The sequence below is a fragment of the Bacillus sp. B4EP4a genome (genome assembly GCF_006680105.1).
Taxonomy (GTDB): Bacteria; Bacillota; Bacilli; order Bacillales; family DSM-1321; genus Peribacillus; species Peribacillus simplex_E.
Window position 1 is genome coordinate 1 of sequence record NZ_VHIK01000006.1, and the last position, 57,520, is coordinate 57,520.

The window sequence follows — 57,520 nt, forward strand, 5'->3', positions numbered from 1 at the left end:
AATTTCATCGAAAATTAAAAAAATAAAAAAAACAAAAAAATAAAAAACACAATTGAGCTTCTACTGATTAATTAGTATGTCACTATTGAATATAGTATAACACTATTAATTATGTATATAAATAAAAAACTCAAACAATCATCGAGATTTGTTTGAGTTAGTATGTTTTATCTATTATTTTTTTAATGATGCTTCATGCAAAACTGACAATTCCTGTTCAAGGGCCTCCAAAAGGGATTTACCCTCGGTTTCCTCTACCAAACCTAATCGTACGGCAAAATCAATTTCTCGTGATAGGCCGAACATTTGTGTATCAAGTACCTCTTCATATAAAGGACATTGAGGCATTGTGAGATTTTCCATTTGAACTTTTATCAGTTTTAGAATCTTGTCAGCATCTGCTTTTAATAAAGCATAAGCTTTTTCTCGATGATTGACAAGCATATCAGATGCCATGTTAAATCCCCCCGCTCAGAGCGATTAAATCTTATCTCTAAATTCTACCTTTAGTTTTGTGAAAAAGCAAGGACATTGACAAACAATTTGCCATTGGGATATCACTGCCACCTCTCAAATGAATATATCCAGCCATGGAAATTGTTCACCATCGTGTAGATGTGACATTTCAATTATAATTGATTATAATCATTAAAGAGCAACAGAAAGGAATGAGATATTTGGAACCTATCGTATTTATAAATGGAAAAGTGAAATATCCAATTACGCTAGATCCTGGAGTATGGATTTTTGATGACCGTAAAGTTGAAATCGATACATATTTCCACGCTGAAAGAGTCCAAGTCAATGAATTAGAAGAATATACGATTGCCGCCTCCAAACATTGGCAAAAAGAAATACAGGAAGGCGCAATAATGCCACCCACAATAAAAACGGAACGAAAGTTCGAGAAGCAAAGATTGCTGGAAGGGACTTTCGGCATCCCTTTTGAACCTTTTTTAAAAAATGCCGAACCTGAAAATGGGGTAACTGAAGTCATCGTTACAACCGATAATGAGGAGCTTACATTCCCGTTGGAAACGGCACTTGAATTTTTCCTGGGCTTTTCCAAGGATGGAAAGCCGCTTAAAATATCTGATGGCGGCCCTATGGAAATTTATTTCGGAGACGCTTCCAACATCAATGATCCGATAAAAAATGTACGGTCTTTCACTGTTAAATAAGACTTAGTCCATTCTTACCGAAATCTTTAGAGCAATCGGCAAGGGACATCCCTTGCCGATTGGATTATAAAAGCGTAGCTGCGAGTTGGGCCAATCCAGATCTTTCCCCTTTTATCAATTTAACATGGCCGGCAATGCGCTCTGTCTTGAATTTTTCCACCACATAGGTCAAACCATTATTATATTCATCTAAATAAGGATGATCTATTTGCTCCGGATCCCCCATTAATACAATTTTGCTTCGCTCCCCGACTCTCGTCAAGATGGTCTTGACCTCATGTTTTGTTAAGTTCTGCGCTTCATCGATGATGATGAACTGATCCGGGATGCTCCTTCCCCTGATATAGGTCAAGGCTTCCACTTCAATCGAACTCATGCCAGCTAGAATGGCATCCAATTCCCCAGGTTTTTTCGTATTGAATAAAAATTGGAGATTATCGAAAATAGGCTGCATCCAAGGTCTTAATTTTTCTTCTTTTTCCCCTGGCAGATAACCAATATCTTTACCAACAGGAACAATTGGCCTGGCAACCAGAAGTTTCTTATATTGTGACAAATCTTCAGTTTGCATCAATCCTGTAGCCAATGCCAATAAAGTCTTGCCTGTCCCCGCCTTACCAATGAGCGTCACAAGCTGGATATCCGAACGAAGCAATAAATCAAGGGCCATCGTCTGCTGGACATTTCTCGGTTTAATTCCCCAAATATGTTCCCCTTCATACATCAATTTCTTGACTAGCCTGCAGTTCTCATCCACTATCCCAATCGCAGAAGCTGAACTCCCCAGCGTGTCCTTCATCAACAGGAATTGATTTGGGTAATATGAATCTTTTGTCAGTTCCTCCAGTGCCAGAAAACTTTTTTCATAAAACTTATTCAGATTATCAATCGATACAAACACTTCTTTGTGCCCAGCGTATATATGGTCCAGTTCTACGACACGATCATTTAAAAAGTCCTCTGCCTCAAGTCCGATGGCATCGGCTTTAACCCTGACGAGAGTATCTTTGCTTACCAAAATGACCGTTTTTCCATCTTCCTTCGTCTCTTCTTCCAAAGATAAATTTTTCGCGACTGCCAATATCCTGTTATCATTCGTTTTCTCCACAAAAATTTCCTGAAGCTTATGAAATGAACGGTGGTTGAGTTCAATCCTTATGCTGCCTCCATTATGAAGCGGAACGCTCTGATGAAGCTTCCCTTTTTCACGAAAGCTATCGATCAATTTCGATACTTGCCTGGCATTCCTTCCGATTTCATCCATATACCGTTTTTTCGAATCCAATTCTTCTAATACGACTGCCGGAATGACAACTTCATTATCTTCGAATGAATAAATCGAGTACGGATCCTGCAACAGGACATTCGTATCTAAAACATAGATTTTTTTCCCCAATATGACGCCTCCTGCCTGCTCTTTAGGATATGCCTTACCATTTACTACACTCAGAAGTTATGTAGCGGACGAGACTGTTGATAAAATATATGTTCATTTGCATAAAGATAGAAGAACATTTACAGACTATAAAGAAAACTTCCAGCAAAAAATGCTATCCCCAACATTGAAGACAACATGTTTGGCTGCATTTTATACTTACATGAATCAGACTTGGGCAATGGTGGACAGGCTGGAACCAACAAAAAACATTAAGGAGGTTGCACTTTGCAAAAATTCATATTGTCGCTCGCTGCTGTTCTGTTGATGACAGGTTGCTCAATGAATAATAAAAATGAAGTGTCTGAAAATAATGCGAAAAACAATTTAACGAAAGTCAATAACTCGACCATTAAGGAAGCAGACAGAAATACAGGTCAGCAAACAGCGGAAAGACTCACAGGTTTGGCTAAATCCATACCTGAGGTGAACGATGCCACCGCAGTCGTACTTGGCAAATATGCCATCGTCGGAATAGATATCGACCAAGATATTGAGCGTTCACAGGTCGGAACGATAAAGTACTCAGTTGGAGAAACTTTAAAACATGATCCTGAAGGTGCATATGCCCTCATCGTCGCTGACCCGGATATAAATGAGCGGATCAGGGAGGTAGCCAGAGACATTAAAGACGGTAAACCGGTAACCGGGATACTAAATGAACTGGCTGACATCACAAGCCGGGTCATTCCTGAGGTTCCTGGTGATATTTTAACCCCAACGCCGTCCAAGAACATTGAAAAGGAAAAAAATAAACTTGATGATGAAACGGAAAGAAAAGAACTCGATAAAGAGCAAAATGATCAATCCAATCACTTTAAAGAATGAATACTCCTAACCCGAAGTCAATCTTCGGGTTTTTGTCTTTATCCGCCATGAACCAAGTAACGTTAACGTTCATATGTTAGTTTCACTTTATCCTCGTTTTACCATAAAAATATTGGTATACTTAAAAGCATATTCAAATTGAAGTGAGGTTCAACTAATATGAAGGTAAAATGTGTAATATGCGACCAAATTGAATCTATACCTGATGATAGCCCAGAAGCTAAGAAACTTCGCAACCGCCCTATACATACCTATATGTGCAATACATGCAACCAACGCATAGAAGAGCGTACGAACGAACGGATTGCAACCGGAAACTTCCGTCTTTACCGGACAATCAAAAATGAAGATGAATGGTAGAATAAATTATAAAGTTTCCCTGATTGGTCTCACCAATGGAATTCTGCTTGGATTGATAATGAAGTGGGTCGAATTGTTTTCCGGTAAACAAGTTTATAAGCTCCTATTGAATGTGGATTTCCTTCCTGTAATCGGATCTGTTTCCTGGAGCGAGGCAACATTGTTCTTTTTCCATCTCCTTTTCTCACTGGCAATTACGTTCAGTTACGTTTATATTCTTCGTCCTTTGAAGATTTTCAGGAATTGGAACAAATACACACTTGCATTTTTCACGATCATGCCGGCAATCATGCTTTACTTCCCATTATCGACGCTGTCGAAAACAGAAGCTGTCCTTCCTTCTGATTTGACAGCTTTCTTTTTGTGGACAATCTTACATCTTTTTTACGGACTTTTCCTCCCCAAAGCACTATAAAAAAGAACCATGCGTATATCGCACGGTTCTTTTTATCATTACTCGATATTTTTATACTTATCTGGCTCTAACTGTATTTGGTCTAACATGATATCAATCAATTCAATCGGATAACGCTGCTTTTTCATTTCGTCCCCCAAAAGATACTCGACGAAATAAAAAGGTTCTGTTTTTGAAACCGAATCGATTATCACCTGATGATCATCTTTCAACATCTGCATAAAGAACATTTCTGTATCACGCGCAGCTGTATCATCAGGTCTTGCATCACAGACAACTTTGATCGTCAACCAATTGTATAAAGCATCCTGTAATGATTTCATCATCTTAAGCCTGTTCTTCTTTTCTTGAATTATGAAGACGGAATCTATAGATCCCAAGAACAAGTGAAGCGATGACTAATGCTTCCCCCATAGGAAGAAACACCGCAAAGAAAGAAAGAAGGGTACATCCAAGTGCCATTACCGCATAAATGACCACATTTTTTAGCAAAGGTAACTTTTTGGCAAAACCTAACTGATAGACAAGGATGCATAATCCAAAGATCGTCAAATATAAATACCACATTCCTGCTTCAGGATTTTCATCCACTCGGTACAATGCTGCAAAAAATGATAATCGCTCTTGGATATCCAATCTTTTCTCCTCCTCTTGCTATTTATTTTTCTTCAACAGCAACTTTTTTTCTTTTAGCTGCTCTTTCACGTTCGTTTTTATCAAGAATTTTTTTACGAAGACGGATTGAGTCCGGAGTTACTTCACAGTACTCGTCATCGTTCAAATATTCTAGAGCTTCTTCAAGTGACATGATTCTTGGTTTTTTCATGGAAGAAGTTTGGTCTTTATTTGCTGAACGCATATTTGTCATTTGTTTCGCTTTAACGATATTGACAGTTAAATCGCTATCACGGTTATGTTCCCCGACGATCATGCCTTCATAAATATCCGTACCTGGCTCAACGAAAATAACCCCGCGGTCTTCTACTTGCATAATACCATATTGTGTAGTTTTTCCTGATTCCATGGATACAAGAACACCTTGACGTCTTCCGCCGACTTGACCTTGGGCCATTGGTTGGTAGCTGTCAAATGAATGGTTCATGATACCATATCCACGTGTAATCGTTAAGAACTCAGTTGAATAGCCAATAAGTCCGCGAGCTGGAATCGTGAACAATAAACGAACTTGACCGCTTCCGCTATTGATCATATCCAACAATTCACCTTTACGGGCTCCCATTGATTCCATGATCGAACCAGTGTGCTCCTCAGGTACGTCGATTTGTACACGTTCAACTGGCTCACAACGGACACCGTCAATCAAGCGAACGATAACTTCCGGTTTAGAAACTTGCAGTTCATAACCTTCACGTCTCATGTTTTCGATCAGGATGGAAAGGTGAAGCTCCCCACGGCCTGAAACAATCCAGACATCCGGAGAATCAGTATTTTCAACTCGTAAGCTGACATCCGTTTGCAATTGGTTTTTCAAACGCTCTTCAATTTTACGAGCTGTGACGAATTTACCTTCACGGCCTGCGAATGGGCTGTTATTTACAAGGAAAGTCATTTGTAATGTTGGCTCATCGATACGTAGAATTGGAAGGGCATCAGGATGTTCAGTCGGACAAACCGTTTCCCCTACGTTAATATCTTCCATACCTGAAACGGCAATTAAATCACCGGCAACGGCTTCTTGGATTTCAACTTTCTTCAAGCCAATATAACCAAAGATTTTCGTTACACGGAATTGTTTAACCTTCCCATCAAGTTTCATTAATGAAACTTGTTGACCTACATGCATTTTACCGCGGAATACACGGCCAACCCCGATACGTCCTACATAATCATTATAGTCAAGTAAAGCCACTTGGAATTGAAGCGGTTCATCTGAGTTATCAATTGGTGCTGGGATCGTTTCGACGATTGTTTCGAAAAGTGGGGTCATGTCTTTTTCTTGTTTAGTAGGATCTGAATCCAGGCTTGCAGTACCAGCAATACCTGAAGTGAAGACAACTGGGAAGTCTAACTGTTCTTCTTCAGCTCCTAGTTCGATGAATAAGTCAATTACTTCATCGACCACTTCATTTGGACGTGCAGAATCTTTATCGATTTTGTTCACGACAACGATTGGTGTAATCTTTTGTTCCAATGCTTTTTTCAACACGAAGCGAGTTTGCGGCATACAGCCTTCATATGCATCAACAACAAGAAGAACGCCATCAACCATTTTCATGATCCGTTCCACTTCACCACCAAAGTCGGCATGACCAGGTGTATCCAAAATATTGATTCTTGTATCTTGGTATTGAACTGCTGTATTTTTCGCAAGAATCGTGATTCCGCGTTCTTTTTCAATCGCATTAGAATCCATCGCACGTTCTTCCACATGTTCATTTTCACGGAAAGTACCAGATTGCTTAAGCAACTGATCCACTAACGTCGTTTTACCATGGTCAACGTGGGCAATGATGGCTATATTACGAATATTTTCTCTTAATTTCAAAAAATTCACTCCTAAAAAAGTTTGTGTATAACGTATCACTAGTATTAGCTTACATATTATATCACAAACATACTAGAAACAAATACAGAAATTATGTACAATAGATATATTAGGGGTGATATTAATGAACATTAAATGGAATTTCTTAATATTAGCGGTATTGGCAACATCCAGCATTGGCTCCATTGGCATCTTCATTGCTGAGAAGAGCTTGATTGGAATATTAGCTGCAATCGTCATTCTTTGCGGAATCATGGGGTTCGGTTTCACTCAGAAGAAGAAATTGCGTGAAGCCGGGAAGTTATAATATAAAAAACTCGCTGACAGACAGCGAGTTTTTTTTTGTTAATTATTTCATAACGAACATTTAAATCCATACGTCCCAAACTTTGGTACTGCCTTCAATTAGGCCTTGATACTAATGACTGGAATTTCCTGATAAGTATTTATCGAATACTTCTTTATGGAGCCCTGGTTTAGATACGAAAAGTGAGTCACCTTTTAAGAAATCCAATTTGTCACCTTTAATATTACTAACTTCCCCGCCCACTTCCTCAACCAGTAAAACTCCTCCGGCAAAGTCCCAAGGCATGAGTCTCATGGTTATGTATGCATCAATCCTTCCAGCTGCTACGAAAGCCAGCTCCAATGCTGCGGAGCCATAAGAACGTGTCCCTCTTGCATCCCGAACTAGCGGTGCCAAAAGATTCGGATCGATTCTTCGGTTTTCCGTTACCCAGCTTGCATTAATGGAAATTATCGCTTTGCTTACTGATGCCTCTTCAAGAGATGGCAGCCTTTGATCATTCAGAAATGCTCCTTGCCCCTTAATCGCATGATATAATTCATCACTAAAGACATCATAAACCATGCCGATTTTTCCGATGCCATCCACATAAACCCCAAGGGAAATTGCAAAATTCCTCTGTTGATGAATGAAATTCAACGTTCCATCAATTGGATCGATGATCCACACAGTACCTTTTAGGTCTTTAATATCATTGCCCATTCCCTCTTCCCCGAATATGCGGTGTTCAGGGAAAACTTCGTTGATTTTTTCGCAAAAAAACTTTTCTATCCCCTTATCCATATTAGTAACCAAATCATTCGGATTCGTTTTCATTTCAATATTCAACTTGGTTTTAAAGGACGCCCTTAGCCTAGTACCCGCTTCTTTCATCCATAACTTCGCATATGTATCCATTTCCTTGACCGATGCCATTATAATATCCCCGTCCTTTGTGATCAGAAACTACATTAAAATGATCCTTTTCTAAAGATTAAAGCAAATATAGCTTGCCTTCAAGTTTTTAACATCTTAAATTTTCCATTTTTTTAACATGAGGAAAGAAGATTCCTTGACCACCTATCCATTAATCGGTTTTCGCAATTATGAGCTAGCCAGCACAAATACTTTCAAGCCACTTTGAATTTACGTTTCCCTTCCTTATTAAAGGGACCTGGACTAAATAAAATACTACCTTATATATTATATTGGACATTTAATGAAAAACGGACACATTATTTTTTAATAAAATAAAGTGTCCGCTCATCTATAATAAAATTCCTTGTATTGAAATTGATTCATTTCCTTTATTCATTCTCCTTCAAGATCTCTGCAGCCAATCAGTTACAAGGCTTTCAGTTTCAACAATTCCAAGCGGATGCGTTCTAGCCTTTGCTTGCATTGTGACCTCTTTTGGTCATTTTCTTCACCGATTGCTTCAAAAAGGGTTGCTAATTCATAGTCCATTTCCATCCTTAACACTGCAGCTCTATGTCTTTCAACTTCTTTAGCTTTTAATGCTTGGTTCATGACTTGTTTCATAATTAACATTCTCCCTTCATCAATTAACGTAATTTTCTGAATTTATTTTATCATATGACTTCCTACCTCAAATAGCAACTAATTTGTGCTATAACCTATAAGGAATTTTACATGCCAACCCAAATCGTATTTTTTTATATATTACTTTTACTTATGCTACAATATGTGCAGATATTACGGTAGGAGAGATGAAAATGAATATAGCAAGTTTTACAGCAGATGATTTTGATGTTTTTAAAATTGATGGATTGGAACCGCGCATGGATGCTTTAAAAGAACGGATCCAGCCCAAATTACAAGCACTTGGAGAGCACTTTTCTCAAAAACTGTCAGTTATGACCGGCGATGAAATGCACCCTCATGTTGCAAAGCATGCTAGACGGTCAGTGAATCCTCCTAAAGATACTTGGGTTGCTTTCGCTGCCAATAGCAGAGGTTATAAAATGATGCCGCATTTCCAAATCGGGTTATGGGAAACGCATATGTTCATCTGGTATGCCGTGATTTATGAAGCCCCTAATAAAACTGAAATCGGAAAGAAACTGGAGCAGCAGGCAAGCCGATTAGTCAATAGCATTCCCTCCCATTATGTTTGGTCAATTGACCATACAAAACCTGATGTCATCAATCATGATGGTCTTGGAGTAGATGATTTGAATTCAATGTTCACTCGTTTGCAAACTGTAAAAAAAGCCGAAATCCTTTGCGGTATAAAAATTTCCCGTGATGACGCTATTAAGTTAAAAGATGATGATTTCATTCAAACCATTCAAGATGCGTTTGAACATCTTTTACCCTTATATCAATTAAATTAAACACAGTTGCTTCGTATTCGGATTGAATATCGGGTGCCTTCAATTATTAAACTGGTTAAGAAAAAAGGAGAGCCTTAATGGCTCTCCTTTCCTCATTTTTGCACTACTCCTTTGCTTGCTTGTATCAAATCACCAATTTGATCTTCCTTACCTGTCTCGAAGCATTCGATGATCTTGCTGCCGACAATGACACCATCGCAGTATTGTATTGCATCACGGACATGATCTGGCGTCGATATGCCGAACCCAGCAAGAACGGGAACCGGACTTATCTCTTTTACCTTCTTTAAATAGCCTCCAAGTTCTTCCCCAAAGGCGTCACGGGCACCCGTAATGCCTTTGACTGTAACTGCGTAGATGAATCCCTCCGCCCCTGCAGTAATCTCAGTGATACGCTCTTTCGAAGACGTGAGTGTCACAAGTCGGATAAGAACGATCCCTGCAGTTTTGATTGATGAAAAGATGGCTTCTTCTTCAATCGGTAAATCGGGGATGATGCACCCGGAAATCCCTGCATTGAGACAGTCATTCGTAAACTCTTTAAGTCCATATGCCAGGATCGAATTCGTATATCCCATTAAAATAATTGGGATGGTCACTTCATTTTTGATTTCCATTACTTTTTTCAGGACATCTTTTAAAGTTGTTCCATTTTCCAAAGATCTGATGCCGGCTTGTTGGATAACCGGTCCATCAGCGACAGGATCAGAGAATGGTATACCTAGTTCAACGGCAGTCGCACCGCTGTTTTCAAGAAAAAGAAGCTGGCTCTTTAACCGTTCAAGCCCTCCATCCCCTGCCATAATATAAGGGATGAATGCTTTTTCCTTCTTTGTTTGACATTCTTCAAGAGCATTTGTTAATTTATTCATGTTCACTCCCCCCCATCAATGATTGGACCGTTTCAACATCCTTATCACCACGGCCGGACAGGCAAATCACCAGTCCTGTTCCTTTCTCCATTTCTTTAGCAAGCTTTAAACCGTAGGAAATGGCATGTGAACTTTCTAAAGCAGGGATGATCCCTTCCTCCCTTGAAAGCATCGCTAGAGCTTCCAAGGCTTCATCATCGGTTACGGAAGTATATTTCACCCGATTTGTATCTTTTAAGTAACTATGTTCAGGCCCTACCCCTGGATAATCCAGCCCTGCAGAAATTGAATGTGCCTCCTGGATCTGACCGTCCTCGTTCTGCAGTACATACATGAATGCCCCGTGGAGCACCCCAGGTTTCCCCTTAGTCAAACTTGAAGCGTGTAATGGTGTTTCAAGTCCATGCCCTGCCGCTTCCACTCCGTATAATTTTACCGTTTCATCCTCAATGAACGGATAAAACATTCCCATTGCATTACTTCCTCCGCCTATGCAAGCAACTACTGCATCCGGTAGGGAGTGAACCACCTCCGAATATTGACGCTTTGTTTCATTCCCTATCACGCTTTGAAAATCACGTACAATAACGGGGAATGGATGCGGACCAAGAACTGATCCCATTATATAATGGGTGTCATCCACATTCGCCACCCAATATCGTAACGCCTCATTCACTGCATCCTTCAGTGTCCCGCTTCCTTGTGATACAGATATGACCTTGGCTCCCAAAAGCTCCATCCTGAATACATTCAATTTCTGTCTCCTGATATCTTCTTCTCCCATAAAGATGATGCATTCCAACTTCAGCAAAGCACACACAGTCGCCGTTGCAACCCCATGCTGTCCTGCACCCGTTTCGGCAATCACCTTTTTCTTGCCCATTTTCTGAGTCAGCAATGCCTGACCGATCGTATTATTTATTTTGTGGGCTCCGGTATGATTCAAGTCTTCTCGCTTCAGATAAATATCTGCACCACCTGCAAGCCTCGTTAAGTTCTCCGCAAAATAAAGTGGTGTTTCCCGACCGATATACTGTTTCAGGTAATAATTTAGCTGCCTTTGGAATTCAGGATCATTTTTAGATTGTTCATATACTTCTTCAAGCTCCGTAATCGCCGCCATTAAAGTTTCCGGAACGAAACGGCCTCCATATGCTCCAAAATGTCCAGTTTTATCAGGCTGTGTATAAGTGTTCATCAATTCATTCCTCTTTTCCGGCTGTATATTTTGCCTCATTAATAAATGCCTTTATTTTTACGGCATCTTTTAATCCGTTTGTTTCAACGCCGCTGGCTACATCAACTGCGAATGGTGAAACGGCATTAATCGCTTTTCCGACATTTTCCGGAGTCAGCCCACCCGCTAGAATTACCTTCCCCAGTGGCAGATCCGCTTTTCGGATCATATCCCAATCCAAAGTCAATCCCTTTCCAGATGAACTCTTAGGAAGATCTACTAATAGATAATCTGCTGGGTATTCATGAAGGTTTTCAAGGTCTTTCTCTGAATTGACGGCAAAGGCCTTGATAACCGGTAGGGGCATTCTGCGGGCAAAGCTGGCAGACTCGTTACCATGAAGCTGAATATAATCCAATCCTGCAATTTCAGCACTTTTTATCACTTCTTGTTCAGTTTGATTAGCAAACACTCCGACCTTTTTAACCTGTCCAGCTAGATTCGCTCCGAATTCTCCTACTATCTCTGGCTCAACCTTCCTGCTACTCTCGGCAAAAATGAAACCAATGAAGTCTGCTCCGGAACTAACAGCAGTCTGAGCGGCTGCCAATGTCTTTATCCCACAGATTTTCACTAACATATTAATCTCCTTATATACTCATTTGCAATTCGGCCATCGTGTGCGGAAGATTTGATGCAGTCATCAGTGTCTCCCCGACTAAAATCGCTTTTGCACCAGCTTCCTTCACACGCATCACGTCTTCTTTTGTTTTGATTCCACTTTCACTGATAATGATATGGCGTTTAGGATCAAGTAACTTCGCCAGTCGTTCCGTTACAGCCAAATCCACTTTGAAGGTCTTTAAATTTCGATTGTTAATCCCTATTAACTCTGCATTCAGCTCTAGAGCCCGTTCCAGTTCGGCTTCATCATGGACTTCCGTCAATACTTCAAGCCCTTTTCTTTTTGCATATTGATATAATTCATGAAGGCGTTCTTTAGAAAGTGCTGCCACAATCAATAGAATGATAGTGGCACCAGCTTGATGGGCGCGATCGATTTGGATTTCATCGATGATGAAATCTTTGCACAACCTGGGAATCCGTATGGCCTCGCTTACGATTCTCAAATCTGCAATTGATCCTTTAAAGAAAACCTCATCCGTCAATACGGATATCGCTGCCGCTCCGCCACTTTCATATGAAAGGGCCTGCTCGATCGGATTTACATTGATTTTAATGTCCCCTTTTGAAGGGGAAGCCCGTTTTATTTCCGCGATAACCGCCATCGATTTAGCCGTTTTCAAATTTTCCACTAAAGATGGTCTGACTATGTTGATCATGACCGAATCGTTTAAGCCCCTTTCTTTTAATTTTGCGACTTCCACCTTTTTCTGTTCGATGATTTTCGTTAAGATATTTTCCATTACATGACCACCTTATTTCTATTGCCATAAGCAATCAGATTTTCTAACTTTGCAAGAGCCGATCCGCTATCAAGGCTTTCTTTAGCCATGGAGATTCCCTTTTTGATCGTTGCTGCCGTACCATGTGCGTATAATCCCAATCCAGCATTCAATAAAACGGTATCACGATAGGCCCCTTTTTCCCCTTTGAGAAGCCTAAGCATGATATCGGCATTTTGTTTTGCGTCACCGCCGCGGATGGCATCATTTCCGTAAACCGGCAGATCCACTTCTTCAGGGTGCAGCGTAAATGGGATAATATCCCCTTGCTCCAAAAGCACGAGTGAATTTTCTCCCTGCAGGCTCGCTTCATCCATAAACCCGGCACCATTTATCACGACCGCGCGTTTCCTGCCTAATTTATGTAGGACTTCCGCAAAAAGCTCGAGCATATCACGTCGATTAATTCCCATTAATTGCGTGTCGAGTTGGACTGGATTTGTCAGAGGACCGATTAGATTAAATATCGTCGGGATTTTCAGTTCTTTTCTCACTTTCATTATCCGTGCAATATTAGGGTGGACCGATGGAGCAAATAAGAATGTGATCCCATTTTCCTCCAACAGTTCTTTTAACATGTCAGGCTCCAAGTACAAATTAACACCTAATTCTTCCAATACATCCGCACTCCCCGTTTTGCTTGAAATGCTGCGGTTTCCATGTTTGGCAACCTTGACACCGGCCCCGGCAAGAACGAATGCTGATGCTGTACTTATATTGAAGCTTTGTGACCCATCTCCTCCCGTTCCGCAATTATCCATAACATTAATAGAGCTTGTTCGTACACTTCTTGCTTCTTTTCTCATGACTCTGACAAGGCTTGCTATTTCACCTGCGGTTTCCCCTTTGGATTTTAGGGCAATGATGAAAGCTGCCATCTCGCTTTCGGTTATATCTTTAGAAAATAACGCTTGGGCTGCTCTGCTCATCTCTTCTTCCGTCAATGTTTGACGCTCTGCTAACTTCGCTAAATACTCCTTCACCGCTAACTCCCCCAGTCGTTTTTTTATAAGATGGATTGTTCCTTCTCAGATTGGAAGGTTCCCGCAATCTCATAAAATTGATGTAATAATTCCTTGCCGATTTTCGTCCCTATTGATTCAGGGTGGAACTGTAAACCGTAAAGCGGGAAATCTTGATGTTTCAGGGCCATAATCTCCCCATCATCCAGTGCTACTGCCGTCACAGTCAGTTCATCTGGCAAACTCGCCCTTTCAACTACAAGGGAATGGTAACGCATTACCGGGAATTGTAAGTCCTGTTTGGCAAATACACCTGTTCCATCATGTTCGATAACCGATGTTTTCCCATGCATGATTTGTTTCGCTCCAACCACATTCGCACCAAAAACCGCCCCAATGGCCTGATGCCCCAAACAAATGCCTAATAGCGGAACCTTTTCATAAAAATTACGGATGATTTCCATACTGATACCAGCATCTTCCGGCCTGCCGGGTCCCGGGGAAATGACGATTGCCATTGGATTCAGTTCCTCAATTTCCGCAAGGCTGATTTCGTCATTCCTTTTTACTATGATTTCTTTTTCCACTTCTCCTAAATATTGATAAAGGTTATAAGTGAACGAGTCATAGTTATCAATTAATAAAATCATTTTGTGTGAACCTCCATTAAAGCGCGTGCTTTATTTTGTGTTTCTTCAAATTCCGTTTTTGGATCTGAATCATATACAATTCCTGCCCCTGCCTGTACATAGGCCTTGCCATCTTTAATGATCATCGTCCGAATGGCTAATGCCATATCAAGATCCCCTCCAAAACCTATGAACCCTATCGAGCCCGAATACATCCCCCGTTTACAATTTTCCAGTTCATTGATCAGCTCCATTGCCCTGATTTTTGGAGCACCTGAGACTGTTCCGGCAGGGAGGCAGACCGTCAGCGCATCTAAACTCGTGAACCCTTCCCTAAGCTTTCCGCTAACCTTCGAAGCAATATGCATGACATGCTGATATCTTTGAATTTCCATTTCCTCGGTAAGGTGGATTGAACCGATTTCGCAAACCCTGCCAAGATCATTCCTACCCAAATCAACAAGCATCTTATGCTCGGCAAGTTCCTTTTCATCCATCAGCAGGCTTTTTTCGAAGCCTTTATCTTCTTCATCCGTTTTCCCTCTCGGTCTTGTACCGGCAATGGGATTAACATGAACCATTCCTGATGAAACACTGATCAAACTTTCTGGAGACGACCCAATAATTGTATAGTCACCAAATTCTATATAAAACATATAAGGAGAGGGGTTGGCTAAACGTAAACGACGGTAGGCATCGAAAGGCTCCCCATCGAAGTCCGCTTTGAACCTTTGTGATAAAACAACTTGGAACACTTCACCAGCTATAATCGCTGATTTAACTTCAAGGACCATTTTCTCGAATTCATCCTGACTGAAATTCGATTTGAATTCCAAATATTCCGACGATATTTCCTTTGACGGTTTGCTTGCCTGATTGATTTTTTCCTTCATCCCCAATAAACTTTTTTCACTATCTTCTTCCGCAGTCAAAAGATGGATCTTCTGTAGAACATGATCGAATATATACAGTTCTTTATAAAAGAGAAAATGAGCATCAGGCATTTGCAGAGAATCAGGAGGCACCGGACCTATATTTTCATACAGACGAATGATATCATAGCCCATATATCCGATTGCACCACCGTTAAATGGCGGAAGATGTATGGGAGCCTCTCCTATCTCCACTAGTAATTCGTTTTTTAGAAACTCGATGATATTGATGTTCTTTACAATTTGATCACCTGTTTCAGTATCTTTCACATTTACTTGGCCAGCAAGTGATGTCACTTCCAGATAAGGTTTTGAACCTAGATAGGAGTAGCGGCCGTTGTCATGATGCGAATTTGAGCTTTCCAATAAAAACTTCTGGTCACCATCTAATTTCTGAAATATGGCAATGGGTGTGTGGATATCCCCTTCAATTGTGTCCATTTTGAAACGGAGTATTTTTTTTTCATCCAAATTATTCATCTCTCAATTCCCTCCCGATTCTTATGCGCTCTTATAAACCCCTGGAAGGGAAAACCCTTTTGGCCAAGTGCCGGAGTTTTCATTTCCTCTGGTTTTTTGATTTTTTCTCTAAAAGGTATATATATTGAAATCCCAATAAAAAAATCCCCCGCAAACACAAATATGTGTCTGCAGAGGACGGTAAACCGCGGTGCCACCTCAAGTTGGAAAAACGCATCATTTTTCCCTCTCAAGCAAGAAATGAAAAATTCTTGCGATTACCCTTTAACGGTGGCAGCCGAGTTTCCCTACTTATTTCAAGAAACCACTCATAAGTCCATTCATCTTCTTATATCGTACCGGTTTCCACCTATCCCGGCTCTCTGTTACGCATCTAAAAAGATTACTACTCTCATTCATAGATTTAATTATCATTTCCATAAAAACGCAAAAAGGCCCCTCATCCAAAGGACGAGGAACCCGTGGTACCACCTTAATTAGCTAAATTAGCTCACTTTTCGGCATTAACATGCCTATCTCCACTAACGATGAGATAATCGCCAAAGCCTACTCCGTTCATCCGTTTCGGTTTGGGGCTCGGAAGTCCATTCGCTTAAATTCGTTCACCAGTTTTCAGCAACCACTGGCTCTCTGCAGAACATCATTAAGGTACTCTTCTTCGTCACTGCCTTTATCATTTTCTTGCTTATTATGTTAAAACAATCTTTTCAGTAAGTCAATGGAGTTTTCTAAAAATATTTTTAATTTTTCATTTTTATCCATTCCCCGTCATCGATTCCTTTTGCCTTCTTAATAACAAGATAGGCTGAATAAGTGCTGACTGATTCAAACTCATCCGTATACTTTTTTTCATCCGCCTTACCGGGGACTATTTCCTTGAATCTTCGGTAAGCCTTCATAAATTCTTCCTTTTGTATTTTATTTTCATAAGCCTTTTCTACAGCTTCAAAGAATTTGATCACATCTACGATTTCTTCAGTAGACCAATCAAGATCCATTGGATATTGATAATCCATACCCTAAACACGCTCCTTCTAGATAGTTTTTCATGCTGTCCGGCAGACCATGCATCATCAGTCTGCCCATTTTGAGCGAATTGCTTCCGCCTGGTCGATAATCCGACTGAATAGTTCAGCAGTCGATGGTACATCATGAATCAGCCCCATCACTTGTCCAGCCCAAGCAAAGCCTTCACCTTCGACACCGTCATGGATATAACGCTGATTCGCTTTTCCGCTTATGTAATCCTTCAATTGTTCATATCCGCCGTTTTCTTTTTCTATTTCAAGGATCTTATCGGTCCAGCTGTTTGCAATTACCCTTGCTGGTGCACCAATGGAACGCTTGATGACAACCGTATCATTTTCTGTGCCGGAAACCAAGGCATTTTTATATAATTCATGTGCATGAACACATTCCTTGACTGCTATGAATCGTGTTCCCATCTCGATTCCTTCGGCACCAAGTGCCAATGCTGCCATCAAACCTCGTCCATCGCCAAAACCACCCGATGCGATGACTGGAATATTAACGGATTCCACAACTTGAGGAATTAACACAGAAGTTCCGATATCATCACGGCCTAAATGTCCTCCACCCTCCTGACCAACTACCATCACCGCATCTGCCCCAAGCTGTTCAGCCTTCATTGCCTGCCTTCTTGCAGCAACAAGCACGAGTTTTTTCACCTGGGTTCCTTTGACGTAATCAAGAAATGGTGCAGGGTTGCCGCCGGTTACGGAAACAGCTGCGATATCCTCTTTCAAGGCTGCTTCCAGCATGTGTTCATAAGGTCTTCCATGCTGACCGATTGCAAAGTTCACACCAAACGGTTTATCCGTCAATGATTTGGTTTTTCTAATTTCATCTGTCAGTTGCTCCGGGTTGTCCAAGGACATGGCCGTTACCTGCCCCAGCCCTCCTGCATTCGAAACTGCCGCAGCCAGGTCTGCATATGCTAAATGGGCCAATCCCCCTTGTACGATTGGGTATTGAATACCTAACAAATCGGTCACACGCGTTTTCCACTTCAAACTCCTCAGCTCCCTTTTCATTTTATGTGGTTTGTTTATTTAGCTCTCAAAAATCATTAGTTTCATTATGGCAAATATTGTTTAACCGTTCAATTTTTAAACTCACCTACAATATTAATAAAAGAAGAATTCTTGAGTAAATCCAGTAAATACTAGGAAAATGGACATTTATAATCTGCTGATAATTTTATTGAGCCCCTTAACAACAAAGACATATATAAATTGTTTAAGTCAGGACATTAAAGTCACTCTAGGCATTTATTATAAGACGTGCTATAATTCATATGTTTTATGTCTATCCACAAGTTTACTAACCATACGATGGAATCGGAGAAACATACGATCATTAATAGAAAGGGAGTATGTACTCCCAAATATTACGTACCTATTTTATTGAAAAGGGGCCACAAAGAATTGTCACAGAATGAAACACCCTTATACACTGCCTTATTGCAGCATGCAAAAAAAAATCCCGTTCAATTTCATATTCCAGGTCATAAAAAAGGAAAAGGAATGGACGCTGATTTCCGTAATTTCATTGGAGAAAATGCATTATCTATAGATTTAATCAATATCGCTCCACTCGATGATCTCCATCAGCCAAAGGGGATCATTAAACAAGCTCAGGATCTTGCCGCTGAAGCTTTTGGGGCGGATCACACATTCTTTTCCGTTCAAGGAACAAGTGGAGCAATCATGACGATGGTCATGACAGTTTGCGGACCTGGGGACAAAATCATCGTCCCAAGGAATGTACATAAATCCGTAATGTCTGCCATTGTATTTTCCGGAGCTGTTCCCATTTTCATCAATCCTGAAATAGACAAAGATTTGGGCATCTCACACGGAATCACCGTAGATGCCGTCGAAAAAACTTTAAGGGAACATAGCGATGCAAAAGGATTGCTTGTCATCAATCCAACCTATTTCGGCATTTCGGCTGATTTGCAAAAAATAGTGGAAGTTGCTCATTCCCACAAAATCCCAGTACTGGTAGATGAAGCACATGGTGTCCATATACACTTCCATGAAGACTTGCCGATGTCAGCCATGCAAGCTGGAGCGGATATGGCTGCAACGAGTGTTCATAAACTGGGCGGTTCACTAACGGGAAGTTCCATATTAAATGTAAGGAATGGATTGGTTTCCGCAAATCGTGTTCAAGCCATATTGAGCATGCTCACAACCACCTCAACCTCCTATATCCTTCTGGCTTCCCTGGATACGGCCAGAAGACAACTTGCGACGGTAGGCAGGGAAATGATTGATGAAGCAATCAATCTCGCAGGGTATATCCGTGAGGCCGTTAATGAGATTCCTTATCTTTACTGTGTCGGCAGCGAAATTCTCGAGAGTGAGGCAGCCTTTAGTTATGACCCGACTAAATTGATCATATCCATCAAGGAATTGAATATTACCGGATACGACGTTGAGAAATGGCTTCGTGAAAAGCATAATATCGAAGTGGAACTTTCTGACTTGTACAATATCCTTTGCCTGATAACACCTGGAGACTCAAAAACAGAAGCGGACCTTCTGATTACTGCCCTTAGAGACTTGGCCGATGAGTTTAAGGAAATGGCGGCTGAACATGAAAAGATCGAAGTCCTGCTTCCTGATACACCACCATTGGCTTTATCACCAAGGGAAGCATTTTATGCAGAAACCGAAGTGGTTCCCATTGAGGAATCTGTCGGCAAAATTAGCGCTGAGTTCATCATGGTTTACCCGCCTGGAATCCCAATCTTCATACCAGGTGAATTGATTACTGAAGATAATATCAATTACATCCGGAAAAACATCGAGGCCGGCCTTCCTGTTCAAGGCCCTGAGGACCCAGAAATAAAATATTTACGTATCATTAAAAATTGATTGATCCCATCAAACCAGAGCGAAGTGCTGCTCTGGTTTTTTTGCCCCCTTTATTATTGAGCATGTAGCTCCCGATAAACTGAAGATTTTCGCTTCATTGACTTCTATAAAAAGGGTGCTCCAGGTTACAATCCTGAAACACCCTTAAATTCTATTAATCTTATAATCCTGTTTCGATTTATTTTTCAGAGGCAGCTGTATCACAGCTTTGGCAGTTGTGATTGTGTGTATATAGTACACTTACTTTTTCATCTTCAAAATGTTCAATCGTGCTATTGCAAGTTTGACATACGATAGTTCCCATTTTTACAACCCCTTCCTCTATATTGTATGCATCAATGACGTAATGTAACCGCTTTATATGAATTATAATATAACACATTTATTATTTCAAGCTAAAAAGTATAACATATATACTTTTTTCCTATTTAATGAACCCTCATGTAGGAAGCAATTGACTCCAATCGTTCGTTAGACGATTCCTTTTTGGGCCCTGGCGCTCATTTCATCACACCTCTTGCTTTTGCATAGCAAGGTGAAAAAGGAATTTCGTCTTTTAATTTACATATAGATATGTATATAATACATCCATAAAATGTTAATATATTCTTACATCCTATCGATTTAAGGGGGATCCACATGACTGAAAATGCCTATATCAAACTTGTTCCTGAGTCCGTGAAAGGGACTGTAACCATCGAAGACGTGAAAGAACTGCTGAACTATTATCAAATGATCACAGCGAAAACCGGAAAGCAACTGGATTGGGACTATGATAAGAAAGCATTTCCTTATGAAATGAAAGAACCAGAAAAGATGAAAGATAAGGCCATATATCTCCAATCCAAAGAAGATCGATATCACATGATATTGATAGGCGTTGACCAAGAAGTCGTTAAGGATGAAGACGGATCAGAGCGGATTCAATCCTATATCCAATTTACCCTCCCTGAAACAGCAACTTTCGGTGATAAGGGGAAAGCTAATGAACTGTGCAAGTTCCTTGCAAAGAAATTACGGGCGCAGCTACATCTCTTCAATAAACGGGTGATGTATTATTATCCAAGGAAATAAAAAACCTGCAGAAGCCGGAATTGGCTCATGCAGGCGTTTCAATTAACTTTGGATCAAGAATCTCATAACCATTCTTTTGAAAACCTTTCACGATATCCTCAATGGCTTCACTCGTCCATTGCCGGTCATGCATCAGTAAGTTCGCACCATTTCCTAAATAAGGGCTGTTCAACATGATCTCCCTTAAAGCTTTTTTATCCTGATACTCTTTTTCCCAGTCGTATCCATATGTCCAATTCATGACCAACATTTTTTCTTTCTCAGCGACTTTTTTTGAATGCTCGGTATTCGATCCAAATGGCGCCCTGAAGTACTTAGGGCGTACCCCTGTAATGCCTTCTACCAAATTGTTCAATTTTACGATTTCCCGCTCTTGTTCCTTTTCGGTTAACTGTTTTAAATTCACATGGGAATAAGTATGATTACCGATAGAAAAACCCATTTCATGAATTTCTTTTAGCACCGCTTTATTTTCATCATTTTCAAGAAAGTGACCGTTCACGAAAAAAATCGCAGGTACTTCAAGGCGCTTCAGCGTCTGGGCGATTTTCAGAGAATATTTTTCAGGTGTATCATCAAATGTTAACAGCACAACTTTCGGATTTGCATCCCCAATTGGTTTAAATGACCAATATTCTTTGTCCACCCGATATTCTGCCTTTACATGCCCATCGACAATTGTTTTTGACGTTTCGTTTTTCAGATCTTTCTCTTGCTGGCTTTCATCTTGGACCGTTGTTGTCGTTTCCACACTTTTTTGATTATCATTTTCCGTTCGACTGGAACTCGGACCATTGCATGCCATCAATAAAAATGATACTAATGTAAATAATGCTACTCCTTTGTTAATCATGGTTCCTCCGTGGTTTCTTGTGTCATTGCGGCTTGCTTAAAAATTCAATAAACGGGTACTAGCATTTCCAAAAGGATTTGCAAAATACCGTAGCATAATAGACTTATCACGGTAACAAGCATTGTTCGCCTATTGGATTTTAAAATCATTTTACCAATGTAAATGGCTAGATAGGAAAAGACCAGAAACATGAATACTTTGAAAACGAAACGATCGTTAACAGACAGCCATTCAACTAATGTATACCCACTCCAAACGATTAGTTGAAAGAGGATTACCAGATAATTTTTCAAGTGATCCACCCCATTTTGATATGAATATATCAGCCATGATCTTTTTATTGGCAAAAAATATTCCTTTAACATATCGCTCATCTTATTTTTTTATCCTTTATTACCTTTTTCAAACCCTTTCAAGGAAAAAAGTAAGAAGTCCTTTTATAGCTTATGCCCTTTTTACCCTTTTCATTTAACAAGCGTGAAGAAAATCATGACTGGGGAGTCATCCTTCATATTTGTATATCTGGCAAACAAAAAAAGCGTACTGCATTAGGCAGTACGCTTTTTTATAAAAATCAATTACTTGATGATGTGAATAGGAGTTCCAAGGGCAACTTCAGCAGCTTCCATTGTGATTTCCCCTAAAGTTGGATGTGCATGGATTGTCATTGCGATATCTTCGGCAGTCATTCCTGCTTCGATAGCCAAACCAAGTTCTGCAATCATATCAGAAGCGTTTGGTCCTGCAATTTGTGCTCCTATAACCAATCCGTCTTCTTTGCGAGTGATAAGCTTCACAAATCCGTCCGTATTATTTAAAGAAAGAGCACGTCCATTTGCAGCGAATGGGAATTTAGAAGCAAGCGCTTCGATTCCAGCTTCCTTCGCTTCTTTTTCATTATAACCGACAGAAGCAAGTTCCGGTTCAGAGAATACAACAGCCGGAATAGCAAGATAGTCGATTTCAGATGAATGTCCTGCAATGGCTTCAGCTGCAATTTTACCTTCATAAGAAGCTTTATGAGCCAACTGAGGTCCAGAAACGATATCACCGATTGCGTAAATGTTTTTTACGCTTGTACGGCATTGTTTATCCGTTTCGATCAAACCACGATCAGTCATTTTGATTCCGACTTGCTCCAGGCCGATCTCTGCCGTATTTGGACGACGTCCAACTGTTACTAAAACGTAATCGGCTTCAACTTTTTTCTCTTCGCCTTTTACTTCATAAGTAACGGTTACACCTGTTTCAGTTTCTTCCACGCCTTTAGCATTTGCTTTAGTAACAATTTCAGCACCCTTGTTTTTAAGGTTACGCTTAACAAGTGCTGCCATTTGTTTTTCAAAGCCTGCAGAAAGGATTTCTTCCGTACCTTCAAGGATGGTAACTTTAGTGCCGAAGCTTGCGAATGCTCCGCCAAGCTCAGTTCCAATGTAACCTCCGCCGATTACCACGATCGAACTTGGAACTTCTTCCAAAGCAAGAGCACCAGTGGAATTAAGTACACGTTTCGTATATTTAAATGACGGAATCTCGATTGGCGATGAACCAGTGGCGATGATTGCGTTTTTAAATGTATATGTTTGGGCTGAGTCTTCATTCATAACACGGATGCTGTTTTCGTCAACGAAATAAGCTTCTCCAGTTACAACATCAACATTATTACCTTTTAATAGGCTGCTTACACCGCCTGTTAATTTTTTAACAACAGAACCTTTCCAAGCTTGTACTTTAGAAAAATCAACAGAAACTTTTTCTGCAAAGATACCCATATCTTCTGAATGCTGAGCTTCATGGAAACGGTGTCCAGCCGAAATTAAAGCTTTCGATGGGATACAGCCTACATTCAAACAAACTCCGCCGATTGTTCCTTTTTCAACGACCGTTACTTTCTGTCCAAGCTGTGCTGCGCGAATTGCGGCAACATATCCCCCTGGGCCTGAACCGATCACTAAAGTATCTGTTTCGATTGGAAAATCTCCTACTACCATTGTTTACGCCTCCATTAACAATAATTCTGGGTCGTTCAATAACTTTTTGATATGATTCAATGCATGTTGAGCTGTTGCTCCATCAATCATGCGGTGATCAAAGCTCAGTGATAATGCCAGAACTGGAGCGGCGATAATTTCCCCGTCGCGTACAATTGCTTTTTCGGCAATGCGTCCAATCCCTAGAATGGCAACTTCTGGATGATTGATTACAGGTGTGAACCATTGACCGCCTGCGGAACCGATATTCGTAATGGAGCAAGAAGCACCTTTCATTTCGTTAGGAGCCAATTTGCCGTCACGGGCTTTCGTCGCTAATTCATTAATTTCTTGTGAAATAGCAAAAGTTGATTTACGATCTGCATCTTTTACAACTGGAACGAGCAGTCCTTTGTCTGTGTCTGCCGCAATTCCGATATTGTAATAGTGTTTATGGATAATCTCACTAGCCTCATCATCAAATGATGTGTTAAGCATAGGGAATTCACGCAATGCACTTGTTAACGCTTTAACAACATAAGGTAGGAATGTAAGCTTGATTCCTTTTTGTGCAGCAATTTCCTTGAATTTCTTACGGTGAGCAACCAATAGCGTCACATCGACTTCATCCATTAATGTAACATGCGGAGCTGTCTGTTTGGATTTCACCATTGCTTTGGCGATCGCTTTTCTCATGCCGCTCATTTTTTCGCGAGTTTCAGGATATTGCCCTTCTGGAATTGAAACTTTTTGTTTTTCGGTTGTTTCCGTATCATTTTGTTGTGAAGCTTCACTTTGAGCTGCCGGTTGCTGTGGAGCAGTTTCGCCGTTTTTGAAAGCATCTATGTCATCTTTCATGATGCGGCCGTTATCCCCAGAACCAGAAATCTCACGAATATTTACCCCTTGTTCGCGTGCATATTTCCTAACAGAAGGCATGGCGATGATACGTCGTGAAGGATCTGCCTCAACTTGTGGTTGTGATCCCGCGCCCGTTACACCATTATTTTCTTGAACCGGAGCAGCCTCTTTCTTGACTTCCTGTCCAGCTTCAGCAGTTGCTTGAACCTGGGCCTCCGTATTCTTCTCACCTTCTGCCTTCGCTTCTTCTCCATGATCCCCTTTAAACTGAAGATTTTCATAACCTGGAGCATCGAAAGTTACAAGTACATCGCCAACAACGGCAACCGTTCCTTCTTGAACAAGGATTTCTTCAACGGTACCTTCCACCGGTGATGGGATTTCAACAACGGCCTTATCGTTCTGAACCTCGCAAAGCACGTCATCTTCTTGAATCTTATCTCCTGGTTTTACAAACCATTTCACTATTTCACCTTCGTGTATACCTTCTCCGATATCAGGGAGTCTAAATTGGAATGCCACTGAGTTCAACCTCCTATATTAAATCATACTTAGTGCTTTGAATAAAGTCCTTTATCTTGCATTACCGTTAATGCGATATTACTTTCCCAAGCAGGACATTCATTCCCATTACTTAAGATTGTTAAAACTTCAAGACTTTAGTCGCCGTTTCAATAATGTCTTTATAATTAGGGAGCCATACTGTTTCAGCTTGTGAAAACGGGAATACCGTATCAGAAGCCGCCACTCGCAACACTGGAGCATCCAAGCTCAAAATGGCACGTTCGTTAATTTCCGCTACGACATTCGCTGCTATACCAGCTTGCTTTTGTGCTTCTTGAACAACGATAGCGCGTCCAGTTTTTTCTACAGAAGCAATGATTGTATCGATATCCAATGGAGATACAGTCCGTAAGTCGACCACTTCGACGGAATGTCCTTCCTTAGCCAATTCCTCAGCTGCCTTGATGGATTCCTGTACCATCGCACCATACGTAATAATGGATAAATCCGTTCCTTCTCTTTTCACATCCGCTTTTCCTAATGGAATTGTATATTCTTCTTCAGGAACTTCCTGACGGAAAGAACGGTACAATTTCATGTGCTCAAGGAAAATGACAGGGTCATTATCACGAATAGCTGAAATCAATAAGCCTTTTGCATCGTAAGGAGTGGAAGGGATAACTACCTTTAACCCTGGTTGCTGAGCCATTAAACCTTCCAAGCTATCAGCGTGCATTTCCGGAGTATGCACTCCGCCCCCAAAAGGTGAGCGAATTGTAACCGGTGCACTGTAACGTCCGCCTGAACGGTAGCGCATACGAGCAAGCTGACCGCTTACGGAATCCATTACTTCATATACAAACCCGAAGAATTGAATTTCAGGAACAGGACGGAAACCTTGTAAAGAAAGACCGACCGCTAATCCACCGATTCCAGATTCAGCAAGAGGTGTATCGAATACACGATCTTCACCGAATTCTTTTTGAAGATTTTCCGTTGCACGGAAAACTCCTCCATTAACACCAACATCTTCCCCAAAAACGAGTACATTCTCGTCATTTTTAAGTTCTGTACGTAATGCTTCTGTAATTGCTTGAATCATCGTCAATTGAGCCATGGCTTACTTCGACTCCTTCTCTTTATAAATTTCATATTGTTCTTTTAAGTTATAAGGCATTTCTTCATACATGTTTTCAATAAGGTCTGTAACCTTTTGCTTAGGTTCTGCATCTGCCAATTTGATTGCTTCTTTAATATCGTCTTTTGCTTTTTCTATCGTTTCGTTCTCTAATTCTTCATTCCAAAGTTTTTTGTTTTCCAAGAACTTACGGAAACGAACCAATGGATCTTTCAGTTCCCACTCGTTATCCATTTCGGAAGTACGGTAACGTGTCGGGTCATCCCCAGCCATCGTATGTGGACCATAACGGTAAGTTAATGTTTCAATCAATGTAGGGCCTTCACCATTAATTGCACGTTCACGTGCTTCTTTAACTGCTGTATAAACAGCCAACGCATCCATACCATCAACCTGGATGCCAGGAATACCTGCAGCCACACCCTTTTGGGCTAATGTTTTTGATGCTGATTGCAAATCAACCGGAGTCGAGATTGCGAAACGGTTATTTTGCACGATGAAGATAGCCGGCGCTTTAAATGCACCTGCAAAGTTAATTCCCTCATAGAAGTCACCTTGTGAAGTTCCACCGTCACCCGTATATGTGATGGCTACAGCTTTTTTCCCGCGTTTCTTCAACCCAAGAGCCACTCCGGCAGCTTGGATATATTGAGCCCCGATAATGATTTGTGGGGAAATTACATTGACGTCTTCAGGAATTTGATTTCCTTTAAAATGTCCCCGGGAGAATAAGAATGCTTGCCAAAGCGGCAGGCCATGCCAAACGATTTGTGGAACATCACGGTAACCAGGCAGAATGAAATCTTCTTTTTCCAAAGCATACTGGGAAGCGATTTGAGAAGCTTCTTGACCGGCAGTCGGTGCATAGAAACCTAATCTGCCTTGACGGTTCAGTGATATAGAACGTTGATCCAAGATGCGTGTATAAACCATACGACGCATTAATTCTTGCAATTGTTCATCACTTAAATCAGGCATTGCCGCTTCATTAACGACTTCTCCCTCTTCATTTAAAATTTGAAAAGTTTCAAATTGTTCTTCTACTTTCTTAAGCTGATCCTGAACATTAAATTTAGCTTGTTTAGTTTTTTGAGCCATTTGGCACCTCATCCTTTCATTAAAAAGGTTTGCTATTATTATTCTATAAAGCAAAAATAGTTTGCTTTTTAGTTTCTTCAACAATTCATTCTTTTATTTTTCCCTTAAGACCAATCCTCAAACGTGGATATGCTTAATATGTCTCAATCTTATTCTGTACCATAAAAAAAATCAAGGAAAATGATACAAGAATTTTTATAGATTAAGTTTACAAGATGAATTAACATCAAGTCAATCACTTGGAGTTCCTTATAATTTTGATTTTATAGAATTTCCAATACTCATACTTCTTCTCTGTATTAGTTTTGACTTTACAACTGTACTATTAAATTTCCCCTAATTTTCAATTTAAGGATGGCAAAGGATAACATTTAAATCCCCCAGCATATCGGATCAATTCCAAAACCGCTTTAACTATAGGCATTTGAGCCTTCGGAATAATATTCCAAAAAAATTTTCAAACGCTTTCATATAAGTCTGCTGTTAGAATTTTGATTATCGTTTTTTTTTAGTACAGGTATGAAAATTCCCCTCAAGCTGGTTGCACAAAAAAGGCTATTCTAGAATTTCCCAGACCCTAAATGAACTGGATTGAACAAAAATATGGGCTGTGAGTGAGAATCACAGCCCATCATTATTTATATTATTTTGTTGAATCAGCCATTTCTATGCCGGAACTATCATAAAAACTTTCTTTTTTTTGATTTGATTTTTCCGTTAATGCATTAAATTCCTCATTCGCTTTCAAAACCTCTGTATAAGAGGTATTTATTTTCTCGATTTGCACTTGTAATTCATCCATTTTCAAATCCTCTTTTTTAAATAGTTCATATAATTCACGATCATAAGCCAGACTTTGTTGATATGCATCATATAAATTATCGTAGGTGCTATAGCGCTCACTCATGACCTTTTTCATTTCAGTCGCTTCTTTTTTTATTTTTTCATCCTCTATTTTCCCGATTTGTTCATCTATCTGATTGAATTGTTCTTTTGAGGATTGCATACTGCTTTGTTCCTTTTCAATTATTTTTTCCCTTTGGTCGATATTCTTGGTGGCTTCATCTGAAAGCTCGACGATCTGTTCATAATCATCCAATCCAAGTTTAATTATTTTCTCAAATTTTTCTTTTTCTTTTTTCTCCAAATCATTAAGTGGCTCTTGATGCTCGGTGAAATCACTTTCCTTTTCTGCAGTTTTCTCTAGGATTTTGTGGATTCTTTCTTCCGGTGAACCATTAAAACAACCAGTCAAGATCACAAAAGAAAGAAGTAAAATAACATATGGACCAAAACGATTCAACATAGACAGCTCCTTCTGATAGTACTTCGAAGATTCATATTTCTCTAAATTCCCTTATTAGCCGCAAACACTTGTTACAATCATATTCCGAACAGGTTTTTTTCATTACTGGGCGCTAGCCTACACCCTTTAAGCCATACTGCATAGGCTGTAGGGACCGTTTCAAATCAGAGTGGTCAGCATTTTAATAATACAAAAAACGGAGGTATGAAATTATGTATGGAGGTTACAACCAGGATTGTTGTTATCCGGTTTCCGTTGCACCCAGCTATGGTTATGGTGATGGTGGAGGCGGCTGCGGCTTTGGAGGCGGCTTCGCTCTAATCATTGTCCTGTTCATTCTGTTAATCATTGTCGGCGCGTGCTTTTGCTAACCAGATAATTACTATTACCTTTACCCGAAAATGTTAACTATTTACCCTAATTCACAAAAAATGATTTATTTTTTTAAATAGACCTCAACACGCAAATAATATAATGGCTGGGATAGGAATTAATGACTTGATTCCATCCCTTCCATTTTTCTTTCATTAGATCATCCATTAACTTTCAGTATTTTTTTTGTTAAAATAATCCTATACATATTATAAGAATTTTTGTGGGGTGAAAGATTATGCTTACCATGGATGATTTTGTTAATGAAGACGATCCAATCTTAAGGCAAGTCGCGGTAGAGGTTCCGCTTCCGGCATCAAATGAAGATAAGCAACTTTTAGCCAGCTTGATGGAATATGTCCAAAACAGCCAGAAGCCCGATATTGCTGCACTATACGGGTTAAGGGCAGGAATTGGCTTGGCTGCACCACAGGTGAATGTTTCAAAAAGGATGATCGCGGTTCATTTGAAAGAAAAAGATGGTCAACTGTATAGCTATGCACTTTTCAACCCTAAACTCATCAGCCATTCAGTGGAAAAAGCATATTTGACATCCGGAGAAGGCTGCCTTTCCGTAAATCGTCCCGTTTCCGGCTATGTGCCCCGTTATGCTCGAATAACGGTTGTGGGTACGGACCTGGAAGGAAAATCGGTTCAGCTCCGCCTGAAAGGCATCGCAGCCATTTGCTTTCAACATGAAATCGACCACCTTAATGGAATCATGTTTTATGATCATATCAATCCGGAAGACCCCTATGCCATACCGGAAAATTCAATTGCGGTGGAAAGGTAACGTAATAAGCAAAACCCCCGTCTGTTGGTTGACGGGGGTTTTGTTTTTTATATCAGTTCAAGTTCCTTCAAACCAAAAAGTATGCCATCATCATCGACATCCTTGGTTACAAAGTCGGCCTCTTGCTTCACAAGTTGACCGGCATTCCCCATTGCCACGCCATATCCCGCTACTTTTAACATCTCTATATCATTTAAGCCATCTCCAAAGGCGTAAACATCCTCCAGAGCAAACCCGACTTTTTCCATTAATATTTTAATGCCTTCAGCTTTTGAACCCCCGAATGGAAGAACATCCGTTGAATACTCATGCCATCTAATGAAATGGAAGTCATCATATTTCCCAACAAAGTTCCCTTCTTCATCTTCCGAACAGAATAATAAGGCTTGGTATATATCATGGTCCTCATAAAAATCTGCCACATGTTCAGGGTGGGGAAACTTCAGGCTGCTTAATGCTTCTTCAATTCTGCTATGATGTGGAACACTCGATTTCATTGTCTCCTCATTCATGAAAACGATCGGTATTTCATTTTTTTCAGAATGTTCGTGGAGCCGTTTTATCTCAGGTATGCTCAAAGGGTTTTTATAAACGACTCTCCCTTCAAAAACAACGTATTGTCCATTGAAACTTACAAATGTATCGATACCAAGCTCTTCCCTTAAAGATTCGAACATAAACGGAGCCCTTCCTGTGGCAATCGCTACAAAAACCCCGCTATCCTGCAGTTGCTTAATGGCTTTTTTTGTTGAAGCAGGTAACTTTTTTTCATGATCAAGCAACGTTCCGTCAATATCAAAGAATACGATTTTCACTAACGATTCACTTCCAATTCATTCATTTTTTCCTTTTTTAATATGTACCCATTTAATAATTGTCATCAAGATAAGTCAAGTAACACAACCGGATTCCACTCAATTTACGTTTTTTATTCACGAATGGGCATATACTATTCTTAATAGAAAAACAACTCAGGCTTCTTAGATTACTTCTCCCATCCTTCTTGCCTCCAAAAATCCCAGCTGCTTGTTTGAATGAGCCTTTTTTTTCAAAAATGGGCCAAGGACCTGTAAAGACGTATTTACATTATTGAATAATCCTATACAATAATAATTAAGGGAGCGTGATCGCCATGTTAAAAAAGCTTCGTAAAAAGCTTGCTAAACAATGGAATGATCTTTTAAGAAAAAAATCTATCGCATAATTTGCCACTCATTCCTGCCTTGGCCGTCATCCATATGCGAATTTTTTTCGGACAGTCCTTCAAAAACTTGCGGAGGGCTTCTTCCTTGTTGTAAAGTTCTTGTTAAGCATTCTTTCTTTCTATCTTGGCTTTTATATGGTCAGGTGAATACATATTTCAATAAAGATATGAGTCGTAGTGTTTTCATGAAACGCTGTACACAGTCGTACTGTATTAATTAGAAAGAAATCGTTTACGAAAAAAAAGATCCCATGATTTAAGTTTTACACATGGCAAAAACGGATAGGATATAAGATAGAGGAAGACACAATTGGATTGATACCAGAATCGGCCATCTATTTTTTTATATACTTTTATACATTGGTATATTTAATTCATCAAACCCCTTCCGTTTTTATGGCGGAGCTGGGTTTATTTTTACATGATGTTGAAAAACATGAAAAAATTGTTGTTTTTATATATAATGAAAAAAGCAATGCAAACAAGTGAGGAGAGATTAAAATGGTTTTTAAGGTATACTATCAAGTAACCATATCAGAGGTTCCCATCAGGGAGAATACTAAAACAATGTTTGTCGAAGGTGAATCCGTTCGTGACGTTCGTTTAAAATTAAAAAAGGAACCTTATAACGTAGAAATCGTATTACCTGTAACCGGAGCATATTTAGAATATGAAAAACAAAATGAAGATTACAAAGTATTGGAGCTATAATTTATGAAATTTGTAAAAAACGATCAAACAGCTGTATTCGCCCTGGGCGGTTTAGGCGAAATCGGTAAGAACACATATGCTGTTCAGTTTCAAGATGAAATCATCGTCATTGATGCTGGAATTAAATTTCCTGAAGATGAGCTTCTCGGTATTGACTATGTGATTCCAGATTACAGCTATTTAGAGAAAAATGTAGATAAAATTAAAGGTGTTTTCATTACTCATGGCCATGAAGACCATATTGGCGGGATTCCTTATTTACTTAGAAAAGTGAATGTCCCTGTGTACGGCGGAAAACTGGCACTTGGACTGCTTCGTAATAAATTGGAAGAACACGGCCTTTTACGTCAGACAACCATGATTGAAATCAGTGAAGATGAAGTGATCAAGTTCCGGAAAACGTCCGTCTCATTCTTCCGCACAACTCACAGTATCCCTGACTCTTATGGAATCGTTGTAAAAACACCACCTGGACAAATTGTCCATACTGGTGATTTTAAATTCGACTTCACACCAGTGGGCGAGCCTGCAAACCTGACCAAGATGGCTGAAATCGGTAAAGAAGGTGTATTGTGCTTACTCTCGGATAGCACTAATAGTGAAGTGCAGAACTTTACTATGTCCGAAAGCCGTGTCGGCGATACCATTCAAGACATTTTCCGTAAGGTTGACGGCCGGATTATTTTTGCAACGTTTGCATCGAACATCCATCGTCTTCAGCAAGTTGTTGAAGCAGCCGTGGCTAACGGCCGTAAAATAGCCGTTTTTGGCCGAAGCATGGATTCAGCCATATCAATTGGACAAGATCTTGGTTATATTGTAGCGCCTAAAGATACATTTATTGATGTACAGCAATTGAATCGTATGCCTGCGAATAAAGTAACCATCCTTTGTACAGGGAGTCAAGGTGAACCAATGGCAGCATTGTCGCGCATAGCGAATGGCACTCACCGTCAGATTCAAATCATTCCTGGTGATACTGTAGTATTTTCATCTTCACCTATCCCAGGTAACACAATCAGTGTTTCCAGAACGATCAATCAATTATATCGTGCAGGAGCAGACGTCATTTCAGGTCCTTTGAATGACATTCATACATCAGGACATGGCGGACAGCAGGAACAAAAGCTAATGCTTCGTTTGATTAAACCAAAATTCTTCATGCCAATCCATGGTGAATACCGTATGCAAAAACTACATGCCCGCCATGCAGTCGATTGCGGAGTTCCGGAAGAAAATTGCTTTATCATGGATAATGGTGAAGTTCTATCCCTAAGTGAAAACACAGCACAAATTGCTGGTAAGATCCCTTCAGGTTCGGTTTATATCGATGGAAGCGGCATCGGGGATATCGGTAATATCGTTCTCCGTGATCGTCGAATCCTTTCCGAGGAAGGCCTTGTCGTTGTCGTTGTCAGCATTAATATGAAGGAATTCAAAATTGCATCCGGACCTGACATCATCTCACGCGGATTTGTTTATATGAGAGAATCTGGAGACCTTATCAGCGATGCTCAATCCTTAATAACTAAGCATTTAAATAAGGTGATGGATCGAAAAACTACACAATGGTCTGAAATTAAAAATGAAATTACAGACACTTTATCTCCATTCCTATATGAAAAAACTAAACGCCGTCCAATGATCCTGCCGATCATCATGGAAGTCCAATAATAAAAAAAGCCCAGCCATCATTTGGCTGGGCTTTTTTTGTTTAGATTTGTAAATCTCGAACGTTGAATTCCACTCCAGGCACTCGCTTTCCGCGGGCGGTCCGGGAGCCTCCTCGGCTCCTTAGCGCCTGTGGGGTCTCCCTTGGACGCGTACTCCCACAGGAGTCTCGAACACCCATTCCAATCAACTTTGTTTTAACAGTTAGATAGAACTCCTTTTGCCTACAGGCTTTTTTGTTTTAAAAAAGGAGTATTAAAACTTGAGGTGATAAGGATGCTTGAATAGATTTTCTATCTATCTTAATGGAAAGCTTCCAAAAGTAAACTGATAAGAAGCATATATTTGTTGATTCCACACTGTGGAAAGCCAGTGCCGGAAACACGAGTTTATCAAGTACGCCTTCAAGAAGAACTAAATCAAAATAGAGAGTACAAATCATCCAAACCTATTTGTGCGACTTGTTCACTTTTATCACAGTGTACGAAAGTAAAGATCATTTGTGTCATTATGTAGATGTAAAATCTATATATGCGAAACGCAAAGAAACAATATTGCGTGTACTCGCAGATGTAAAAGAAAAGAATGGTTTTCGTAGGACTACTTAAGGGAATTAAAAAATTGTCGATGCAGGCAATTCTCTATAACTACTTCAAATCCAATAAAAAAACAAAAAGGTTTCGGAATGAGACCATTCCAAAACCTTTTTGTTTTCCTTTGATAAAAGCGCTGCTCGATTTTAGCATGACACTTACTTATTCTACAATCTTTTTTTCGAAACGATTGATGTCGGAATCTGCTCCAATGACGATCAATATATCGCCTTTATGAATTAAATCGTTTGCCTGAGGAGAAACATTGATTTCATTCCCTCTTTTGATCGCGACTATATTCAGCCCATAATGAGCACGGATATCAAGGTCAAATATCGAGTTTCCATTCATCTTTTGGCTTGCAACAATTTCGACGATGGAGTGTTCATCAGAAAGCTCTAAATAATCGAGAATATTATTGGAGACGATATTATGGGCAATCCTTCTCCCCATATCTCGTTCGGGGTGCACGACATAGTCGGCCCCGATTTTACGAAGAACCTTCTCATGATAATCATTTTGCGCTTTAACCGTAACATTTCCGACACCCAATTCCTTAAGCATAAGAGTCGTCAATATACTAGCTTGAATATTCTCGCCAATCGCTACAATGACGTGATCAAAATTCCGAATCCCTAAGTTTCTCAGTACATTTTCATCTGTCGTATCCCCTACTACGGCATGTGAAGCTATTCTGGCAAATTCATTCACTCGATCTTCGTCAGCATCGATAGCCAGAACCCCTAATCCTTCTTCAGCTAATGTCTTGACTATGCTGCCGCCAAAACGGCCAAGTCCAATCACCGCAAATTCTTTTTTCACAATAAGCCCTCCAACGTCATTCGTTCTCTCTTTAGAGCATGTTCTGTACTGAAAAGCATTTTTTACGCTTCGCTTCCTTTAAACGTTATATAGTCCGTTAAGTGATTGATCGCGAGTTCAATCGCAGTTTCATCCGGACTTAACTTAGCGTGGTGCAATCCGTAATCCGATGAAACCCCCAGCCAGAACATGAATCCTGGAATCTCCTTTAACATATAACCAAAATCTTCACCAGTCATCGCTTCCGTACAGCGATGCAAATGAACAGCAGTTGACTTCTCTGTAAATTCCATGAATTCCCGGGTCAACCGTTCTTCATTATACACCTGGTGATACATCGCACCATAGTCGATTTCAGCCAAGCACTCATATCCCACTTGTATGCCATCCACAAGCGCTTTTATTCTTGCCTTGACCTTTACCATCGATTCGGGGTTAAGGGTGCGTATTGTGCCTTCTAACCGCGCTGTCTCCGCAATAATATTTTGAACGGTGCCTCCAGTAATCTTCCCAACTGTAATGACAGCTGAATCAAGTGGATTGACATTCCTGGAAACGATTGTTTGCAGCTGCCCTACAAGCGAGCATGCCGCAATGACCATGTCATTTGTTTCATGCGGATAGGCTGCATGCCCTCCTTTCCCCCTCAAATCGATGAATAATTCAGATGTATTGGCAAATAGAAGCCCTTCTTTAACGGCAATCGTCCCAACTGGATACTCTGGAGCAATATGTAAAGCAAGAATCATATCCGGCTTCCATTTTTTCATCGTTTCCGATTTAAGCATTGGTTCAGCTCCGCCAGGACCCTCTTCTGCGGGCTGGAAGATGAATAGCAAGTCATCATCGATTGGATTTTCGGTGAAATATGTCAATAATCCCAAACCTATGCTCATATGAAAATCATGACCGCAGGCATGCATATATTCCTCGTGGTTGGATGCGAACGGCAATCCGGTTTCCTCTTTTATCGGCAGACCGTCAATATCAGCCCGGTAGCCAATTGTTTTCTGCGGGTTCATTCCCTTCACTTTCACGAATATCCCAGTCCGCCAAGTTTCTATTTCCATTCGCTCCGGGGCCAGTTTCATTATGTAATTCAGTAGGTATTGCTGCGTCTTGAATTCTTTGAACCCTATCTCCGGTATTTGATGCAAATCACGCCGGATCTCGGCAAAAGGATTTATTTTCACATTATTTCCTCCTATACAGAAAGCGTGGATATATTTATCCACGCTTCAGGCAATATTCACTAAAGAAATTAAAGTTGACGAAGTTCTTGCATGATTTCTGTTTTTGATTTTGTTTTTTCGTCAATTTGTTTAATGACCCTCGCCGGGATACCAGCGGCCACGGAGTAAGGAGGAACGTCTTTCGTTACAACTGCACCAGCCGCCACAACTGAACCTTGACCGATTTTCACACCTTCTAGTACGACCGCATTGGCTCCGATTAAAACATCATCTTCCAAAATGACCGGTTGTGCGGAAGGCGGCTCGATGACACCTGCTAAAACGGCACCTGCACCTACGTGACAGTTTTTACCCACTGTTGCACGCCCGCCCAGTATTGCGTTCATGTCGATCATTGTGCCTTCACCGATGACAGAACCAATATTGATTGATGCACCCATCATGATTACTGCGTTGTCTCCAATGGATACTTGGTCACGGATTATTGCGCCAGGCTCGATACGGGCTTTGATGCCTTTTAGGTCCAATAAAGGAATGGCAGAGTTTCGGCGATCATTTTCAACTACATAATCCTCGATTTTTGTTCCTGCTGCCTTGATTGCTTCTTCGACTTCAGACCACTCACCGAATACAACACCTGTATTTCCTGTTATGAAAGTTTTAGAAGCTGGACCAAAATCCATGCCTTCTAAATCGCCTTTGACATATACCTTTACAGGTGTAGATTTTTTACTATTTGAGATAAAAGAAATAATTTCGTTTGCATCCATTTTATTCATTCCGGGTAAACCTCCTAAATATGTATCATTACTCGTTTTAAATTTACCAGACAACTGCCGGCAAGACAAGTTGAATGTCACTCTTATATATTATTCTCCCTATTGACATTTTCGTCAGCGGACCTATAACATTCCTTGGTCGCGAATATGCTCTTTCACCACTTCCGTGAATGCTTGCACTTGCTTTAACTGGAAGGCAGATTCATAGCCGCAAAGCCATGTATCTCGTTCGATTGAGTGGTTATGCCCATCCAGTAGAGGGATTTTAAAAACATTCGTATCTTTATCATGTAAAGTGATGGCTGGCAGGATTGCATATCCTATACCATTGAACACCATTTGTTTGCATGTTTCGATTTGATCCACGACAATGGTATTTTTTGGCGTCGTTTTAAATTGCCGATGCCACCAGTCCTGGATTTCCTGATAATAATTCGAATCGCTTTTAAACTGAATGAATGGCCGGTCCGTTTCGAACACTTGATTCAGTTCCTTCATTTCAGTATCCACCAAATAAAGCATATCTGTAAACAAATGCTGTTTTACCCCTTTCCAATCCGGGGCTCCCCTTATGATGCCAATATGCACCTGTCCTTCATACAAAGACTTTAAAATTTCACTGCTCCAGCCAGTGATTAAGGAAATTTTGGCATACGGATATTTTTGAACGAACTTTTTCAATACTTGCGGCAGCCAATTTTGGCCGACAATCGAAGCACAGGCTATTTTCAAAGTCCCATATACTTCATGGTCCATAGCTTGAATACTTTCCCTGACCTTTTCTTCTTTTTCGATGACCTCATTGGCCAAACGAATTACCGCTTCACCTGCAGGCGTCAGTGACAGCCCTTTTTGTGAACGCAGAAACAGTTTCGAGCCCCAATCCTTTTCTATGGATTGTAAACGCTGTGATAAAGCCGGCTGGGAAACGAACAACCTCTCAGCTGCTTTTCTCATATTCATTTCCTGAGCAAGCACGGATAATAAATGAAATTCTGAAAATGACATACACACCAACCTCTTGATAATTAATTCTTATCATGATGATTTAATTTATTTAATTTTTATTATCAACAAAGTCGACTTATAATACAAGAGAAAAGAAAAGGAGTGAATATCCTTTGACGTTCATTTTATTGCTTGTCATCAGTTTTGCAGCATCCTTTGTCGGCACATTGGCTGGGAGCGGCGGTCTTATCGGCATGCCATCCCTTCTTTTGATAGGTTTACCCATCCACCAGGTTATTGGTTCAGTCAAATTTTCCAACATGTTTTCTTCTTTTCCAGTTTTTATATTTTATTCAAGAAAAAACAGCTTAAATTGAAGTATGCCCTCCAGTTAATCCCATTTGCCCTTTTCGGTGGCTTATGTGGTGGTCGAATTCATTCTCTGAAAAGGCAATGAATTTGTTAGCCATCTGTCTTTTGACTGTCGCTTTGATCATGAATTTCATTAAAAAACGAAAACCTTCCGATGAATCGGATTGGCATCTCCCAAAAAAAGTTTATCCATCCCTATTCGGAATCAGTGTCTATGACGGAATGTTCGGACCGGGACAGGCAACCATGCTCATGTATACCTTTTTAAGAAATGGTGCCACCTACCTTCAATCCCTGGCCTTTACTAGATTCCAAACTTTCATTAGCTGTACAGCTGCATTCATTACCTATTTCATTGCCGGTAACATTGCATGGGGGATTGCCATTTATTACACGATCGGGTCCCTTATCGGATCACAACTGGACTTGCGTGTGGCTCAAAAAATCTCCACTCGACAGTTGAAATTAATTTTACATGCGGTCACGATCGCATTATTGATTCAATTGGTCATCAGAGTTGCGTTTCCTTAAATACAAAGGCAAACTCCATTTAAAGAGTCTGCCTTTTTTAAGCATTCTTATTCTTATTCTTTCTTAGTCTCGTAAGTAACAGGAAGCTGATTACAGAGAAGACTAGAACAATTAGATAAATCGTCTGTAGAGACAATGTAAGTCCTTCCTGTAAAACATTTACCACATTTTCAGGAAGCGACATGCGTTCTTCACTGTTCAACAGTTTATTTGCCGTATCTATCGTCACTCCCGAGCCGGCTGGCGCATGTTCATTCAAGTAGGCTTGAAGCCTCATATTCATGATTCCTCCAAGTAATGCAGCACCTACAGTATTTCCTAAATTACGCATGAACATATTGGAAGCTGTCGCAATGCCCCTTCGTTCCCAGCTGACGGTTTTTTGAATGACGACAATGAATGAGGTAGAAGTCAAGCCCATGCCTACACCGACAAAGAAGGATCCCATGGCAGCAATAATCGGCCCAGCCTCCGGCTTCATCCACACCAGGATCAAGCTCCCAAGGATCAATGAACACCCTCCAAGGAGGGAGGTTGATTTGAATCCTATTTTCATCAATAACCTGCCAGAGACCATTGATGCGATCGGCCAGCCAATTGACATGGCTGTCAATGTAAAACCAGCTACCGTAGGCGAGCGTTCCATCACCCCCTGAACGAATGTCGGGAGGAAACTTGATAATCCGATCATCATCACCCCTGTCGTCAGGGATACAAGATTGGCAATCAGAATGGAACGCTCCTGCCAAATTTCAAATGGCATCATCGGTTCGGCCGCTTTCTTTTCCTGAAGAATGAATAAGATGAAGGTGATGATGGCCACTAATGCCAAGGATATAACTGGAGCTGAAGCCCATGACCATTTCACTCCTCCTTCTACGAGTATCACCATTAGAGTGGATATGGATAATGTCAAAAGCGTTGCACCTAGGTAATCGATATCACGTTTTTTCTTTTCGATATTTTCATGAAGGAAAAACCAAATCCCAATAAAAGATAGCAAGCCCAAAGGAACATTAACCCAGAAGACAAGCTTCCAAGTCAGGGACTCAACGAGCAAGCCGCCCAAAGCTGGCCCCATGACCGCTGAAATTCCCCAAACGCTCGATAGATACCCTTGAACGCGTGCCCTCTCTTCATTTTTATAGATATCACCAACAATCGTCGAAGCTACAGGAGCTACAGCCCCCGCCCCAAAACCTTGTACAAAGCGATATATGATGAGTTCCGTCATAGAATCTGCAAAACCGCAAAGAAGGGAGCCAATTAAAAAGACAATGATTCCAAATAATAAGACAGGTTTTCTCCCGAGAATATCCGATAGCTTTCCATATATCAAGACCGTTACGGCGTTCATTAACAAATAACCTGAAAACACCCAGCTGTAAAGTGAAAAACCACCTAAATCACTTACAATGGCTGGCATTGCCGTCGAAACGATCGTTCCTTCAATAGCATTCATAAACATAGCCAACATGATGGCAGCCAATATAAAGGGACGTTTTAATTTTTTATTCTGCACTTTTGCTCCATCCACTGATTGACCCAATTTTCGCATCCTCTCCTAATAGACCCAACTGTTTATAGACTTTACTACTAGCTGGATCAAATATGTAAAAAAAACAAGAAAACTCGCCAACTGGCGAGTCTTGAGGTTAACTTCATGTTAAGCCGTACTTATTTATCAGGCGTATTTTGTTTAAATACTTTTTTCAAGATTGCCCTTCTCGTTAAGATACCTTCAAATACATGTTCGTCATTCTCTACACAGACAAACGGATGGTCAATCAACAATTCCACACCCTTGGTCAATGTATCTTCAATATGCAGGCGAGGTATTTCTATATTCATTATTTCGGAAACTTTTTTATTCTCAAGATTATCAAATTCAATTCGTTCCAGTCCCAAGATTGAATCAAGAATGACTGGTGTGCTAATTAAACCATGCAGTTTATACATCGGATCTAACACAGGAATGGCCGTATAACCGCTCTTTGTTAATACCAATAGTGCATGTTCTAAGTTATTGGTTACCTGCACGTGGGCCACGCGTTCAGAAGAAATCATTAAGTCTTTAACGCTGGATTCCAATAAATCCCCATCATGAGTACCGATCATTTTAAAACCCCTTACCATATGTTTTTATATACAGCTCTTTCTATAGTTTAACATATGTAAGCAGAAAAGGCTCATTCCTAGACCAATAAAATCCCAAACGGCGGGATTCGCAAGAGACCCTTAGCCCTTACTAGTTTTGATGTTAACCTGTTTAAAACCGCATTCCGGGCATTGATAAATCACATTTTGGTTGGATTGTGCCGTTAGTACATTTTCCATTTCCCTTTCCTCACCGCATTCCGGGCAAATTACCATTGGATTTTTCATTTACATCCCTCCAATTATTAAGATGTCGTAAAAATCACTACTTCATTCAAGTAAAAATTGACCGAAATTCATTCACAATAAAAAAGCCGCTTCCAAAGGAAGGCGGCTTTTTGTGATTTTTTTAAGATTGAAGAAGATCAAAGATTTCAATGGTAATCATATCAATATTATCGAATTGATATTTGGATGATTTCCCTTTATCACTGTATACTTCAAGCTCGAACATTTCTGTTTTGCTGAAATATGTAACCTGGCACTTTTTCACACCATCTATTTCAAAAAAACGTTGAGCAGATTCAGATTCCTTCGCTTGCTCTTGAAGACTTTTCAATCTGGTAAGGATGCCCTGTAATTGAGACATACTCCCTCTCCTTTCTGAATAAAACCTTTTCGATAGGTTTCACTATACCATACTTTTCTATCCAGTAGCCACGCTGAAATAAATTCAGAATAATTTAAAACTTCATTCTTTACATGGCACTATTAACAGAATAAAATAAGGAATGGATTTTGTACATGAAAAATTTTTTGGGGGTAGATTCTGTTGCAAAACATTAGTGAACTTGGTTATCGCATTTCATTGATTGATGGTTTTGATTTGGATAGAAGAAATCGTACAGGTACATATGTAATTGCCGATGAAGACATCACATTAGTCGAAACTTCCGCCAGCCCTTCCATCCCCCACTTAATGAAGGGGCTCGAACATTTGGGAATCGCCCTCGAAGATATTACATATATCATTCTTACCCATATTCATTTGGACCATGCAGGTGGAGCAGGACTTTTTTTACAGCATTGCCCGAACGCCAAAGTGATCGTCCATCCAAAAGGTGCACGTCATCTAGAAGATCCAACACGTTTGATTGCTGGGGCTAAAGCAGTCTATGGTGAAGAATTCAACAAGCTTTTCGATCCGATTTTACCTATTCCGTTTGAAAGAATGCTGATTAAACATGATCGGGAATCCCTGCAAACAAGTGATAATTCAAAGTTGACCTTTTATGACACTCCCGGACACGCAAACCATCATTTAAGCATATTCGATTCGGTTTCAAAAGGGATGTTTTCAGGTGACACCATAGGCATCTATTATCGTGAACTCGATGAAGAAGGTCTGGAATTTTACTTACCTTCCACATCGCCAAACCAATTTAACCCCGAAGCGATGCTTGCAGCAGCGGAATTGTATGAAAGCATCGGCGTCGAACGTATATATTTTGGCCATTATGGGGTTTCCGAAAACCCTAAGGAAGTATATAAACAACTTCATTACTGGCTGCCTAAATTTGTTACGACTGCCAAATCGGCATATAAGGAATATGCGAGCTTTGAGGAACGAGTGGCAGCGACCAGTAAAAATATTTTCACGGAAGTCGCCTTTCATTTAGGCGAAAAAGGAATCACCACAGATCATCCTGTTTTTGAAATCATCGCCATGGACCTGAATGTTTGTTCCATGGGATTGATAGACTATCTGGTAAAACAGGAAAAAAGTAAGTAGAACGGTACTTGGGGTGTTTTCCTATTCAAATGTCCTGGCATCCTCTATAATGAAAAAATAAACCTTACCTAAAGAATACATGGAGGATTGAAATGAAAGACGTTACGCTATATACCCAACCTGATTGCCCTCCCTGCAAAATCATGAAAATGTTCTTTGATGATAATAATGTCGTTTACAAAGAAAAGGATATTAAAGCAGATGGACAAGCCCGAAAAGAATTAACGAATAAATACGGTGCCTATTCCACACCTACGGTCGTCATCGATGGGAAAGCCATTGTTGGTTTTGAATTGGACGAAATAAAAAAAGAACTGAATATATAAAAAAAGTCTAGAGAAGGCTGTGACCTCCTCTAGACTTCTTCATTTCAACTCCATATTTTTCAATTTTAAAGAACTTTCCTTATTTCATTTTATCACTTTCATACTTTACATCCATTACCTTCCAAACGCCATTTTCCTTTTTCAAAGTAACTGATTCAACATGTTTTTCCATCGATACCGGTCCGTCCCCAGTGTCCTGGAACTCCTCCTGAACATAAATGACATCACCGTTTTTCCCATATACAATTTCCGTATTCTTGTCATAACTGAAAAAAGGGATATAATACGGAGCGAAATCTGATCCAAATGCGGTATAACCGCCATCGACTTTCACTACATTCGCTTGGACAAACTTCTTGATGAAATCACCTGTGAAATGTTTATCCAACTTCCCTTCTATCGCTTCCTTAGTACGTACTTCCTCACTGATCGAACCTTGGTTCTCCATGGCATCCTGTACCAAAGATAGTACTTCCTCTCTATGTAAGCCCTCCGCTGAAGCAGTGAACCCTCCACTTAAAAATAAAAGGACACTGGCAAGACATGCAACTAGATATTTCCTCATTACAATCATCTCCTTGTTATAGAGTTTCTCCTAATGGTTATGATTTTTGCCTATGCCTTTCAATACCCGTCAAAATCAAAGCCAAACTACAAAATCAAATTCTTCGGGATACCTTGATACCATTACCCATTCTTCACAATAAAAAAGAAGATTTCATGATATTGAAATCTCCTTCTCACAATTATCGAAAAGCATAGTAAAAAATAAAACCGGCAACCAAAATCGTCCCGACGAAAAGGGAAACGAATACCGGGTTCATTAAATAAGGATGTTCTTTAACGGAATCATCGATAGTCGAATCATATCTGGCCTTCACTTTCTGTGCCCTTGCTACAGAATAAGTATAAAAGAGCAGATATAATGCCATGATTGTAACGATTATGATTAGAATCCAGATGTACGTGCTCAAAATATGTCTCCTCCAAGCGCATCATTTCTGCTTATCGTTACACATTTAAAGCGATTATATTCATGAATCGATTTTTATAATAGTGCTTCATTTTCATATAAATAACTATAAGAAAGATCACAGAAAATGTATTCCTTATTATTCAGGGGATATGAAAAGGTCCGTATAGTTTCCCCCGTTTCGATATCACTGTATAAATCGGATAGTATTCCTTTTTTCTCATTGCGCATCTTTACGATATTTTCGAGAAAATAAGGTCTCCAGCTCCAATTTTTATTCATATAACTGGGTTGGACTAACCATTGCCCGTCCTTATGTAGGATATTGGGGGATTTTTGATACCCCTCTTCATCACAAATATAAAGCCGAAAACATACAGAATCCAACTTTTTCGCCAAAATACCGAGAAAATCTTCATGGGAGCCGTTCCGCTTTTGCTGTTTTAAGAAATTTTGCATATTCTCGTTGAATTGCAAAGTCTTTTGATAAACGGCTTCAAGCTTCTTGGTCTCTAAAGAAATGAAGGACTGACATTCTTGATGGAATTTTTCACGAAGTAAATCTTTATTAATGAATTCGCCTTCCGGTTTCGCCAAAAAATACCCTTGATAATATCGTCCCCCATTCTTCCATGCAAAACGAAGCTGGTATTCGGACTCAATGTTCTCAAATAGTAAATTGGCGCCGATTTTTCGTGCAAGCATGCTTAGAGAAAACAGGATGACCTGATAGGCATCTCCACCTGAAATGCGAAGCTGGTCCAGGTTAACTTTTAAAATATTCGGAGAAATCTGTGCGATTCGGTCCAATTGCGTATCTTGTCCTAAATGATCTAAAGCTATCTTAATCCCATATGTTCTAAAGTAAGCAAGCACATGCTGCAAAGGATCTAAGTTTTCCGGGCTGATTGTGTCTGATAATTCCAGTACGATCCGGTGCATTTCCTCCGGTTGAAAATGACGATGTAAAATCTCCATGAATTCTTCGCCATGATCCAGCATAAGCAAATTAGGATCCCTGTTGATAAAGATAAGAAAATCTTCACCATAGTCTTTTATTCTCTCCAAAGCAATTTCAAGTACGTAATTATCCACTTCCACCCTATACTCTTCCGGCACTGCAGAATTGTGAAAAAAAGGTCCAAGGCTTTTATATTCCGATTGTTCCTCATAGCGCCCTAGAATTTCATACCCGATTACCTGATGTTGATCTGCACTGAAAATCGGTTGAAAGAATGGTGTCACCCTGTCTAAATTCTTTAATATCTTTTCTGTATCCATGATGCATCTTCCCCCTAATTACGAAAACACCAATATGCCAAAATTATACCATTAGTTTCTTGCATTGATAATAAATATTTTAATTCCTACTGCATAACTCTTTTTTCAGAACCACATTCATCCAATCCATTTGAAAAGAAACACATTGAAAAAGCATTGTCCATAAATGGAACAATGCCTTATGTCTTATCAAAAAGGGAAGAACCACGGGATCGTGATCACCATGATAACGCCAATGAAGATCTGTATGGATATCCCGATCATGATAAAATCTTTATGCTTGTAATCACCCGCCGTCATCACAAGCGCGTTGGTAGTGGCAACCCTTGGAGTCGATAACGCCAAACTGCCAGCAACGGCAAGGCATATAAACACAGGTAGGGGATCGATGCCTTGATTCACCGCAGATGTCAGTGCAATGGGCGTCATGATTACCGCCGCGGCTCCATACGGGATGAATTGGCTCAGGATCAGTGTCAGGAGATAAAAGACCGCTAATATGCCGTGTGCCCCGATATTACTGAATAAAACGGCCAGCCAATCACTTATCATCCTCACTCCGCCCGTATTATCCAATGCAGCCGTTATTCCGAACATGGCTGCAATCAAAAGAACAGGTTCCCAGTTAATCTTTTGGTAAGCATCCTCCATCGAACGGACACAGCCAGTGATCACCATCAACAATGCGGCCGTCAATACCGATAGTACGGCAGGGACGGACTCCATCGATAATAGAATGACCATCAATGCAGTGATTCCCAAGGCAATCCATGCTTTGCCCTTGGAGTTGACCGGAGAGCCATCTTCCGAGGTACTTCCAATAACGATGACATCCTGTAAATCCGAGGAAATCCTCTCAATGTTCTCCCATTCCCCATGTATCAGGATTGCATCCCCCGGTTTAAGGCGTTCCGTTCCGACATCGGCTTGAATATATTCGCCATTCCGATTGATTGCAAGCACATTACATTGGTATTTCTCACGAAAATGCACATCAATCAAGGTTTGATTTTCATAATCCGAGTTCGGGACGATCAATATTTCTGTCAATCCAAATCTACTGCTAAGAAAATGTTTCTTTATTTGTTCGGTATTGAAATGTTTAAACTCCAGTTCATAGTTAAGTGCCAATCTCTCAACTGCTTCTTCTTCCCCAAACACCAAAATGATATCTTCAGGATGAAGAACCTCATCCGCCCTTGCTGAAATCGTCAGCTGTCTTTGCAACAGCGGTAATTGCTTATCCTTTGGCTTCCGCTGGATTTCAATCAAAGTCAATTCATACTGAATAGGAAGCTGGAGGTCAGACAGCCTTTCTCCAACAATATCGGAAGTAGCGGGTATATGCAGATAATGCAATCTGTCATATACTTTGTACATGCCTGCAAGCTCCCCTGCCGACAGTCCCTTGACACTATTGTTCGCGGCAATCGTCTTCTCGGGAAGCAACAGGCGTCCGAGTGTCAACATGAAGAATAACCCTGCTGCAAAGGCGATCAAGCCCACGGGTGTAAAGTCAAAAAACTCTAATGTCCCTATTCCGTTTTGCCGTAAGACATCAGCAACGATCATATTGGAGGGAGTACCTGTCAGTGTTAATAGCCCTCCAATACTGCTTGCATAGGCAAGTGGCAATAAATACCTTGTCGGACTTGTTTTTTGTTTTAAGGCCATGCTCATAACGAGCGGAAGCAGTATGGAAACAATTCCTGTTCCGCTTAAAAAGGCACTTAATATTCCTGCTGTCAGCATGACGATAAGCAGCGATTTCCATTCACTGCCCCCACATAAACCCAACAACTTATTTCCTGCCTTTTCCACGATTCCTGTATTTAACAGGCCGGCACCGACTATAAATAGCCCAGCCAGCATGATGACCACTTGGTTCGCAAACCCGGCCACTAGTTCATCCAATGTAAGAATCCCCAGTAAACCCAGAATGGATAGTGCACTAAGTGCAATTAAATCTGCTCGAAATTTCCCTTGTATAAAAAGCGCGATCGCGCATAGAAGTATAATCAGTGTAATAAACATTGGTTCGGTCATCATGTTACCTCCGTATAGATGTTCAATTTCAAACCGGATACGGTTTCATCAAACCCCAGTTTACATGTTTTTCATATGCTCATAGAAGATATTTTCTTCATTTTATGTATATTGTTTGTTAGTATGAGGAAGTAACATTTTTATATTAGATAGGTTGATTAATTTGAATAAACCCATATCCAGAAGAACATTCTTAAAGAAAAGTTTTGGTACATTGGCTACCTTAACCGGTTTAGGTATTGGCGGAAACTATTATGCCCATAATTTGGAACCTAAGTGGTTAGAAATCAAGCATAAAATCATCAGCCACCCGCTTATCCCAAAAGGTTTTCATGGCATGAAAATGGTCCAATTCAGTGATACGCATTTAGGCTTTCAATTTCAGCTTAAAGATTTACAAGCAATTGTCAATAAGATAAACCAACTGGACCCTGATGTTATTTTATTTACCGGAGATTTGATGGACCAGCCTAATAAATATAAGGATTACCAGAAAATCCCTCTCGTTTTAAATCAGCTCAAAGCGCCACTTGGAAAGTTCAGCATCTACGGTAACCATGATCATGGGGGATATGGCTCAGAAATTTACAGCGATATCATGGAAAAATCCCATTTTACCATGTTGCAAAATACCTCAACTAAGATTACCTTATTAACGGCTGAAGAAATAGTCATTGCCGGGGTTGATGATGCCATGCTAGGAAAACCTGATTTTGAAAAAGCACTATCTGGCATCCCTGAAGAAGTGTTCACCATTATGCTTTCGCATGCCCCTGACCTTGCCGACACATCAAGGACTTATGACATCCAGTATCAAATAAGCGGTCACAGTCACGGAGGACAAGTACAAATCCCCTTTGCCGGTGCCCTTGTAACTCCCCCATACGCTGAAAAGTACCGGGAAGGCACGTATGAAATCGATTCATTAACGTTACATGTTAATAGAGGGCTTGGCACTACCCGTCTCCCATATCGTTTCCTTTCACGTCCGGAGTTGACAGTTTACGAATTCCAATCCGAAAAATGATAGGAAAAGAATACAGGGGAAAACCGCCAGACTTTTTAACAAAACCTGTGCGAATAAAACGACTTGTTGCCATAAATCATGTGTAATGGACTCCTATGAATTATAGCATTAGAAGTATATCTGAGAAAACCAGGTTTTTTTTACCAGTACCAAATGGTAGTTGCCATAAAGGTTATACCATACTTAAATAGCCGCACAGGAAAGTTCCGATACACCCTAAAACAGACACCGTTATATAGATAAGGCTATCTATATAACGGTGTTTCCTAATAAGTTCAAGTGTTTCCATGCTGAATGTTGAAAAGGTCGTAAAAGCACCCAGGAAACCTATTGTCAGAAAAACCTGCAAAGATAAAGCCCAGCTTTCTTTCTGTGGAAGCGCCATTCCAAGCCCAAAGGAACCTATAAGGTTAATCAGTAAAATGCTAATGGGTATCGAGACGGCTGGCAATAGCCTATTAAAAATAATCTGCAAGACATATCTTGAGGCCGCTCCCAAAAAGCCTCCTATAAATACCGAAAGAACCTCAATCAAAGGGACTCACCTCTCCGTCTATTAAAAAGTCCCAGTCCGAAGAAACCAGCAACCAAACCAAAAAAAATCGTGGCACCAATATACAGTCCCGCCAATGCCAGAGAAGTCTGCAGTAGATCCACCACTTCTAGTGAAAATGTGGACATCGTGGTGAAACCGCCGCAAAACCCGCTGCCCAGCGCTAAAAAAACAAGCGATCTCTTTTTCGAGGCGAAATAGCCATTGATCATTCCAAGTAAAAAGCTGCCTACTATATTTATTAAGAGGGTTCCAAACGGGAAGAAGGAATGACCAGCAGTCAAGATTACGCAATATCGCAATATCGCTCCAGCCGCTCCTCCAAAACCGACTGCAAAAATGCCTTTACACCGATCCATTAAGGTCCCCCCAAATTTTTCTCATAAGTAGATTCATTATAACAGATTGAGATGAAACAGGCTCTTTTCTTAAAAAAATCCATACTATGTAAAGAATTTGAGAAAAGGAGGCTAATTATGCAAACACAGTATTTTCCTTACTACCATTATCCGCAGACCATAATGCTACAGAACGATTACAGAAATGCATATGGGAATGAATATGGACCTGAATATTGGAATGACGAGCGCTTCTTTCCTTTCTTTCCTCTATTGGCGCCTGTAGCTTTTGTTGCAGGATTGGCAATTGGACCGTTGCTATTCAATAACCGTCCAACTGTTGTCTATCCTCCATATCCTCCATATCCTCCTCCATACCCGCCCGCTTACCCTCCTTACGCCGCTTATCCTGCGTACCCTGCTTATCAAGGCTTTCAGGGTTACCAGCAGCAACAATTCGGCGCACAGGCTGGGGTATCTGAAAATATCAATATATACACTAAATAAGGGTTGGAAAGAAGGCGACAAAAGCGCCTTCTTTTTCTTGGACTAAAAGGCGTCGGATTGAATTTTACTTCCCTATATATTTTGAAGTGGTATAATATGAAAATGAATAGATGGTAAAGTGTTGGGAAATGATGGTCATACCCTAGAGATGTACATGCATTATTTTTTCACTTTTTTCTGCCTGGTTGCACACACGTCTCTATTTCAACCAATATATAAAAACGGGTTTTTACTGAAGGAAGTCTGTTTATAACGTCCTTCTAACCTCATTAAGAAAAGGAGTTTCCACAATGAACCAAACGAAAGGACATTCTGAAAGGGATGAGTTTTCGATAAACTCCCTTGCCCAAGCCGTGTTTATTGTCAATAAACATGCAAAGACTGCATTGGAGCCCAAGAATTTATATAATTTAAAACGACTCGCATTAAGCAAACTTATGCAAGAAGGAAAAGCGAAGAAGATTGGACTTCATTTCTCTGATAACCCTCGCTTTGCAGCACAACAATCCGACGTCATTGTCGAATGCGGATCATATGTTTTTCATTTACCTCCCACAAAGGAAGATTTGAAAAAACTACCCCACCTCGGCAGCCGGGCAGCTTCCATACGGAACCCTAAAGCCGCGTTGTCATTATCCAAGGCAAAACAGATCCTGCAAACTTACGTTGGACAAGCAGGTGAAAAACAACCGAACAATACCAACATCGAGAAAAAGGCTCACGGACGTGGGTCGGTCAAGCAACCTTTTCACAATCCATTCCCATCCTCCTTTTTAGGAAAAGGTTCCAAGTATTAATCATTGATAAACCAAACGGGCCGTGAGGTAACGCCTCATCGGCCCGTTTTCACATTCATAATACCAATCTGTCTATCAACTTTATAAGCTCTGCAATTTCTGGCTTGCTGATTTGTGCGTTAGCCCCTACGACCTGACCTTTATGACGAAGGCTGTCAGTAATCAAAGAAGAGAAAATAATCACCGGCAACCCAGCGAGTTCCCCGTTTTCCTTTATTCTTCTAGTCAAATGATGTCCATCCATTTGAGGCATCTCAATATCAGTAATTACAAGATGCACTTCATCTTCAACCACTTTTCCTGATTCAATTAAATTCTCCAGATAATTAAATGCATCAAGTCCATTTTCATAAAACTCCAAGTACTTGAATCCCGCTTCTGACAATGTATCAAAAAGCAGCTTTCTCAGTAATGGAGAATCTTCTGCAATCAGGATTCTCTTGTCTGAATTTTGCCGGGTACCAAGCTTTTTAACCTGTTGGATGTTTATTCCTGATTCTGGATTGATTTCGACCACTATTTTTTCAAAATCAAGTAATAGTAACATTTCTCTATTTAATTTTATTACTCCGATAATCTGACTTTCAAGGCCTTGATACATATCCGAAGACTTTTCGATTTGGGACCAGGAAATACGGTGGATCTGTGTTACGGTATGGACATGGAAAACCACTTTTTGCTGATTGAATTCAGCCACTATGAATTTATCCTGCTCAGGAGTTTCAGATGGCGGAAATCCTAAAGCATCCGCCACATTCACAACTGGCAGGACTTCTCCACGAAGTTCAATGATCCCCTCCACATTTGGATGGGAATGAGGGACAAGCGTGATGGGGACAGGATTAATGATTTCCTTCACCTTGATTACGTTAATGCCGAATTTATTCTTTCCGAGACCGAATTCCACTATCTCAAGCTCATTCGTGCCACTTTCCAGTAATATTCCTTTATTTGCTTCCAGTGTGTCATCTCGCCCTTCTCTTACTTTTTCATTTCATAATTCCACGAAAAATTATGGTTTTATCAATGAACTCATACCTAATAATTCGGTTAAATATTTCTTTTGTTTAGAGCACAGATAAAAAAAGGATCAAGAAGTGATTATCTATTGAAGCCAAACTAAAAAGGGACCCAACAGAGTCCCCCTTTTTCCAAGTTCATTTTTCACCATTGCCATTCCCCCCATCATATCGATCGTAAAGGGCCTGTCTCTTCGACATTTCCCCCTCCATGATATAACCGACATGGGTATAAAGCAGACCTGATAGGCTGGTCGCAAAATAACGCCCTTCATCCCTTCCAAACTCTATTCGCATTTAGAGGAAAGCAACAAAGAATATAAAATAAAGCTTATATGCATGTGGAAAAGTGAATTGATGATGGTCCCCCCAATTAAAACGAATAAACCATTCGTTTTCCCTCAATTTCCATTATAAAAAAATACTCACCTCAAATGAAACTTAGAATAGCAGGCCAGTTGGGTCATTTCATCTCTTTCGCGACCTATTCTTTGGATTGAGCCAACCTTTTTTAACAAAGAATAAAAACATCATCAAGGCAATTCCGCCCATCATTCCAAGAATGAGGAAATAGCCATAATGCCAATTTAATTCCGGCATATATTCAAAATTCATCCCATATACGCCCACTATGAAGGTCAGCGGCATGAAAATGGTAGTGATGACAGTCAATGTCATCATCGTTGAATTCATATTATTAGAGTTCACAGACAAATAACTATCACGTATATCGGATGAAAAATCTCGATAGGATTCAAGCATTTCAGCCAATTTAAGAAGATGATCGTACACATCATTAAAATAAAGGTGCTGATCTTTCAAGTAATTCAGTCGCTCCGATGAAATCATTCTGTACAATAAGTCACGCATCGGCAATATGGTCCGACGGAGCCTGGACATATCTGTACGTAAATCGAAAAGCTGATCCATCAATTCGTTAATCGTGTCATTTTCAGTATTTTCCTCAATGCTACCCAATTCGCTTTCAATTTTATAAACAGGTGGGAAGAATTCATCGACGATCCTGTCAATTATCCTATGCATCAAGAAAAAGGGACTTTGCTTCAACATTTTATTACCAGCAATTTCTTCCCGTACCTTTTCCAGTTCAAGCATATCTTCCTTATGAAAACTGACTATCCATTTTTCACCAACGAACATATCCAATTCCACTGCTTTTAATGCCTTCTCCCTTAGAGCATGAATCACAAGAAATTGGTAACCCTCATAAAAATCCATTTTTGGACGTTGATTAAAATCATCCAGGCAATCTTCAATTGCCAGCGGGTGAAAGTGAAAATGATTGGATAAAAGTTCGATTTCCTTGTTTGTGGGGTTGGAAAAATCAACCCAGAACCACTCGATATCCGGATTATTCATTTCCGTTAGCGGTAAATCAAAACTGATTTCTTGATTAGAAGTAATTGCGCAAGTCCTTATCAAATGTATCAACCCTCAAAATTTTCTTATCATACATTATACCTTTAATTCATTAATCTCAAAAAGTTTTCTCCCCCATCCAAACTAAATGATAAAATAGAATGAATGAGTCAAACATAACATAATTCATGTAGTTAGATAAGGGAGGATATTCATAGATGGAACATTTAATAAACCCTCTAGTAAAAGACGTACAAATATCAGGAATCCGTAAATTCTACAATATGGTCGCTGATATCGAAGGCACCATTTCCTTAACGATAGGACAGCCTGACTTTCCAACTCCAATGCATATTAAAGAAGCGGCAAAACAAGCCATCGATAATGACTATACCGTTTATACTCACAATGCCGGCTATCTGGAATTAAGGGAAGCCGCTTCAAAATATGTAAAGGATAAATACAAGCTTAGCTATGATCCGGCGAATGAAGTCCTAGTGACTTCTGGTGCCAGCGAAGGCATAGATATTACCTTTCGGACGATTCTCATCCCAGGGAACGAAGTAATATTACCGGGTCCGGTATATCCGGGATATGAACCCATCATTAAGATGTGCGGTGCAACACCTGTTTATGCCGATACAACAAAAAATGGATTTCGTTTGACTGCAGATATAATTGAAAAGTACATAACCGATCATACACGGTGCATCGTTCTGCCCTATCCATCGAATCCGACCGGGGTAACATTATCTGCCGAAGAATTATTGGACATTGCCGAACTTGTAAGGGGCAAGGACATATTCATATTGGCTGATGAGATATACAGTGAACTGGTATTCGATCAGGAGCATGTTTCGATTGCCACTTTCTTAAAAGAACAAACCATCGTCCTGAACGGATTGTCCAAGTCCCATTCCATGACCGGGTGGAGGATTGGCCTTCTGTTTGCGCCTGTAGCCATCTCTCAGCATATCCTGAAGGTTCATCAATACAATGTAACTTGTGCCTCCTCCATATCGCAGAGAGCTGCCTTGGCAGCATTGACGGCAGGCAGAGATGATGCCATTCCCATGAAGACTGAGTATTCCCGGAGACGGGAATACGTATACAGTCGCTTACAAGCGATGGAACTGGAAATAGTCAAACCAAATGGTGCCTTTTACTTCTTTATAAAGCTGCCTGAAGGCTATGCCTCTTCCCTTGATTTTTGCCTCAAGCTTGTTCAACAGGAAAAAGTGGCAGTGGTCCCTGGAGATGCCTTCTCTCCCCTTGGCGAAGGGTACTTCAGGATATCTTATGCCTATTCCATGGAAACCCTTGAAAAGGCTTTGGACCGTATTGAAGCTTTTTTAGCTAAAAAGTAACCGAAAAAAAAAGTGGCCTTCAATTGAATGAACAATTGAAGGCCACTTTCCTATTTTTCAAAGATGTCAGGCTACCGAAGGTTTTTCACAAAGCCAGTCAACTAATACAATCTCCGTAAAAAACGAATTTCCCGATATCCTTCTTCCTTATTTGTCGTGGTAAGGCTCACTTCAACGATGGACCCAAGTAAATCAGCCATCACTTCTTCAAATTCCTTTGCGGAGCGCGGCTTTGAAAAACCTAAACTCTTCAATTCGCGCATCAGGATCTGAAAACCGGCATTCGTTTCGATATGACTGAATTTCACCGGCAAGATTAGCGGACTTTCATTCATTAATTTCAGATCCCAACGAATGGGCTTTGTCTGATGAATGGTTTTTTCTCGTTTAAAGCCTTCAATCCTTACAATATATCGACCATCTTCTAATTCCTGGAATTTCATATTAATATCATCGAATTCGCCCATAGCTTTCACTCCTTTTTGTAAAGGCTGTCGCTATCAGCTTATTCATGGTAAAGAAATGCTAGCACTTAATTATAATGTTTATATAACGCCTGTGTACCGCTATTTTCCTCGCCAGCTTCTGCCAGCCCCTCATATAGGGATTTGCTTAGGCTTAATCCAGGAGCGTCCATTCCCATTCTTTCCGCTTCATCAAGTGCAATCTTCATATCCTTGATAAAATGCTTGATATAAAAACCAGGTTCAAAATCCCCTTCAACCATACGCGGCACAAGATTGGACAGTGACCAGCTTCCGGCAGAACCCGATGATATGCTTCTTAATACCCGTTCCGGATCCAACCCCGCCTTTTGGGCATAGGAAATCGCTTCAGTCACTCCGATCATATTAGATGCAATGGCGATTTGATTGCACATTTTCGTATGCTGTCCCGAACCAGCCGGGCCTTGATGGACAACATTGCTGCCAATGATATCAAAAATGGGCAGGACCGCTTCAAATGCCTCACTAGACCCGCCGACCATGATCGTAAGCTTTGCATCACGGGCACCGATATCTCCTCCGGAAACCGGTGCATCCAATGATTCCATGCCTCTTTTCTTGGCTTCCTCCGCTATTTTCACTGCCAAAGACGGAGTCGAGGTCGTCATATCGATTAAATGGGTTCCTTGTTTCCCGTTTTCGATAAGCCCATTTTCCCCAAGATAGATTTCTTCCACATCACTAGGGTATCCTACCATGGAAATGATCACATTAGCTTTCTGCGCAATTTCCTTTGGTGCAGATGCCCACTTCGCACCCTGTAAGAGCAGTTCACTTGCCTTATCCTTCGTCCTTGTATAAACAAATACCTCAAATCCCGCCTTAAGTAGATTTGCGGCCATGCTTTTTCCCATAACTCCTAAACCTATGAAGCCGATCACTTTGTTCGATTGTATCAATGCAGATTCCTCCAAATCATTTTGTTTCAAAAATCCTTAAATGGACTTTATCATTCCTCCGTCAACTAAATAGGACTGCCCCGTTAAATATGTATTGGCACCTGAAACAAGGAAAGTAACGAACTTTGCAAATTCCTCAGGTTCCCCATAACGGCCAACAGGGATTTTGTTAATGGATTGTTCAGTCATCTCCTCAGGAGTGACGCCTTGTTTCTCTGCATTCATTTTATCAAGGTGCTGAACGCGGTCCGTTGCGATTCTTCCTGGTCCAACTGTATTGATCAATATCCGGTCTGGTGCTAATTCTGAAGCTAACGTCTTTGACAATCCAACGATTGCAGTCCGGAATGTATTCGATAGAATCAATCCTGGAATCGGTTCCTTAATGGATGAAGAAGCAATATTAACAATTTTCCCGCCCTGTTTTTTTAAATGTGGCAAGCTCTCACGGATTGTCCTTATGAAGCTTAGTAAATTAAGTTCGAAAGATTGTTGCCATTCTTCATCATTGAAATCTGTAAATGAACCCCCTGGAGGACCTCCGGCGTTATTAATAAGAATATCGATACCTCCGAACTCTTCAGCAGTCTGCCTAACCAAGCTTTTAATATCATCAGCTTTTGTTATATCCGTTACCATATAAGCAACTTTACCCGCCCCAAGCTGCGATATTTCCCTTTGCACGGCAGCAAGCTTTTCTCCATCACGGCTGGCTAGCATGACATTTGCTCCTTCTTTAACCAATTCAGCTGCCATGGCCTTACCCAAACCTTGACTTGAAGCTAAGATCAAGGCATTTTTCTTTTCCAAATGTAATTCCATATTTTATGACCTCCATTTTCTCAAATTTATAATTCCATTATATCGCCATATTCGAAAAGTGAAAAATCTGAATAATCATTATTGTGATTTTTTATATCAAGCGGTCACAAAAAAATTGCCGGTTGGATAACCCAACCGGCGTCAAAGGGGGAAATGAGAATGTCAGCTGCCCTAATAGAGCTAAACAACTGTGCTTGCTTTTTATTTACCCCCATTTTGGTGCAATAAACATTTTTTCTTAAATGTTCAAGCAAAAATTACAGGAAAGCACCCCATCCGAAGATTCTGTGGATGGGGTGCCATTTTTCCTCATTTTTTTTATTTCTTCAAAGCGTTAATTACCGCTTCTTTCACATTATCATTCGTATCCAACCCTAAAACTTCCTGAGATAGTTTTTTCATCTCTTCAAGCGAAAGTTGGCTAATTAAAGAACGTGCTTTTAAAATCGAAGTGGCACTCATTGAGAATTCATCAAGACCCAATCCGATCAAAATCGGTATGGCAATTTCATCTCCAGCCATTTCCCCGCACATCCCGGCCCATTTCCCTTCTTTATGAGCTGCATCTATGACCATTTTAACCAGGCGTAAAATCGCTGGGTTATATGGTTGATATAAATAAGATACTCTCTCATTCATTCGGTCAGCGGCCATCGTATACTGAATCAGGTCGTTAGTGCCTATGCTGAAGAAATCGACTTCCTTAGCAAATATATCAGCCATCACTGCAGTTGAAGGGATTTCAACCATAATTCCGACTTCAATTTTTTCGGCAACTTGAATGCCATTATCAAGCAATTCCTGCCTAACTTCAGCCAAGACGGCTTTAGCCTCGCGGAATTCAGCTAGTGTGGCGATCATCGGGAACATGATTTTCAAATCCCCATAAATGCTTGCGCGAAGCAGTGCACGGAGCTGAGTCCGGAAAATCTCCTGCTCATTTAAGCAAAGGCGAATCGCACGGTATCCAAGGAAGGGATTCATTTCCTTAGGAAGCTCTAAATAAGGCAACTCCTTGTCTCCGCCTATGTCAAGCGTTCTGACGACTACAGGCTTACCTGACATACCTTCCAGCACCGCTTTGTATGCCTCGAACTGCTCTTCTTCACTTGGAAAGTCATTTCTGCCCATATAAAGAAATTCCGTACGATATAACCCGATGCCTTCACCGCCATTTTGATGAACGCCATCCAGATCTTTCGGAGT

The 57,520-nt window shown here is 40.4% G+C and carries 64 protein-coding genes, 2 pseudogenes and 2 other annotated features (1 of these 68 cut by a window edge); of the genes and pseudogenes, 21 read left to right on the forward strand and 45 right to left on the reverse strand.

Annotated features, from left to right (window positions below; translation table 11 throughout):
• Nucleotides 1–174: 174 nt before the first annotated feature.
• Nucleotides 175–456, reverse strand: a complete 282-nt coding sequence (locus FNK51_RS03240; protein WP_098371113.1) for an Fpa/YlaN family protein — start codon at nt 454–456, stop codon at nt 175–177.
• 221 nt (nt 457–677) lie between these two features.
• Between FNK51_RS03240 and FNK51_RS03245 the strand changes: the two genes are divergently transcribed.
• Complete coding sequence (locus FNK51_RS03245) at nt 678–1,181, forward strand: hypothetical protein (RefSeq protein WP_098371114.1); 504 nt, start codon at nt 678–680, stop codon at nt 1,179–1,181.
• 64 nt (nt 1,182–1,245) lie between these two features.
• Here the strand turns inward: FNK51_RS03245 and FNK51_RS03250 are convergent, their stop codons facing one another.
• Entirely contained in the window at nt 1,246–2,577 is a 1,332-nt protein-coding gene (locus FNK51_RS03250) for a PhoH family protein (protein ID WP_141992427.1), read from the reverse strand.
• Nucleotides 2,578–2,844: 267 nt separating this feature from the next.
• Here FNK51_RS03250 and FNK51_RS03255 point away from each other — a divergent pair, with 267 nt between their 5' ends.
• The 3 genes from FNK51_RS03255 to FNK51_RS03265 all read left to right on the forward strand — a co-directional run bounded on the left by FNK51_RS03255 (nt 2,845) and on the right by FNK51_RS03265 (nt 4,219).
• Nucleotides 2,845–3,444: a YhcN/YlaJ family sporulation lipoprotein gene (locus tag FNK51_RS03255; protein ID WP_141992428.1), complete on the forward strand. Its 600-nt coding sequence runs from the start codon at nt 2,845–2,847 to the stop codon at nt 3,442–3,444.
• A 159-nt stretch (nt 3,445–3,603) separates the two neighbouring features.
• Complete coding sequence (locus FNK51_RS03260; protein ID WP_072272690.1) at nt 3,604–3,804, forward strand: YlaI family protein; 201 nt, start codon at nt 3,604–3,606, stop codon at nt 3,802–3,804.
• On the forward strand, nt 3,788–4,219 hold the full coding sequence (locus FNK51_RS03265; RefSeq protein WP_141992429.1) for a hypothetical protein: 432 nt from the start codon (nt 3,788–3,790) through the stop codon (nt 4,217–4,219). Before FNK51_RS03260 ends, FNK51_RS03265 begins: the two co-directional genes overlap by 17 nt.
• 38 nt (nt 4,220–4,257) lie before the next feature.
• Here FNK51_RS03265 and FNK51_RS03270 read toward each other — a convergent pair whose 3' ends face one another.
• Genes FNK51_RS03270 through typA form a run of 3 tightly spaced genes read right to left on the reverse strand, consistent with a single transcriptional unit; the run spans nt 4,258 to nt 6,725 of the window.
• Nucleotides 4,258–4,542 (reverse strand): hypothetical protein, encoded by a 285-nt coding sequence (locus FNK51_RS03270; RefSeq protein ID WP_076367911.1) that lies wholly within the window; start codon nt 4,540–4,542, stop codon nt 4,258–4,260.
• A 4-nt stretch (nt 4,543–4,546) separates the two neighbouring features.
• On the reverse strand, nt 4,547–4,855 hold the full coding sequence (locus FNK51_RS03275; protein WP_141992430.1) for a YlaH-like family protein: 309 nt from the start codon (nt 4,853–4,855) through the stop codon (nt 4,547–4,549).
• 22 nt (nt 4,856–4,877) lie between these two features.
• Nucleotides 4,878–6,725 (reverse strand): translational GTPase TypA, encoded by a 1,848-nt coding sequence (gene typA, locus FNK51_RS03280; RefSeq protein ID WP_141992431.1) that lies wholly within the window; start codon nt 6,723–6,725, stop codon nt 4,878–4,880.
• Between the two features lie 124 nt (nt 6,726–6,849).
• Here typA and FNK51_RS03285 point away from each other — a divergent pair, with 124 nt between their 5' ends.
• Nucleotides 6,850–7,032, forward strand: coding sequence for a YlaF family protein (locus tag FNK51_RS03285; RefSeq protein WP_034314013.1), 183 nt, complete (start codon nt 6,850–6,852; stop codon nt 7,030–7,032).
• Between the two features lie 111 nt (nt 7,033–7,143).
• Here the strand turns inward: FNK51_RS03285 and FNK51_RS03290 are convergent, their stop codons facing one another.
• Together FNK51_RS03290 and FNK51_RS03295 are read right to left on the reverse strand one after the other, a co-directional pair.
• Nucleotides 7,144–7,947 (reverse strand): inositol monophosphatase family protein, encoded by an 804-nt coding sequence (locus FNK51_RS03290; protein WP_098371119.1) that lies wholly within the window; start codon nt 7,945–7,947, stop codon nt 7,144–7,146.
• Between the two features lie 408 nt (nt 7,948–8,355).
• Complete coding sequence (locus FNK51_RS03295) at nt 8,356–8,553, reverse strand: hypothetical protein (RefSeq protein WP_034314018.1); 198 nt, start codon at nt 8,551–8,553, stop codon at nt 8,356–8,358.
• A gap of 194 nt (nt 8,554–8,747) precedes the next feature.
• On the opposite strand from FNK51_RS03295, the gene FNK51_RS03300 reads away from it, so the two are divergent.
• On the forward strand, nt 8,748–9,368 hold the full coding sequence (locus FNK51_RS03300; RefSeq protein ID WP_141992432.1) for a DUF1054 domain-containing protein: 621 nt from the start codon (nt 8,748–8,750) through the stop codon (nt 9,366–9,368).
• 92 nt (nt 9,369–9,460) lie between these two features.
• Here FNK51_RS03300 and trpA read toward each other — a convergent pair whose 3' ends face one another.
• The 9 genes from trpA to FNK51_RS03340 all read right to left on the reverse strand — a co-directional run bounded on the left by trpA (nt 9,461) and on the right by FNK51_RS03340 (nt 17,940).
• Nucleotides 9,461–10,240, reverse strand: coding sequence for a tryptophan synthase subunit alpha (trpA, locus tag FNK51_RS03305; protein ID WP_098371121.1), 780 nt, complete (start codon nt 10,238–10,240; stop codon nt 9,461–9,463).
• Complete coding sequence (gene trpB / locus FNK51_RS03310; RefSeq protein ID WP_098371122.1) at nt 10,233–11,438, reverse strand: tryptophan synthase subunit beta; 1,206 nt, start codon at nt 11,436–11,438, stop codon at nt 10,233–10,235. The genes trpA and trpB overlap by 8 nt, the downstream gene beginning before the upstream one ends.
• A gap of 4 nt (nt 11,439–11,442) precedes the next feature.
• Entirely contained in the window at nt 11,443–12,057 is a 615-nt protein-coding gene (locus tag FNK51_RS26355; protein WP_181762166.1) for a phosphoribosylanthranilate isomerase, read from the reverse strand.
• Between the two features lie 10 nt (nt 12,058–12,067).
• Complete coding sequence (trpC, locus tag FNK51_RS26360) at nt 12,068–12,844, reverse strand: indole-3-glycerol phosphate synthase TrpC (protein ID WP_181762167.1); 777 nt, start codon at nt 12,842–12,844, stop codon at nt 12,068–12,070.
• Nucleotides 12,844–13,866 (reverse strand): anthranilate phosphoribosyltransferase, encoded by a 1,023-nt coding sequence (gene trpD, locus FNK51_RS03320; protein ID WP_098371125.1) that lies wholly within the window; start codon nt 13,864–13,866, stop codon nt 12,844–12,846. The genes trpC and trpD overlap by 1 nt, the downstream gene beginning before the upstream one ends.
• A gap of 23 nt (nt 13,867–13,889) precedes the next feature.
• A complete protein-coding gene (locus tag FNK51_RS03325; protein WP_098371126.1) occupies nt 13,890–14,495 on the reverse strand; it encodes an anthranilate synthase component II in 606 nt (201 codons plus the stop codon).
• Entirely contained in the window at nt 14,492–15,886 is a 1,395-nt protein-coding gene (gene trpE, locus FNK51_RS03330) for an anthranilate synthase component I (RefSeq protein ID WP_098371127.1), read from the reverse strand. The genes FNK51_RS03325 and trpE overlap by 4 nt, the downstream gene beginning before the upstream one ends.
• Nucleotides 15,887–16,056: 170 nt before the next feature.
• Nucleotides 16,057–16,294: a binding site (T-box leader), on the reverse strand.
• A gap of 35 nt (nt 16,295–16,329) precedes the next feature.
• Nucleotides 16,330–16,560 (reverse strand) — a binding site (T-box leader).
• Nucleotides 16,561–16,626: 66 nt separating this feature from the next.
• Nucleotides 16,627–16,902 (reverse strand): UPF0223 family protein, encoded by a 276-nt coding sequence (locus tag FNK51_RS03335; RefSeq protein WP_098371129.1) that lies wholly within the window; start codon nt 16,900–16,902, stop codon nt 16,627–16,629.
• A gap of 57 nt (nt 16,903–16,959) precedes the next feature.
• On the reverse strand, nt 16,960–17,940 hold the full coding sequence (locus FNK51_RS03340) for an NAD(P)H-dependent flavin oxidoreductase (protein ID WP_141992433.1): 981 nt from the start codon (nt 17,938–17,940) through the stop codon (nt 16,960–16,962).
• A gap of 393 nt (nt 17,941–18,333) precedes the next feature.
• On the opposite strand from FNK51_RS03340, the gene FNK51_RS03345 reads away from it, so the two are divergent.
• Nucleotides 18,334–19,791, forward strand: a complete 1,458-nt coding sequence (locus tag FNK51_RS03345; protein WP_141992434.1) for an aminotransferase class I/II-fold pyridoxal phosphate-dependent enzyme — start codon at nt 18,334–18,336, stop codon at nt 19,789–19,791.
• A 178-nt stretch (nt 19,792–19,969) separates the two neighbouring features.
• Here the strand turns inward: FNK51_RS03345 and FNK51_RS03350 are convergent, their stop codons facing one another.
• Nucleotides 19,970–20,095, reverse strand: a complete 126-nt coding sequence (locus tag FNK51_RS03350) for a GapA-binding peptide SR1P (protein WP_072272684.1) — start codon at nt 20,093–20,095, stop codon at nt 19,970–19,972.
• A gap of 335 nt (nt 20,096–20,430) precedes the next feature.
• Between FNK51_RS03350 and FNK51_RS03355 the strand changes: the two genes are divergently transcribed.
• Nucleotides 20,431–20,865, forward strand: a complete 435-nt coding sequence (locus FNK51_RS03355; protein ID WP_098371132.1) for a DUF1885 family protein — start codon at nt 20,431–20,433, stop codon at nt 20,863–20,865.
• A gap of 25 nt (nt 20,866–20,890) precedes the next feature.
• Here FNK51_RS03355 and FNK51_RS03360 read toward each other — a convergent pair whose 3' ends face one another.
• The 7 genes from FNK51_RS03360 to FNK51_RS03390 form a co-directional block, all read right to left on the reverse strand.
• Nucleotides 20,891–21,718, reverse strand: coding sequence for a polysaccharide deacetylase family protein (locus tag FNK51_RS03360; RefSeq protein WP_141992435.1), 828 nt, complete (start codon nt 21,716–21,718; stop codon nt 20,891–20,893).
• Nucleotides 21,719–21,762: 44 nt separating this feature from the next.
• Nucleotides 21,763–22,020 carry a hypothetical protein gene (locus FNK51_RS03365; protein WP_311608312.1) on the reverse strand — a complete coding sequence of 86 codons (258 nt, stop codon included), beginning with the start codon at nt 22,018–22,020 and terminating at the stop codon, nt 21,763–21,765.
• A 276-nt stretch (nt 22,021–22,296) separates the two neighbouring features.
• Nucleotides 22,297–23,709, reverse strand: a complete 1,413-nt coding sequence (gene lpdA / locus FNK51_RS03370; RefSeq protein WP_098371134.1) for a dihydrolipoyl dehydrogenase — start codon at nt 23,707–23,709, stop codon at nt 22,297–22,299.
• A gap of 3 nt (nt 23,710–23,712) precedes the next feature.
• Entirely contained in the window at nt 23,713–25,071 is a 1,359-nt protein-coding gene (locus FNK51_RS03375) for a dihydrolipoamide acetyltransferase family protein (protein WP_141992436.1), read from the reverse strand.
• 121 nt (nt 25,072–25,192) lie between these two features.
• Nucleotides 25,193–26,170 carry an alpha-ketoacid dehydrogenase subunit beta gene (locus FNK51_RS03380; RefSeq protein WP_098371136.1) on the reverse strand — a complete coding sequence of 326 codons (978 nt, stop codon included), beginning with the start codon at nt 26,168–26,170 and terminating at the stop codon, nt 25,193–25,195.
• 3 nt (nt 26,171–26,173) lie between these two features.
• Complete coding sequence (pdhA, locus tag FNK51_RS03385) at nt 26,174–27,289, reverse strand: pyruvate dehydrogenase (acetyl-transferring) E1 component subunit alpha (protein ID WP_141992437.1); 1,116 nt, start codon at nt 27,287–27,289, stop codon at nt 26,174–26,176.
• Nucleotides 27,290–27,932: 643 nt separating this feature from the next.
• Nucleotides 27,933–28,595 carry a YkyA family protein gene (locus FNK51_RS03390; RefSeq protein ID WP_141992438.1) on the reverse strand — a complete coding sequence of 221 codons (663 nt, stop codon included), beginning with the start codon at nt 28,593–28,595 and terminating at the stop codon, nt 27,933–27,935.
• A gap of 266 nt (nt 28,596–28,861) precedes the next feature.
• Here FNK51_RS03390 and FNK51_RS03395 point away from each other — a divergent pair.
• Together FNK51_RS03395 and def are read left to right on the forward strand one after the other, a co-directional pair.
• Nucleotides 28,862–28,966, forward strand: a pseudogene (locus FNK51_RS03395) (YjcZ family sporulation protein); the annotation flags it as partial.
• A gap of 239 nt (nt 28,967–29,205) precedes the next feature.
• Nucleotides 29,206–29,760, forward strand: coding sequence for a peptide deformylase (gene def, locus FNK51_RS03400; RefSeq protein WP_098371140.1), 555 nt, complete (start codon nt 29,206–29,208; stop codon nt 29,758–29,760).
• 47 nt (nt 29,761–29,807) lie between these two features.
• Here def and FNK51_RS03405 read toward each other — a convergent pair whose 3' ends face one another.
• Nucleotides 29,808–30,575 carry a Cof-type HAD-IIB family hydrolase gene (locus FNK51_RS03405; RefSeq protein WP_260397991.1) on the reverse strand — a complete coding sequence of 256 codons (768 nt, stop codon included), beginning with the start codon at nt 30,573–30,575 and terminating at the stop codon, nt 29,808–29,810.
• Nucleotides 30,576–31,465: 890 nt separating this feature from the next.
• On the opposite strand from FNK51_RS03405, the gene FNK51_RS03410 reads away from it, so the two are divergent.
• The 3 genes and pseudogenes from FNK51_RS03410 to FNK51_RS27700 form a co-directional block, all read left to right on the forward strand.
• On the forward strand, nt 31,466–31,675 hold the full coding sequence (locus FNK51_RS03410; protein WP_034314070.1) for a DNA-dependent RNA polymerase subunit epsilon: 210 nt from the start codon (nt 31,466–31,468) through the stop codon (nt 31,673–31,675).
• Nucleotides 31,676–31,678: 3 nt separating this feature from the next.
• Entirely contained in the window at nt 31,679–33,349 is a 1,671-nt protein-coding gene (gene rnjA / locus FNK51_RS03415) for a ribonuclease J1 (RefSeq protein ID WP_061462260.1), read from the forward strand.
• Between the two features lie 518 nt (nt 33,350–33,867).
• Nucleotides 33,868–33,988: pseudogene (locus tag FNK51_RS27700) on the forward strand (transposase); the annotation flags it as partial.
• Between the two features lie 113 nt (nt 33,989–34,101).
• On the opposite strand, the gene FNK51_RS03420 reads toward FNK51_RS27700, so the two are convergent.
• The 4 genes from FNK51_RS03420 to FNK51_RS03435 all read right to left on the reverse strand — a co-directional run bounded on the left by FNK51_RS03420 (nt 34,102) and on the right by FNK51_RS03435 (nt 37,741).
• A complete protein-coding gene (locus FNK51_RS03420; protein ID WP_098371142.1) occupies nt 34,102–34,761 on the reverse strand; it encodes a potassium channel family protein in 660 nt (219 codons plus the stop codon).
• A 62-nt stretch (nt 34,762–34,823) separates the two neighbouring features.
• Entirely contained in the window at nt 34,824–35,948 is a 1,125-nt protein-coding gene (locus FNK51_RS03425; protein ID WP_141992517.1) for an N-acetyldiaminopimelate deacetylase, read from the reverse strand.
• Nucleotides 35,949–36,022: 74 nt separating this feature from the next.
• A complete protein-coding gene (gene dapD, locus FNK51_RS03430; RefSeq protein ID WP_141992439.1) occupies nt 36,023–36,733 on the reverse strand; it encodes a 2,3,4,5-tetrahydropyridine-2,6-dicarboxylate N-acetyltransferase in 711 nt (236 codons plus the stop codon).
• 123 nt (nt 36,734–36,856) lie between these two features.
• Entirely contained in the window at nt 36,857–37,741 is an 885-nt protein-coding gene (locus FNK51_RS03435; RefSeq protein ID WP_063231999.1) for a transcriptional regulator CcpC, read from the reverse strand.
• Nucleotides 37,742–37,854: 113 nt separating this feature from the next.
• Between FNK51_RS03435 and FNK51_RS27055 the strand changes: the two genes are divergently transcribed.
• Both FNK51_RS27055 and FNK51_RS03440 read left to right on the forward strand, forming a co-directional pair.
• Entirely contained in the window at nt 37,855–38,058 is a 204-nt protein-coding gene (locus tag FNK51_RS27055; protein WP_286178560.1) for a TSUP family transporter, read from the forward strand.
• A 43-nt stretch (nt 38,059–38,101) separates the two neighbouring features.
• Complete coding sequence (locus tag FNK51_RS03440) at nt 38,102–38,584, forward strand: sulfite exporter TauE/SafE family protein (protein ID WP_286178561.1); 483 nt, start codon at nt 38,102–38,104, stop codon at nt 38,582–38,584.
• 37 nt (nt 38,585–38,621) lie between these two features.
• Here FNK51_RS03440 and FNK51_RS03445 read toward each other — a convergent pair whose 3' ends face one another.
• The 4 genes from FNK51_RS03445 to FNK51_RS03455 all read right to left on the reverse strand — a co-directional run bounded on the left by FNK51_RS03445 (nt 38,622) and on the right by FNK51_RS03455 (nt 41,330).
• A complete protein-coding gene (locus tag FNK51_RS03445; RefSeq protein WP_141992440.1) occupies nt 38,622–40,142 on the reverse strand; it encodes an MDR family MFS transporter in 1,521 nt (506 codons plus the stop codon).
• Between the two features lie 119 nt (nt 40,143–40,261).
• Nucleotides 40,262–40,702, reverse strand: coding sequence for a cyclic-di-AMP-binding protein CbpB (gene cbpB, locus FNK51_RS03450; RefSeq protein ID WP_063232001.1), 441 nt, complete (start codon nt 40,700–40,702; stop codon nt 40,262–40,264).
• Between the two features lie 120 nt (nt 40,703–40,822).
• Nucleotides 40,823–40,969 (reverse strand): hypothetical protein, encoded by a 147-nt coding sequence (locus FNK51_RS26365; RefSeq protein ID WP_094246583.1) that lies wholly within the window; start codon nt 40,967–40,969, stop codon nt 40,823–40,825.
• 121 nt (nt 40,970–41,090) lie between these two features.
• Nucleotides 41,091–41,330, reverse strand: coding sequence for a YkuJ family protein (locus FNK51_RS03455; RefSeq protein ID WP_034314086.1), 240 nt, complete (start codon nt 41,328–41,330; stop codon nt 41,091–41,093).
• A 183-nt stretch (nt 41,331–41,513) separates the two neighbouring features.
• Here FNK51_RS03455 and FNK51_RS03460 point away from each other — a divergent pair, with 183 nt between their 5' ends.
• Both FNK51_RS03460 and FNK51_RS03465 read left to right on the forward strand, forming a co-directional pair.
• A complete protein-coding gene (locus FNK51_RS03460) occupies nt 41,514–42,473 on the forward strand; it encodes an MBL fold metallo-hydrolase (RefSeq protein ID WP_141992441.1) in 960 nt (319 codons plus the stop codon).
• Nucleotides 42,474–42,565: 92 nt separating this feature from the next.
• Complete coding sequence (locus FNK51_RS03465) at nt 42,566–42,799, forward strand: glutaredoxin family protein (protein ID WP_076366808.1); 234 nt, start codon at nt 42,566–42,568, stop codon at nt 42,797–42,799.
• A gap of 79 nt (nt 42,800–42,878) precedes the next feature.
• On the opposite strand, the gene FNK51_RS03470 is transcribed toward FNK51_RS03465, so the two are convergent.
• From FNK51_RS03470 to FNK51_RS03485, 4 genes are all read right to left on the reverse strand, one after another.
• Nucleotides 42,879–43,364 carry a DUF3993 domain-containing protein gene (locus FNK51_RS03470; RefSeq protein WP_181762168.1) on the reverse strand — a complete coding sequence of 162 codons (486 nt, stop codon included), beginning with the start codon at nt 43,362–43,364 and terminating at the stop codon, nt 42,879–42,881.
• A 181-nt stretch (nt 43,365–43,545) separates the two neighbouring features.
• Nucleotides 43,546–43,773 carry a hypothetical protein gene (locus FNK51_RS03475; protein WP_098371149.1) on the reverse strand — a complete coding sequence of 76 codons (228 nt, stop codon included), beginning with the start codon at nt 43,771–43,773 and terminating at the stop codon, nt 43,546–43,548.
• A gap of 74 nt (nt 43,774–43,847) precedes the next feature.
• Complete coding sequence (locus FNK51_RS03480) at nt 43,848–45,053, reverse strand: EAL domain-containing protein (RefSeq protein ID WP_141992443.1); 1,206 nt, start codon at nt 45,051–45,053, stop codon at nt 43,848–43,850.
• A 189-nt stretch (nt 45,054–45,242) separates the two neighbouring features.
• Nucleotides 45,243–47,099 (reverse strand): SLC13 family permease, encoded by a 1,857-nt coding sequence (locus FNK51_RS03485; RefSeq protein ID WP_260399651.1) that lies wholly within the window; start codon nt 47,097–47,099, stop codon nt 45,243–45,245.
• A gap of 163 nt (nt 47,100–47,262) precedes the next feature.
• Between FNK51_RS03485 and FNK51_RS03490 the strand changes: the two genes are divergently transcribed.
• Nucleotides 47,263–48,126, forward strand: coding sequence for a metallophosphoesterase (locus tag FNK51_RS03490; protein WP_098371152.1), 864 nt, complete (start codon nt 47,263–47,265; stop codon nt 48,124–48,126).
• A gap of 172 nt (nt 48,127–48,298) precedes the next feature.
• Here FNK51_RS03490 and crcB read toward each other — a convergent pair whose 3' ends face one another.
• Nucleotides 48,299–48,661, reverse strand: coding sequence for a fluoride efflux transporter CrcB (gene crcB, locus FNK51_RS03495; protein WP_141992445.1), 363 nt, complete (start codon nt 48,659–48,661; stop codon nt 48,299–48,301).
• Nucleotides 48,658–49,038 carry a fluoride efflux transporter FluC gene (locus FNK51_RS03500; RefSeq protein WP_141992446.1) on the reverse strand — a complete coding sequence of 127 codons (381 nt, stop codon included), beginning with the start codon at nt 49,036–49,038 and terminating at the stop codon, nt 48,658–48,660. The genes crcB and FNK51_RS03500 overlap by 4 nt, the downstream gene beginning before the upstream one ends.
• Before the next feature lie 162 nt (nt 49,039–49,200).
• Here FNK51_RS03500 and FNK51_RS03505 point away from each other — a divergent pair, with 162 nt between their 5' ends.
• Nucleotides 49,201–49,524 (forward strand): hypothetical protein, encoded by a 324-nt coding sequence (locus FNK51_RS03505; RefSeq protein WP_430098208.1) that lies wholly within the window; start codon nt 49,201–49,203, stop codon nt 49,522–49,524.
• 290 nt (nt 49,525–49,814) lie between these two features.
• Entirely contained in the window at nt 49,815–50,321 is a 507-nt protein-coding gene (locus FNK51_RS03510) for a YkyB family protein (protein ID WP_098371155.1), read from the forward strand.
• 55 nt (nt 50,322–50,376) lie between these two features.
• Here FNK51_RS03510 and FNK51_RS03515 read toward each other — a convergent pair whose 3' ends face one another.
• Nucleotides 50,377–51,282 carry a chemotaxis protein gene (locus FNK51_RS03515; protein ID WP_141992447.1) on the reverse strand — a complete coding sequence of 302 codons (906 nt, stop codon included), beginning with the start codon at nt 51,280–51,282 and terminating at the stop codon, nt 50,377–50,379.
• A gap of 526 nt (nt 51,283–51,808) precedes the next feature.
• Nucleotides 51,809–52,783 carry a magnesium/cobalt transporter CorA gene (gene corA / locus FNK51_RS03520; protein ID WP_483296106.1) on the reverse strand — a complete coding sequence of 325 codons (975 nt, stop codon included), beginning with the start codon at nt 52,781–52,783 and terminating at the stop codon, nt 51,809–51,811.
• A gap of 155 nt (nt 52,784–52,938) precedes the next feature.
• On the opposite strand from corA, the gene FNK51_RS03525 reads away from it, so the two are divergent.
• Nucleotides 52,939–54,087 (forward strand): aminotransferase A, encoded by a 1,149-nt coding sequence (locus FNK51_RS03525; RefSeq protein WP_098371157.1) that lies wholly within the window; start codon nt 52,939–52,941, stop codon nt 54,085–54,087.
• Nucleotides 54,088–54,188: 101 nt separating this feature from the next.
• Here the strand turns inward: FNK51_RS03525 and FNK51_RS03530 are convergent, their stop codons facing one another.
• The 4 genes from FNK51_RS03530 to ptsP form a co-directional block, all read right to left on the reverse strand.
• Entirely contained in the window at nt 54,189–54,554 is a 366-nt protein-coding gene (locus FNK51_RS03530; protein WP_034314117.1) for a hypothetical protein, read from the reverse strand.
• Between the two features lie 65 nt (nt 54,555–54,619).
• Complete coding sequence (locus FNK51_RS03535) at nt 54,620–55,492, reverse strand: NAD(P)-dependent oxidoreductase (RefSeq protein ID WP_286178563.1); 873 nt, start codon at nt 55,490–55,492, stop codon at nt 54,620–54,622.
• Nucleotides 55,493–55,528: 36 nt separating this feature from the next.
• A complete protein-coding gene (locus tag FNK51_RS03540) occupies nt 55,529–56,314 on the reverse strand; it encodes an SDR family oxidoreductase (RefSeq protein WP_141992448.1) in 786 nt (261 codons plus the stop codon).
• A gap of 318 nt (nt 56,315–56,632) precedes the next feature.
• Nucleotides 56,633–57,520: the 3' portion of a phosphoenolpyruvate--protein phosphotransferase gene (gene ptsP / locus FNK51_RS03545; RefSeq protein ID WP_141992449.1), read on the reverse strand. Its footprint extends 831 nt past the window's final position; 888 of the gene's 1,719 nt are visible here — the last part of the coding sequence; its start codon lies off the right edge, out of view — the gene reads right to left on this strand; it ends in the stop codon at nt 56,633–56,635.

Excerpts from the sequence above, each read along its gene's own strand:
- FNK51_RS03295 (WP_034314018.1), bottom strand. The coding sequence starts at position 8,553 with ATGAAACAAGTCATGAACCAAGCATTAAAAGCTAAAGAAGTTGAAAGA.
- FNK51_RS03270 (WP_076367911.1), bottom strand. The coding sequence starts at position 4,542 with ATGAAATCATTACAGGATGCTTTATACAATTGGTTGACGATCAAAGTT.
- FNK51_RS03435 (WP_063231999.1), bottom strand. The coding sequence starts at position 37,741 with ATGTCATTTTCAGAATTTCATTTATTATCCGTGCTTGCTCAGGAAATG.
- FNK51_RS03440 (WP_286178561.1), top strand. The coding sequence starts at position 38,102 with ATGTGGTGGTCGAATTCATTCTCTGAAAAGGCAATGAATTTGTTAGCC.
- FNK51_RS03485 (WP_260399651.1), bottom strand. The coding sequence starts at position 47,099 with ATGACCGAACCAATGTTTATTACACTGATTATACTTCTATGCGCGATC.
- FNK51_RS03285 (WP_034314013.1), top strand. The coding sequence starts at position 6,850 with ATGAACATTAAATGGAATTTCTTAATATTAGCGGTATTGGCAACATCC.
- trpB (WP_098371122.1), bottom strand. The coding sequence starts at position 11,438 with ATGAACACTTATACACAGCCTGATAAAACTGGACATTTTGGAGCATAT.
- FNK51_RS03340 (WP_141992433.1), bottom strand. The coding sequence starts at position 17,940 with ATGAAAAGGGAGCTGAGGAGTTTGAAGTGGAAAACGCGTGTGACCGAT.
- FNK51_RS03240 (WP_098371113.1), bottom strand. The coding sequence starts at position 456 with ATGGCATCTGATATGCTTGTCAATCATCGAGAAAAAGCTTATGCTTTA.
- FNK51_RS03290 (WP_098371119.1), bottom strand. The coding sequence starts at position 7,947 with ATGGCATCGGTCAAGGAAATGGATACATATGCGAAGTTATGGATGAAA.
- FNK51_RS03260 (WP_072272690.1), top strand. The coding sequence starts at position 3,604 with ATGAAGGTAAAATGTGTAATATGCGACCAAATTGAATCTATACCTGAT.
- FNK51_RS03390 (WP_141992438.1), bottom strand. The coding sequence starts at position 28,595 with ATGTTGAATCGTTTTGGTCCATATGTTATTTTACTTCTTTCTTTTGTG.
- cbpB (WP_063232001.1), bottom strand. The coding sequence starts at position 40,702 with ATGATCGGTACTCATGATGGGGATTTATTGGAATCCAGCGTTAAAGAC.
- FNK51_RS03480 (WP_141992443.1), bottom strand. The coding sequence starts at position 45,053 with ATGGATACAGAAAAGATATTAAAGAATTTAGACAGGGTGACACCATTC.
- FNK51_RS03355 (WP_098371132.1), top strand. The coding sequence starts at position 20,431 with ATGACTGAAAATGCCTATATCAAACTTGTTCCTGAGTCCGTGAAAGGG.
- FNK51_RS03265 (WP_141992429.1), top strand. The coding sequence starts at position 3,788 with ATGAAGATGAATGGTAGAATAAATTATAAAGTTTCCCTGATTGGTCTC.
- FNK51_RS03350 (WP_072272684.1), bottom strand. The coding sequence starts at position 20,095 with ATGGGAACTATCGTATGTCAAACTTGCAATAGCACGATTGAACATTTT.
- def (WP_098371140.1), top strand. The coding sequence starts at position 29,206 with ATGCTTACCATGGATGATTTTGTTAATGAAGACGATCCAATCTTAAGG.
- FNK51_RS03410 (WP_034314070.1), top strand. The coding sequence starts at position 31,466 with ATGGTTTTTAAGGTATACTATCAAGTAACCATATCAGAGGTTCCCATC.
- dapD (WP_141992439.1), bottom strand. The coding sequence starts at position 36,733 with ATGAATAAAATGGATGCAAACGAAATTATTTCTTTTATCTCAAATAGT.
- FNK51_RS03470 (WP_181762168.1), bottom strand. The coding sequence starts at position 43,364 with ATGAGGAAATATCTAGTTGCATGTCTTGCCAGTGTCCTTTTATTTTTA.
- trpE (WP_098371127.1), bottom strand. The coding sequence starts at position 15,886 with ATGAATAATTTGGATGAAAAAAAAATACTCCGTTTCAAAATGGACACA.
- FNK51_RS03360 (WP_141992435.1), bottom strand. The coding sequence starts at position 21,718 with ATGATTAACAAAGGAGTAGCATTATTTACATTAGTATCATTTTTATTG.
- FNK51_RS03455 (WP_034314086.1), bottom strand. The coding sequence starts at position 41,330 with ATGTCTCAATTACAGGGCATCCTTACCAGATTGAAAAGTCTTCAAGAG.
- FNK51_RS03505 (WP_430098208.1), top strand. The coding sequence starts at position 49,201 with ATGCTACAGAACGATTACAGAAATGCATATGGGAATGAATATGGACCT.
- FNK51_RS03380 (WP_098371136.1), bottom strand. The coding sequence starts at position 26,170 with ATGGCTCAATTGACGATGATTCAAGCAATTACAGAAGCATTACGTACA.
- rnjA (WP_061462260.1), top strand. The coding sequence starts at position 31,679 with ATGAAATTTGTAAAAAACGATCAAACAGCTGTATTCGCCCTGGGCGGT.
- FNK51_RS03465 (WP_076366808.1), top strand. The coding sequence starts at position 42,566 with ATGAAAGACGTTACGCTATATACCCAACCTGATTGCCCTCCCTGCAAA.
- FNK51_RS03525 (WP_098371157.1), top strand. The coding sequence starts at position 52,939 with ATGGAACATTTAATAAACCCTCTAGTAAAAGACGTACAAATATCAGGA.
- FNK51_RS03500 (WP_141992446.1), bottom strand. The coding sequence starts at position 49,038 with ATGGATCGGTGTAAAGGCATTTTTGCAGTCGGTTTTGGAGGAGCGGCT.
- FNK51_RS03530 (WP_034314117.1), bottom strand. The coding sequence starts at position 54,554 with ATGGGCGAATTCGATGATATTAATATGAAATTCCAGGAATTAGAAGAT.
- lpdA (WP_098371134.1), bottom strand. The coding sequence starts at position 23,709 with ATGGTAGTAGGAGATTTTCCAATCGAAACAGATACTTTAGTGATCGGT.
- trpC (WP_181762167.1), bottom strand. The coding sequence starts at position 12,844 with ATGGAAAATATCTTAACGAAAATCATCGAACAGAAAAAGGTGGAAGTC.
- FNK51_RS03325 (WP_098371126.1), bottom strand. The coding sequence starts at position 14,495 with ATGATTTTATTAATTGATAACTATGACTCGTTCACTTATAACCTTTAT.
- FNK51_RS03300 (WP_141992432.1), top strand. The coding sequence starts at position 8,748 with ATGAATATAGCAAGTTTTACAGCAGATGATTTTGATGTTTTTAAAATT.
- trpA (WP_098371121.1), bottom strand. The coding sequence starts at position 10,240 with ATGAATAAATTAACAAATGCTCTTGAAGAATGTCAAACAAAGAAGGAA.
- FNK51_RS03335 (WP_098371129.1), bottom strand. The coding sequence starts at position 16,902 with ATGGATTATCAATATCCAATGGATCTTGATTGGTCTACTGAAGAAATC.
- pdhA (WP_141992437.1), bottom strand. The coding sequence starts at position 27,289 with ATGGCTCAAAAAACTAAACAAGCTAAATTTAATGTTCAGGATCAGCTT.
- FNK51_RS03445 (WP_141992440.1), bottom strand. The coding sequence starts at position 40,142 with ATGCGAAAATTGGGTCAATCAGTGGATGGAGCAAAAGTGCAGAATAAA.
- FNK51_RS03510 (WP_098371155.1), top strand. The coding sequence starts at position 49,815 with ATGAACCAAACGAAAGGACATTCTGAAAGGGATGAGTTTTCGATAAAC.
- FNK51_RS26365 (WP_094246583.1), bottom strand. The coding sequence starts at position 40,969 with ATGAAAAATCCAATGGTAATTTGCCCGGAATGCGGTGAGGAAAGGGAA.
- FNK51_RS03540 (WP_141992448.1), bottom strand. The coding sequence starts at position 56,314 with ATGGAATTACATTTGGAAAAGAAAAATGCCTTGATCTTAGCTTCAAGT.
- FNK51_RS26355 (WP_181762166.1), bottom strand. The coding sequence starts at position 12,057 with ATGTTAGTGAAAATCTGTGGGATAAAGACATTGGCAGCCGCTCAGACT.